General features: G+C 73.4%; 44 protein-coding genes (1 of these 44 only partly in view). 15 read left to right on the plus strand and 29 right to left on the minus strand.

The window, feature by feature from the left end; genetic code table 11:
- A protein-coding gene (locus tag ABZW32_RS16655) for a hypothetical protein (protein ID WP_356216279.1) crosses the window boundary here: on the minus strand, positions 1-294 show its 5' portion. The gene continues 306 nt to the left of window position 1, outside the view; 294 of the gene's 600 nt are visible here — the first part of the coding sequence; it begins with the start codon at positions 292-294; the stop codon falls past the left edge of the window.
- Between the two features lie 112 nt (positions 295-406).
- On the opposite strand from ABZW32_RS16655, the gene ABZW32_RS16660 reads away from it, so the two are divergent.
- The gene (locus ABZW32_RS16660) at positions 407-1,699 is read left to right on the plus strand and encodes a HAMP domain-containing sensor histidine kinase (RefSeq protein WP_356216282.1); all 1,293 of its coding nucleotides are present in this window, start codon (positions 407-409) and stop codon (positions 1,697-1,699) included.
- Positions 1,700-1,842: 143 nt separating this feature from the next.
- Here the strand turns inward: ABZW32_RS16660 and ABZW32_RS16665 are convergent, their stop codons facing one another.
- On the minus strand, positions 1,843-2,496 hold the full coding sequence (locus tag ABZW32_RS16665) for a hypothetical protein (RefSeq protein ID WP_356216285.1): 654 nt from the start codon (positions 2,494-2,496) through the stop codon (positions 1,843-1,845).
- A gap of 212 nt (positions 2,497-2,708) precedes the next feature.
- On the opposite strand from ABZW32_RS16665, the gene ABZW32_RS16670 reads away from it, so the two are divergent.
- On the plus strand, positions 2,709-3,263 hold the full coding sequence (locus ABZW32_RS16670) for a hypothetical protein (protein WP_356216287.1): 555 nt from the start codon (positions 2,709-2,711) through the stop codon (positions 3,261-3,263).
- Between the two features lie 72 nt (positions 3,264-3,335).
- Here ABZW32_RS16670 and ABZW32_RS16675 read toward each other — a convergent pair whose 3' ends face one another.
- The 5 genes from ABZW32_RS16675 to ABZW32_RS16695 all read right to left on the minus strand — a co-directional run bounded on the left by ABZW32_RS16675 (position 3,336) and on the right by ABZW32_RS16695 (position 6,857).
- Positions 3,336-3,602, minus strand: a complete 267-nt coding sequence (locus ABZW32_RS16675) for a metal-sensitive transcriptional regulator (RefSeq protein WP_266845506.1) — start codon at positions 3,600-3,602, stop codon at positions 3,336-3,338.
- Positions 3,603-3,666: 64 nt separating this feature from the next.
- Entirely contained in the window at positions 3,667-4,239 is a 573-nt protein-coding gene (locus tag ABZW32_RS16680; RefSeq protein ID WP_356216290.1) for a rhodanese-like domain-containing protein, read from the minus strand.
- A gap of 89 nt (positions 4,240-4,328) precedes the next feature.
- Entirely contained in the window at positions 4,329-5,075 is a 747-nt protein-coding gene (locus tag ABZW32_RS16685) for a sulfite exporter TauE/SafE family protein (protein ID WP_356216293.1), read from the minus strand.
- Positions 5,072-5,431 carry a rhodanese-like domain-containing protein gene (locus ABZW32_RS16690; RefSeq protein WP_356216296.1) on the minus strand — a complete coding sequence of 120 codons (360 nt, stop codon included), beginning with the start codon at positions 5,429-5,431 and terminating at the stop codon, positions 5,072-5,074. The genes ABZW32_RS16685 and ABZW32_RS16690 overlap by 4 nt, the downstream gene beginning before the upstream one ends.
- Positions 5,432-5,492: 61 nt before the next feature.
- The gene (locus tag ABZW32_RS16695; RefSeq protein ID WP_356216299.1) at positions 5,493-6,857 is read right to left on the minus strand and encodes an MBL fold metallo-hydrolase; all 1,365 of its coding nucleotides are present in this window, start codon (positions 6,855-6,857) and stop codon (positions 5,493-5,495) included.
- Positions 6,858-7,197: 340 nt separating this feature from the next.
- Between ABZW32_RS16695 and ABZW32_RS16700 the strand changes: the two genes are divergently transcribed.
- Entirely contained in the window at positions 7,198-9,258 is a 2,061-nt protein-coding gene (locus ABZW32_RS16700; protein WP_356216302.1) for an alpha-galactosidase, read from the plus strand.
- On the plus strand, positions 9,255-10,517 hold the full coding sequence (locus tag ABZW32_RS16705) for an MFS transporter (RefSeq protein ID WP_356216304.1): 1,263 nt from the start codon (positions 9,255-9,257) through the stop codon (positions 10,515-10,517). The genes ABZW32_RS16700 and ABZW32_RS16705 overlap by 4 nt, the downstream gene beginning before the upstream one ends.
- Here ABZW32_RS16705 and ABZW32_RS16710 read toward each other — a convergent pair.
- The gene (locus ABZW32_RS16710; RefSeq protein ID WP_356216307.1) at positions 10,514-11,164 is read right to left on the minus strand and encodes a TetR family transcriptional regulator; all 651 of its coding nucleotides are present in this window, start codon (positions 11,162-11,164) and stop codon (positions 10,514-10,516) included. The two genes, ABZW32_RS16705 and ABZW32_RS16710, sit on opposite strands and share 4 nt — an antisense overlap.
- Before the next feature lie 64 nt (positions 11,165-11,228).
- Between ABZW32_RS16710 and ABZW32_RS16715 the strand changes: the two genes are divergently transcribed.
- The gene (locus ABZW32_RS16715) at positions 11,229-12,563 is read left to right on the plus strand and encodes a GH1 family beta-glucosidase (protein WP_356216310.1); all 1,335 of its coding nucleotides are present in this window, start codon (positions 11,229-11,231) and stop codon (positions 12,561-12,563) included.
- 41 nt (positions 12,564-12,604) lie between these two features.
- Here the strand turns inward: ABZW32_RS16715 and ABZW32_RS16720 are convergent, their stop codons facing one another.
- The 3 genes from ABZW32_RS16720 to ABZW32_RS16730 all read right to left on the minus strand — a co-directional run bounded on the left by ABZW32_RS16720 (position 12,605) and on the right by ABZW32_RS16730 (position 15,347).
- On the minus strand, positions 12,605-13,492 hold the full coding sequence (locus tag ABZW32_RS16720) for a hypothetical protein (RefSeq protein WP_356216313.1): 888 nt from the start codon (positions 13,490-13,492) through the stop codon (positions 12,605-12,607).
- A 263-nt stretch (positions 13,493-13,755) separates the two neighbouring features.
- On the minus strand, positions 13,756-14,628 hold the full coding sequence (locus tag ABZW32_RS16725; RefSeq protein WP_356216315.1) for an SGNH/GDSL hydrolase family protein: 873 nt from the start codon (positions 14,626-14,628) through the stop codon (positions 13,756-13,758).
- 5 nt (positions 14,629-14,633) lie between these two features.
- Complete coding sequence (locus tag ABZW32_RS16730) at positions 14,634-15,347, minus strand: hypothetical protein (protein ID WP_356216318.1); 714 nt, start codon at positions 15,345-15,347, stop codon at positions 14,634-14,636.
- Positions 15,348-15,416: 69 nt separating this feature from the next.
- Here ABZW32_RS16730 and ABZW32_RS16735 point away from each other — a divergent pair, with 69 nt between their 5' ends.
- Both ABZW32_RS16735 and ABZW32_RS16740 read left to right on the plus strand, forming a co-directional pair.
- Positions 15,417-15,929: a MarR family transcriptional regulator gene (locus tag ABZW32_RS16735; protein WP_356216321.1), complete on the plus strand. Its 513-nt coding sequence runs from the start codon at positions 15,417-15,419 to the stop codon at positions 15,927-15,929.
- A gap of 192 nt (positions 15,930-16,121) precedes the next feature.
- Positions 16,122-17,042, plus strand: coding sequence for a TIGR03619 family F420-dependent LLM class oxidoreductase (locus ABZW32_RS16740; protein ID WP_356216324.1), 921 nt, complete (start codon positions 16,122-16,124; stop codon positions 17,040-17,042).
- Here ABZW32_RS16740 and ABZW32_RS16745 read toward each other — a convergent pair.
- The 4 genes from ABZW32_RS16745 to ABZW32_RS16760 are packed head-to-tail and all read right to left on the minus strand — an operon-like array spanning position 17,034 to position 22,296.
- Complete coding sequence (locus ABZW32_RS16745) at positions 17,034-20,450, minus strand: BTAD domain-containing putative transcriptional regulator (RefSeq protein WP_356216327.1); 3,417 nt, start codon at positions 20,448-20,450, stop codon at positions 17,034-17,036. The two genes, ABZW32_RS16740 and ABZW32_RS16745, sit on opposite strands and share 9 nt — an antisense overlap.
- A gap of 46 nt (positions 20,451-20,496) precedes the next feature.
- Positions 20,497-20,625, minus strand: a complete 129-nt coding sequence (locus tag ABZW32_RS16750) for a hypothetical protein (RefSeq protein WP_356216329.1) — start codon at positions 20,623-20,625, stop codon at positions 20,497-20,499.
- A gap of 37 nt (positions 20,626-20,662) precedes the next feature.
- Positions 20,663-21,619, minus strand: coding sequence for a pyridoxamine 5'-phosphate oxidase family protein (locus tag ABZW32_RS16755; protein ID WP_356216331.1), 957 nt, complete (start codon positions 21,617-21,619; stop codon positions 20,663-20,665).
- Positions 21,616-22,296, minus strand: coding sequence for a hemerythrin domain-containing protein (locus ABZW32_RS16760; RefSeq protein WP_356216334.1), 681 nt, complete (start codon positions 22,294-22,296; stop codon positions 21,616-21,618). Before ABZW32_RS16760 ends, ABZW32_RS16755 begins: the two co-directional genes overlap by 4 nt.
- A gap of 288 nt (positions 22,297-22,584) precedes the next feature.
- On the opposite strand from ABZW32_RS16760, the gene ABZW32_RS16765 reads away from it, so the two are divergent.
- Positions 22,585-23,304: a class I SAM-dependent methyltransferase gene (locus ABZW32_RS16765; protein ID WP_356216337.1), complete on the plus strand. Its 720-nt coding sequence runs from the start codon at positions 22,585-22,587 to the stop codon at positions 23,302-23,304.
- 67 nt (positions 23,305-23,371) lie between these two features.
- Here the strand turns inward: ABZW32_RS16765 and ABZW32_RS16770 are convergent, their stop codons facing one another.
- The 8 genes from ABZW32_RS16770 to ABZW32_RS16805 all read right to left on the minus strand — a co-directional run bounded on the left by ABZW32_RS16770 (position 23,372) and on the right by ABZW32_RS16805 (position 30,695).
- Positions 23,372-24,223, minus strand: coding sequence for a hypothetical protein (locus tag ABZW32_RS16770; RefSeq protein ID WP_356216340.1), 852 nt, complete (start codon positions 24,221-24,223; stop codon positions 23,372-23,374).
- 196 nt (positions 24,224-24,419) lie between these two features.
- The gene (locus ABZW32_RS16775) at positions 24,420-25,802 is read right to left on the minus strand and encodes a HAMP domain-containing sensor histidine kinase (RefSeq protein WP_356216343.1); all 1,383 of its coding nucleotides are present in this window, start codon (positions 25,800-25,802) and stop codon (positions 24,420-24,422) included.
- Entirely contained in the window at positions 25,799-26,461 is a 663-nt protein-coding gene (locus ABZW32_RS16780) for a response regulator transcription factor (protein ID WP_356216346.1), read from the minus strand. Before ABZW32_RS16780 ends, ABZW32_RS16775 begins: the two co-directional genes overlap by 4 nt.
- A 39-nt stretch (positions 26,462-26,500) precedes the next feature.
- Positions 26,501-27,364 carry an iron uptake transporter permease EfeU gene (gene efeU / locus ABZW32_RS16785; protein ID WP_356216349.1) on the minus strand — a complete coding sequence of 288 codons (864 nt, stop codon included), beginning with the start codon at positions 27,362-27,364 and terminating at the stop codon, positions 26,501-26,503.
- A gap of 22 nt (positions 27,365-27,386) precedes the next feature.
- Positions 27,387-28,529, minus strand: coding sequence for an iron uptake system protein EfeO (gene efeO / locus ABZW32_RS16790; RefSeq protein ID WP_356216352.1), 1,143 nt, complete (start codon positions 28,527-28,529; stop codon positions 27,387-27,389).
- Between the two features lie 170 nt (positions 28,530-28,699).
- On the minus strand, positions 28,700-29,362 hold the full coding sequence (locus ABZW32_RS16795; RefSeq protein WP_356216355.1) for a phosphatase PAP2 family protein: 663 nt from the start codon (positions 29,360-29,362) through the stop codon (positions 28,700-28,702).
- Between the two features lie 11 nt (positions 29,363-29,373).
- Positions 29,374-29,982, minus strand: a complete 609-nt coding sequence (locus ABZW32_RS16800; RefSeq protein ID WP_356216357.1) for a phosphatase PAP2 family protein — start codon at positions 29,980-29,982, stop codon at positions 29,374-29,376.
- Positions 29,979-30,695, minus strand: coding sequence for a DedA family protein (locus ABZW32_RS16805; RefSeq protein WP_356216359.1), 717 nt, complete (start codon positions 30,693-30,695; stop codon positions 29,979-29,981). The genes ABZW32_RS16800 and ABZW32_RS16805 overlap by 4 nt, the downstream gene beginning before the upstream one ends.
- Positions 30,696-30,845: 150 nt before the next feature.
- Here ABZW32_RS16805 and ABZW32_RS16810 point away from each other — a divergent pair, with 150 nt between their 5' ends.
- The 3 genes from ABZW32_RS16810 to ABZW32_RS16820 all read left to right on the plus strand — a co-directional run bounded on the left by ABZW32_RS16810 (position 30,846) and on the right by ABZW32_RS16820 (position 33,311).
- On the plus strand, positions 30,846-31,226 hold the full coding sequence (locus tag ABZW32_RS16810; RefSeq protein ID WP_356216362.1) for a BlaI/MecI/CopY family transcriptional regulator: 381 nt from the start codon (positions 30,846-30,848) through the stop codon (positions 31,224-31,226).
- A complete protein-coding gene (locus ABZW32_RS16815) occupies positions 31,223-32,194 on the plus strand; it encodes a M56 family metallopeptidase (RefSeq protein WP_356216365.1) in 972 nt (323 codons plus the stop codon). The genes ABZW32_RS16810 and ABZW32_RS16815 overlap by 4 nt, the downstream gene beginning before the upstream one ends.
- 175 nt (positions 32,195-32,369) lie before the next feature.
- On the plus strand, positions 32,370-33,311 hold the full coding sequence (locus ABZW32_RS16820) for an NADP-dependent oxidoreductase (protein ID WP_356216367.1): 942 nt from the start codon (positions 32,370-32,372) through the stop codon (positions 33,309-33,311).
- A gap of 42 nt (positions 33,312-33,353) precedes the next feature.
- Here ABZW32_RS16820 and ABZW32_RS16825 read toward each other — a convergent pair whose 3' ends face one another.
- On the minus strand, positions 33,354-34,463 hold the full coding sequence (locus ABZW32_RS16825; RefSeq protein WP_356216370.1) for an NAD(P)/FAD-dependent oxidoreductase: 1,110 nt from the start codon (positions 34,461-34,463) through the stop codon (positions 33,354-33,356).
- A gap of 124 nt (positions 34,464-34,587) precedes the next feature.
- On the opposite strand from ABZW32_RS16825, the gene ABZW32_RS16830 reads away from it, so the two are divergent.
- From ABZW32_RS16830 to ABZW32_RS16840, 3 genes are all read left to right on the plus strand, one after another.
- Positions 34,588-35,181, plus strand: coding sequence for a helix-turn-helix domain-containing protein (locus ABZW32_RS16830; protein ID WP_356216373.1), 594 nt, complete (start codon positions 34,588-34,590; stop codon positions 35,179-35,181).
- Positions 35,182-35,272: 91 nt separating this feature from the next.
- A complete protein-coding gene (locus ABZW32_RS16835) occupies positions 35,273-35,503 on the plus strand; it encodes a hypothetical protein (protein ID WP_356216376.1) in 231 nt (76 codons plus the stop codon).
- 247 nt (positions 35,504-35,750) lie between these two features.
- On the plus strand, positions 35,751-35,951 hold the full coding sequence (locus ABZW32_RS16840) for a hypothetical protein (RefSeq protein WP_356216379.1): 201 nt from the start codon (positions 35,751-35,753) through the stop codon (positions 35,949-35,951).
- A 347-nt stretch (positions 35,952-36,298) separates the two neighbouring features.
- Here the strand turns inward: ABZW32_RS16840 and ABZW32_RS16845 are convergent, their stop codons facing one another.
- The 4 genes from ABZW32_RS16845 to ABZW32_RS16860 form a co-directional block, all read right to left on the minus strand.
- A complete protein-coding gene (locus tag ABZW32_RS16845; protein WP_356216381.1) occupies positions 36,299-37,063 on the minus strand; it encodes a maleylpyruvate isomerase family mycothiol-dependent enzyme in 765 nt (254 codons plus the stop codon).
- A 265-nt stretch (positions 37,064-37,328) separates the two neighbouring features.
- Positions 37,329-37,691 (minus strand): hypothetical protein, encoded by a 363-nt coding sequence (locus ABZW32_RS16850; protein WP_356216383.1) that lies wholly within the window; start codon positions 37,689-37,691, stop codon positions 37,329-37,331.
- A 126-nt stretch (positions 37,692-37,817) separates the two neighbouring features.
- Positions 37,818-38,579: a MerR family transcriptional regulator gene (locus tag ABZW32_RS16855; RefSeq protein WP_356216385.1), complete on the minus strand. Its 762-nt coding sequence runs from the start codon at positions 38,577-38,579 to the stop codon at positions 37,818-37,820.
- 228 nt (positions 38,580-38,807) lie between these two features.
- Positions 38,808-39,245: a MarR family transcriptional regulator gene (locus ABZW32_RS16860; RefSeq protein WP_356216396.1), complete on the minus strand. Its 438-nt coding sequence runs from the start codon at positions 39,243-39,245 to the stop codon at positions 38,808-38,810.
- 192 nt (positions 39,246-39,437) lie between these two features.
- Between ABZW32_RS16860 and ABZW32_RS16865 the strand changes: the two genes are divergently transcribed.
- Complete coding sequence (locus tag ABZW32_RS16865; protein WP_356216388.1) at positions 39,438-40,568, plus strand: NADH:flavin oxidoreductase; 1,131 nt, start codon at positions 39,438-39,440, stop codon at positions 40,566-40,568.
- A 365-nt stretch (positions 40,569-40,933) separates the two neighbouring features.
- Here ABZW32_RS16865 and tnpA read toward each other — a convergent pair.
- Positions 40,934-41,146 (minus strand): IS200/IS605 family transposase (tnpA, locus tag ABZW32_RS16870; RefSeq protein WP_356216391.1); only part of this gene is annotated, 213 nt, incomplete at its 5' end.

Below are 41,146 nucleotides of genomic sequence, written 5' to 3' on the forward strand. Positions count from 1 at the left end.
CGGGTGCTCGGACAGTTCGATGCGGTTCAGCTTGTCGGTGAAGGTGGTGACGGGGCCGGTGGTGGTGCGCGCCCAGCCCTCGGGCACGCTGACCGTGAACCCCGTACCGGGCGGCGCGAAGGGCACGTAGGCCTGGTTGTCGGGGATGTCACCGGGCGGGTTGGACTCGGCGGGGGCGGGCGGTGGCGGCTTCGGGCCGGCGGCCGTGGCGGAGCCGGACGCGCCGCATCCGGCGAGGACGGCGGTGAGGAGGACCACTCCCGCGCAGGGGGCGAGCGTGCCGCGTACGTTCATGAGGACCTCCGCAGGACGAGGTGTCTTCCACGCTAGGCAGCGCGAGGTGAAGCACCGGGGCGGCGACGGTTAGACGACGGCAAAACCGGCTGCCGGGCGCCATGATGGGCGCATGAGGCAGCGTGTGGTGCGGGTCGCGGTGTCCGCCGTGCTGGTGGCGCTCGTCCTGCTGGCCGTGCCGCTCGCCTGGGTCATCCACCAGTCCTTCTTCGAGGACGAACGCGGCGCCCTGGAGCGTACGGCGCTGGCCGCGACGGTCACGGTGGGGCCGGAGTTCGCCTCCGGTGACGCCCTGGAGCTGTCGCCGCCCAGGCCGGGCGGGACGCTGGGGGTGTACGACCTCGCGTCGCACCTGCGCGCGGGCAGGGGCGGGGCGGTCGCGGACCGGGTGACCCGGGAGGCGGCCGCCGGCCAGGCCGTCAGCGGCCGCACCGGGGCGGATCTGGTCGTCGCCGTCCCGGTGGTCTCCGGCGAGAAGGTGATCGCGGTGGTACGGGCCACGGTCCCCGCGCGGTCGGTCTGGACCCGGGTGCTGTGGGCCTGGGCGCTGCTCCTCGCGGTGACCCTGGTCGCGCTGGCCACGGCGGTCCTGGTGGCACGCCGGCAGGCCCGCGCGCTCAGCGCTCCGGTGGCGGCACTCTCCCGCACGGCCCGTGAGATCGCCGACGGCGACCTCGGCGCCCGGGCGGCGCCCTGCGGGATCACCGAACTGGACCAGCTGGCGCGCAGTCAGAACACCATGGTCGAGCGGCTGACCCAACTGCTGCGCCGGGAGCGTGATTTCAGTGCCAATGCCTCGCACCAGCTGCGCACTCCCCTGACCGGGCTCCAGCTCGGTCTGGAGGCCGCCCGGCAGCTCCCGCCGGGCTCGGACCTGCGTCCCGCCCTGCGGGAGGCCCTGGAGCAGGCACGCCATCTGGAAGAGACGGTCGAGGAGGTGCTGCGGCTGGCCCGGTCCGGGGCCGGCGGGGGGCCCGCGCTCCCCCGTGAGCCGCTCGGCCGGGTGCTGGAGCGGGCGGAGTCGCGGTGGCACGGTGTGCTCGCCGCGGCGGGCCGGCGGCTGGAGGTGCGCTCCCAGCCGGGGGCCGGTTCCTTCGAGGTCCCCGCCCGTACCACGGCGCAGGTCCTCGACGTCCTCATCGACAACGCCCTGCGCCACGGCCGGGGTACGACCACCGTCACCGCCCGCGAGGCGGCCGGGGCCGTCGCGGTCGACGTGGCCGACGAGGGGACGCTCACCCTGGACGCCGGGGCGGTCTTCGCCCGCGGCGGAACGGGCGGCTCCGGCACCGGGATCGGCCTGGCGGTGGCCCGGGAGCTCGCGGAGGCGGCAGGGGGCAGACTGAGCCTGCGCGGCACTTCGCCGACCACGTTCACCCTGCTCCTGCCCGCGGCGCCGGACTGAGCAGCTGCCGCGCCCCTCGCTCCGGTGCCGTCGCGTGCCGCGTCACGGCGTGCACCGCACCACCGCGTGCCCCGCTCTCGCGCTGGTCGAAGTCCCGGGGGCCGTGCCGTCGCGTGCGTTGCCCCCGGGCTCCGTACCGTCGGTCAGCCGACGATGGAGAAGAAGATCGAGCCGTCCTCGGCCCACCACCAGGCGCCCCGGCCGTCGTTCCACTCGGAGGCCCAGCTGTCGAGGCACTTGATCAGCTCCTCCAGGTCGTACCGCAGATCGGTGTCGATCCGGTCCAGCACCTCGCGGTAAGCGGCCACCGCGGGACCGGCCTGCGCCAGCGGCCAGCAGCCGATTTCGGGTGAGCCGTCCACGGGGCCGGGGATGTGGATGCCGATCTCCGCAGGCGGACCGCTGAAGACGTACTGGTAGGGCAGCAGGTCCGCGGGGACGCCCGCCGCGCTCAACGCGGCGTCCAGCGCGCCGAAGTAGGTGACGGGGCTCCGGTAACTCGCCAGGGTGTCGGGGTCGGAGGCGTTGTGGTCGATGATGATCTGGAGGGCCGCGTAATAGGCGCAGCCGGCGTACTGGGCGGTGGAGTCCGCCCGACCGGCTATCAGTCCCTCCAGCGCGTCCGGCACCGGCAGTCCCCAGTCCACTCCCTGGGCGTCGAGATCGTCCTGGCGCGCCCGCGCCTTCTGCCGCATGTTGCCCAGACGGCGCTCTTCGTCCGCCGTCAGATCGCGGGCGGGTACGAAACGCGCCACCGCGCCGCGGTTCGCCATGCTGAAATTCACTACCTTGCTCATGGGTCCATCCTGCCAACTGCCACTGACATCCGCGGTGTCCGGGCCTGGCGGACGGGCGCCGGCCGCGCACCCGGGGCCGGCGTCCCGAGCCGGATTCGTGCCCCGGCCCGGATTCGTGCCCCGAGCCGGATTCGTGTCCCGAGCCGGATGAATCGGCTCCCGGGGTGGAAGAAGCCTGCCAAGATGGAGTCCCCCGTCGCGAGGAGGCCGCGTTGACCAGTCCCGAGGCCAAGGGGCCCAAGGTCCCGCCGAGTTACCCCCCGCGGACCCCGCCACCGCAGAAGAAGCCGGTGGAGCCCCCGCGGCCGCAGCCCGCGACGAAGTCGGCCGACGGGATGCCGGTGCGCACCCGGCCGCGCATGGTGGTGCGGAACCGGCGTACGGCCGCGCACCCGTTCCGGGCGGACGCATGGGCCCCGGCGAAGGCCGTACGCCAGGTCCTGGAGACGGTCCGGGGGTGGGGGTACCCGGCCCTGGACGAGGAAGATCTGGCGAGCGTCGTACGGCTCCTCGTCACCTCGGCCGTGGCGGACGGGGGAAAGCGGCTCAGTGTGCATCTGGGCGACCAGGACCGGAAGGTGCTCGTCGCCGTCCTCAGCCACACCACGGGAGCGCCCGACCACACCGTGCTCGGCACGGTGGCCCTGCTCGCCACGGTCGACTCGGTCGGCACGGACACCGGGGAGGACGGTCGGCGCATGTGGGCGGTCCTGGACGGCGAGCCCCGCCGACGGCCGGTTCGTCATGCGGCTGCCGTCAGCGGCTGAAGCACCTTCTCAGGCGGCCGTGCACACGGGAGACCGGGAAACCGGGTGAGCGGTTCGGCGTGAGGGTGCGGGTCAGGCCAGGGCGAGGAAGAGCTTTTCGAGTTCTTCCTCGGTCATGGGGGGCTGGCTCTCGTCGGCGTTGGTCATGCACTGGCGCATGCCGCTGGCCACGATCTTGAAGCCCGCGCGGTCCAGGGCCTTGGAGACGGCGGCGAGCTGGGTGACCACGTCCTTGCAGTCGCGTCCGGCTTCGATCATGGCGATGACGCCCGCGAGCTGCCCCTGGGCGCGGCGCAGCCGGTTGAGGACTGCGTTCACTGCGTCGTCGTCGACCTTCACCGGTGCCTCCTGGCGTTGTGCGCTGTCCGCCCATGGTACCCCAGGGGGTATCCGGTCGACGAGGTCAGTGGTCGCGGAGGGCTTCGAGGGTGGCTTCGAGGTCGCCCCGGCGGGGGCGGTTGTGGGGGAGTTTGGCAAGGACGGCGGCCATGCCGCAGGTGTCGGTGAGGGCGGAGAAGGCCAGGCCGCCGGCGACGCCCGCGGAGGCGAGGCGGAATGCGGGGCGCAGGCGGCCGAGGGCGAGGCCGGTCAGGACGACGGCGCCCGCGGTGAGGCGGACCTGGCGATCCATGCTCCAGGCGGTGCGCGGGGCGTGGTCGGGTCGGTGGAGGGTGTGGCCGCCCTCGGTCCAGGCCTGGGTGCCTCCGGCGAGGGTGGCGGTGGTGATGCCGTTCTCGGCGAGGGTCTCGCAGGCCTTCGCGGAGCGGCTGCCGGAGGCGCAGACGACGAGGACGTCGCCGCGGTCGGCGGCTTCGCGGATGTCGGGCAGGGCGCGGGTGAGGTCGTCGAGGGGGATGTTGAGGGCGCCGGGGAGGTGACCGGTGGCGTATTCGCCGGGGGTGCGGACGTCCAGGACGATCAGTTCGTGCAGCCGGCTGTCGGCCTGCCGGGCGTCGAGGGTTCGGGGCTGGGTCATGGTGTTCCTCACGGGTGGGCGGGGGCCGCTGTCGCGGTACCCCATGGGATATCGATGACGGTGGTGGGGTGAAGGGGCTTGTCGCGAGGTCAGTGGAGGGCGTCGGCGAGCATGAGGGCGGCGACGGCCATCAGCACGGTCGCGAAGATCCGCTGGAGGGCGGGGCCCGAGACCTTGGCCGCGAGGCGTTTTCCGTCCCACGCGCCGAGGATCGCGGCGCCCGCGAAGGGGGCGATGACCGCCCAGTGCAGCGGGGCGTGGCTGCCGGCGCGGGCGGCGAGCGCGGCCAGGGAGTTGACGGTGATCACCAGGAGGCTGGTGCCGACGGCGGCCCGCATGTGCAGTCCCAGTACGGAGACCAGGGCCGGGACGGCGAGGAAGCCGCCGCCGACACCGAGGAACCCGGTGACCGCGCCGAGCCCGGCGCCCGCTCCGGCAGCACGGGCCGCCCGTATGGGCCGGGGCCCCCGGTCGGGGCCCGACGAGCCGAACATCCGCCAGGCCGCGAGGGCGGCCGTGGCGGCGAACGCCGCGGTCAGGACCGGTTCGGGGACGCGGGCGGCCAGCGTCGCCGCGGCCATGGCGGGCAGGATGCCCGCGGCCGCGAACAGGGCGCCGGTCTTCCAGCGGACGTGGCCGGAGGTGGCGTGGGTGTGGAGCGCGGTGGCGGAGGTGACGGTGACGATGATCAGGGATGCGGTGGTGGCCTCGGCCGGGGTGAAGCCGAGGAGGTAGATCAGGGCGGGTACGGCCAGGACGCTGCCACCGCCGCCGAGCGCCCCGAGGGCCAGTCCGATGACGGCTCCGGCGGCGAGGGCGAGTATGAGCGTGCTCACGCTGTCCGGCCGGGGCTTCCGCGCCCGTCGACGACCGGGAGCCCGGCCGACGCCCAGGCGTTCATGCCTCCCTCGACGTCCACGGCGTCGGCTCCGCGCCCGGTGAGCAGCTTGGCGGCCTGCCGGGAGCGGTGCCCGGAGCGGCAGATCACCACCAGTGGCCGGTTCCGGGCGGCAGCGGGGAGGTCGGCGCCGGTGGCGAGCCGGGAGAGCGGGGCGTGTACGGCTCCGGGGGCGTGTCCGGCGTTCCACTCGGCCTGTTCGCGTACGTCGAGGAGCACGGCGGCTCCGTCGGTGGTGTCCCGGTGGGCCTGGGCGGGGGTGACGCGGGCGGGGCCGCGACGGAAGAGGAACATCCGTCTTCCTTCCGGTTCTCAGTGTCGGGGTGGGGGTGGGGGGTGGGGGGTGGGGGGGGGTTCAGCTGCCGTCGGTGAGGGGCAGGCCGGCCTCGGAGGCGGCGGCGAAGGAGTCGTCGACGGCGACGACGTCACGTCCGGCCGCGTCCAGCAGGGAGGCGGCGATCGCGGCCCGCATCCCGCCGGCGCAGTGCACCCACACGGTTCCGGCCGGGACGTCGGCCAGGCGCCGGTGCAGGTCGTGGACGGGGATGTGCACGGAGCCCTCGATCCAGCCCGTGGCGCGCTCTGAGTCGCGGCGCACGTCCAGGACCACCGGTCGGGAGTCCGCGGCACGGGCGGCGAGGTCGGCGAAGGTGGCCCGGGGGAAGGACCGCGGGGAGTGCCCGTCGGGAACCCAGTCACGGGGGGTGCCGGTGGCGGCCGCGGCCGGGCGGTCGATGCCGACGCGGACCAGTTCGCGCTGGGCGGCGGCGAGCTGGGCGGGTGATTCCGCGAGGAGGGTGACGGGCTTGCCCCAGGGGATCATCCAGGCGAGGTAGGTGGCGATCTTCCCCTCGGCCTCGAAGTTGAAGGAGCCCGCCACGTGTCCTTCGGCGAACGCGACCCGGTTGCGCAGGTCCACCACCCACTCGCCGGCGGCCAGACGTCGCGCGATGTCTGCCGCGTCGGTCAGGGGAGGCGTCCTCAGGTCCACCGGCCGGGGGCCGGCGGCGTTGGCGGGGCCCATGTGGGCGTAGTAGGCGGGCACGTCCTCGAGGCCGGCCAGCAGGGCGGCGACGAAGCTGTCGACGTCCATGACCAGGGCTTCGTTGGCGCTCTTCTCCCTGCCGATGGTGGTGGTGTCGCCCTCCGACTGGGAGGAGGAGCAGAAGCTGCCGAATCCGTGGGTGGGCAGCACCGCCGTCTCGTCGGGGAGCTCGGCGGCCAGGCGGTGCGCGGAGGCGTGCTGGGCGCGGGCCAGCTCCACGGTCAGCCGGGGCTCCACCAGGTCGGGGCGGCCCACCGAGCCGATCAGCAGCGAACCGCCGGTGAAGACCGCCGCGACCGCTCCCCGCTCCTCCAGGACGTAGGAGGTGTGGTGGGGCGTGTGGCCCGGGGTGGCCAGCGCCCGCAACGTGATCCCTTCGTCGACGCCCACGGTGTCGCCGTCGGTCACCGGGGTCCGGGTGAAGCCGACGCGCGCGCCGGCGGGCACCAGGTAGGCGGCGCCGGTCAGGCGGGCCAGGTCCAGGCCGCCGCTCACGTAGTCGTTGTGCAGGTGGGTCTCGACCACGTGGGAGATCCGCACCCCGCGTGCCGCGGCCGCCGCGAGGACCCGGTCGATGTCGCGGGGCGGGTCGACGACCGCCGCGGTGCGCGCGCCGCCCGCCAGGTAGCTGCGGTTTCCGAGGCCCTCGGTCTCGATGGTGTCGATGAAGAACACGTGCTCGCTCCTTTCGGCTGACATTTACCCCCGGGGGTATATCCCGAGCGTAGCACGGGTACCCCCGGGGGTATTTTTGACCGCGTACGTACGACAGGTACGGCGAACGCGCCGGAGCGCACGAAAAGGGGCCGCCACCCCGTTCGGGGGCGACGGCCCGGGACCACGCGGGGTCGTACGGATGCCGCTCGCAGCGGCGGTGCCGCCATCGGCGCGGGCGGATCCCGCCCCCGCCGGAGCCCTCTCCCCGACGTCGGCCCCCGTCAAGGGGGTTGGCGGCGCGGGTGGGCTCACGTAGCATACGCGCGAAACATGAGCCCTACTCACATTGAGGCTGCGTGTGATCTCCTACCATTCCGAAGCCCGCCTCTGGCTGCTGAGCACGCCCGGCACCTCCTACGCCTTCCGGCTGGACGCCGACGACGTCCCCCGGCACGTGCACTGGGGCCCGCAACTGACCCTGGAGCAGGCCGTCGTGATCGCGGGCGACCTGCCCGCCGAGGACCCCGGCGGCGACGACCCCGGCGGCGAGGAGTTCGCCGTCGAGGGCGGTCTGCGGTTCGGGGCACCGTCGTTGACCGTCCGGTTCGAAGACGGCGTGCGCGGCTTCGAGTGGCGGTTCGTCTCGCACCGGGCCGAGGCCGGCCTGCTCACGCTCTCCTTCACCGACCGCGTCCGCTCCCTGGCCCTCGACCTGAACTACCGGCTCCGGGACGGCCACGACCAGGTGGAACGCTGGGCGGTGCTCACCGCGGACGAGCCGGTGGACGTCCTGCGGTTCGACTCCGCCGCCTGGACACTGCCCGCCCGCGACGACTACCGGGTGAGCCACGTGGTGGGAGAGTGGGGCAGGGAGTTCCAGCTCCGGCGCGACCGGGTGACCGTCGGGGAGACGGTGTTCACCAGCCGCCTCGGCATCACGGGGCGGCACGCCGGACCCTGGTTGATGCTCGACGCGCACGACGCCGCGGAGGAACACGGCGAGGTCTGGAGCGCGGCCCTCGCCTGGAGCGGCAGCCGCCGCACCACCCTGCGCCGCGACCCGTACGGCCGCGCCTCCTGGACCGGGGGCTTCGGCCACGAGGGCCTGGTCTGGAAACTGCTCCCCGGCGAGCGCCTGGAGACCCCCGTCTTCACCGGGCTGTACGCCCCCGACGGCTTCGGCGGCACCAGCCGCCGCTGGCACGCCTACGTCGAGGACCGGGTGCTGCCCGCCCGGCCGGCCGAACGCCCGCTGATCTTCAACTCGTGGGAGGCGACCGAGTTCGACATCGGCGAGGAGCAGCAGACCGAACTGGCCGGGCTGGCCGCGGGGATCGGCGTCGAGGTCTTCGTGGTGGACGACGCCTGGTTCGGCGCCCGCACCAGCGACATGGCGGGGCTCGGCGACTGGTGGCCCAACCCCGACCGCTTCCCGAACGGCCTGCGCCCGCTCGCCGACCACGTCCGCGCGCTGGGCATGGGTTTCGGCCTGTGGGTCGAGCCCGAGGCGGTCAACCCCGACAGCGACCTGTTCCGTGCGCACCCCGACTGGATCCTCTGCCAGGACGGCCGTACCCGCACGCAGGGCCGCAACCAGCACGTGCTGGACTTCGCCCGCCGCGACGTCCGTGAATGGGCGGTCGAATGGCTGGTGCGGACCGTCACCGAGCTGGACGTCGCCTTCCTCAAATGGGACATGAACCGGTCCTTCAGCGAGGCGGGGCAGCCGGGGGCCGCCGACCCCGACCGGGTCTGGATCGAGCACACGCGGGGCGTCTACGAGGTGATGGACCGGCTGCGCGCCGCCCGTCCCGGCCTGTACCTGGAGTCGTGCGCGGGCGGCGGCGGGCGGGCCGACCTGGGCGTGCTGGCCCGCGCCGACCAGGTCTGGGCCTCGGACAACACCGACGCCGCCGAACGGGTCGCGATCCAGCACGGCCACTGCCAGCTGCTGCCCGCCCGGACCATGGGCGCCTGGGTCACCGACAGCCCGAACGGCTCCACCGCCCGCCCCGCCCCGGTCCGGTACCGCTTCCATGTCTCCATGGCCGGAGCCATGGGCATCGGCGGCGACCTGCGGAAATGGAGCGAGGACGAACTGGGCTGGGCCCGGGCGCTGGTCGACCAGTACAAGCGGATCCGGCCCGTGGTGCACGGCGGAGCCCTGTACCGCCTCGGGCACGACGCCGTGCAGTACCTCGCCGGGGACGAGGCCGTCGTCTTCCGGTTCCAGCCGTCCGGGCTGGACCGGACCGTCGCCCGCACCCGGCTGAAGGGCCTCGACCCCCGTGCCCGCTACCGGGACGAGGACACCGGGGCCGTCCACGAAGGCGCCGTCCTGCTCGGCCACGGCCTCCCGCCGCTGCTGTCCTTCGACTGCACGAGCGAGCTCGTCCACCTCAAGAGAGTGCCCCGATGAGCCTCGCCCCCGCACGGCCCGAGGCCCTCGCCGAGCCGACCCGCAGGGTCGGCCCCGGCTGGATCCTCCTGTACGTGCTGGCCAACACCGGGATGTTCATCCCGATGCAGGTGCCGACCACGTTCCTGATGCCCGCGCAGATCGCCGAGATCGATCCGGCGGGGAAGGTCGGCGCCTACGCCTGGGTCAGCGCGATGGGCGCGATCTCGGGAATCGTGATCGCGCCGCTGGCGGGCGCGCTCTGCGACCGCACCACCGGCCGTTTCGGCCGCCGCCGGCCGTGGATGATCGCGGGTTCGCTGGCCTGCATGGCGGCGCTGGTCTTCACCGGCGTCCAGACGACGGTCGCCGGCGTCGCGATCGGCTCCCTCGTGCTGTCCGCCGCCTTCATGATCATCGGAGCCGGGATCGCGCCGGTGGTGCCCGACCGGGTCCCCGTCGCACAGCGCGGTGTGGTCCTGGGCTGGGCCACGGTCCCGCAGGCCGGCGGCCTGATCGCGGGCGGGCTGCTGCTCGGACTCATCGGGGGCTTCCCCGCCCAGTACGTGCTGATGGCCTCGTTCCCGCTGCTGATCGTGCTGTTCGCGGTCGTCATGAAGGACCCGCCGCTTCCCCCCGGCCACCGCGAGCCGTTCTCGCCGCGCGCGTTCCTGGCGGGCTACCGGATCAGCCCGCGCAGGCACCCCGACTTCGTCTGGGCGATGGGCTCCCGGTTCATCATGGGGCTGGGCTACGGCCTGGGCACGCTCTACATGCCGTACTTCCTGGACGACGTCCTGCACTACGAGCAGTTGTTCCCCGGCCGGTCCACCGAGGACGGCCTGCTCATCGTGGTCGGCGTCAACTGCCTGGCCACGGTCTCGACGGTCGTCCTCAGCGGCTGGCTCTCGGACAGGCTGGGCAAGCGCCGCATGCTCGTCTTCGCCGGCGGCGTCACGATGGCCGTCGCCGCGATCCCGCTCGCCCTGTCGCCCACCTGGACCATGACGCTGGTCGCGGCCGTCATCCTGGGTCTCGGCTACGGCGTGTACCTGGCCGTCGACACCGCCCTGGTCACCGAGGTGCTGCCCGCCTCGGCGGACCGGGGCAAGGACATGGCCCTGGCCAACCTGATGGCTTCCCTGCCCTACGTCCTGGTACCCCCGATCGCCTCCGTCGTACTCGGGGAACTGGGCGGCTACCCCTCCTTGTTCCTCTGCTCGGCGGCCATGTCCGCGCTGGGCGCGGTCCTGGTCTGGAAGGTCAGGAGCATCCGCTAGTGCGCTTCCCGACCCGTCGCGAGCGACCGGATCCGATCGCTCAGGTAGCTGTTGAGGACTCGTTTGCACTCGGCGATCAGCTGGGGGTCGCCCTGCGGATCGGTGCGGAAGGCGAGTCCGAGCACGCCGTCCGCGCATTCCAGGGCCACCCGTACGGCGATGTCCAGTTCGGCGTCGTCCTGGACGCCGGACAGGGACGCGGTCAGCGAGCGCAGCCGTCCGGCGACCGCCGTGTTGTTGTCCAGGGCCGGATCGAGGGTGTGGTCCCGGCCCACCGCGCCGAAGTCGACCACGCCGAAACCGGCGACCGTCCGGCGCATGGCGACGTACTCCTCGACGGCCACCTCGACGACGCCCGGGACGTCCTGCGGGTTCTCGCGCTCCATCCGGACCGCGACCCGCTCCAGGAACGCCTCCAGGTTCCGGGCGGCGAGCGCGCCGATCAGCCCCTCCCGGTCGGAGAAGAACTGGTAGAGGGTGCCGATGGACACCTCGGCCCTGCGCGCCACTTCCTTCGTGGTCAGAGCGGCGTAGCCGACCTCGTCGAGGAGTTCGGCGCAGGCGTCCAGCAGCCGCTCGAAACGTTCGGCACTGCGCTTCTGGACGGGACGGCGGCGCAGCGTCTGGGGGTGGCGGTCTTGATTCACCGTTCCATCATCCCATCCGGCCAGCTAATATGAGTCAGACTCACATTTTGGGAGGTTGCAGGAGATGAAGCTGGACCATCTGCCGGCGGACTTCGTCTGGGGTGCCTCGACGGCGTCCTACCAGATCGAGGGCGCCACCAAGGAGGACGGCCGGGGCCCGTCGGTCTGGGACACCTTCACCGCCCGCACCGGTACGGTCCGCGACGGGCACACCGGTGACGTGGCCTGCGACCACTACCACCGGTACGAGGAGGATCTGGCGCTGATGGCCGAAGCGGGCCTGACCGGCTACCGCTTCTCCATCGCCTGGCCCAGGATCCGGCCGACCGGCAGCGGCGGGGTAAACCCCCAGGGCCTGGACTTCTACGACCGGCTGGTCGACGGCCTGCTCGCGCGCGGCGTCGAACCCGTCCCGACGCTGTTCCACTGGGACCTCCCGCAGGGCCTGGAGGACGAGGGCGGCTGGCTGAACCGCGAGACCGCGTACCGCTTCGCCGAGTACGCCGCCGTGGTGGCCGACAGGCTGGGCGACCGCGTCCAGAAGTGGATCACGCTCAACGAGCCGTTCATCCACGCGGTCTGGGGCTACGGCCTCGGCGTCCACGCGCCGGGCCGCACCCTGTTCCTGGACTGCCTGCCGGTCGTCCACCACCAACTGCTCGCCCACGGCCTGGCGCTGCGGGAGCTGCGGTCACGCGGCCTCCAGGTCATGATCGCCAACAACTGCACCCCGGTCTGGGCCGCCTCGGACGCCCCCGCCGACCGCGCCGCCGCGCAGGCCTACGACAACCTCCACAACCGCCTGTTCAACGACCCGATCCTGACGGGCGCCTACCCCGACCTGTCCGCCTACGGGGCGGACGCCACCCTCGGCGGCTCCGTCCGGGACGGCGACCTCGAACTGATCTCGGCCCCGCTGGACGCGCTCGGCATCAACTACTACAACCCGACGCGCATCCAGGCTCCGACGTCGGAGGGCCTGCCGTTCGAAGAGGCTCCCATCGAGGGCTACCGCCGCACCGCCTTCGACTGGCCCGTCGTCCCCGACGGCCTACGGGAACTGCTCGTCGGCCTCAAGGAGCGTTACCCGGCCCTCCCGCCGGTCTACATCACGGAGAACGGCTGTTCGGTGGAGGACGTCGTCACCGCGGACGGCACCGTCCCCGACCTGGACCGCATCGACTACCTGGACTCCCATCTCCGGGCCGTCGACGCCGCCGTGGCACAGGGCGTGGACGTCCGCGGCTACTTCACCTGGACCCTGATGGACAACTTCGAATGGGCCGAGGGCTTCCACCAGCGCTTCGGTCTCGTCCACGTCGACCACGACACCCAGGTCCGCACCCCGAAGGCGTCCTTCGCCTGGTACCGCGATCTCATCCGCGCCCAGCGCGGCTGAGCCGGTGGCCGGTGGGGCCGGTGGGGCCGGCAGCCGGTGGCTCAGCGGCGCCAGTCGGCCTCCAGGTCGTGGGAGTCGGCCTTGGTGAGCTGGGTCAGCGCAGTGCCGTCGGCCCGTACCAGGTAGAGGTGTTCGGGGTCCGCGTCGTCGGAACCGCCCCTGGTGAAGACCAGGCGGCTGCCGTCCGGGGACCAGGAGGGGTTCTTGTCGTGGGCACGGGCCGCGGTGATCCGGTGGAGTCCGGTGCCGTCGGGGCGTACGAGGTAGAGGTGGGCGAAGCCGGAGGCGTCCACGCGGCTGAAGGCGATCCGGCCACCGGACGACCAGTCGGGCGTCCAGTCGTGGGAGCCGCTCCCGGTGACCGGCGTCTCGGCCAGGGTGGACAGCCGGATCCGCATCACCCTGCTGTGTCCGCCCGCGTCCGCGCGGCTGAACGCGAGGTACCCGCCGTCCGGGGACCACGTCGGATGGAGGTCGTCCGCCGCCGCGTGGGTGAGCCGGGTGGCGGGAGTACCGTCCAGGCCGGCCACGTAGATCTCGCGCTGGGTGCCGACCGGCTCGGCGTAGGCGATCCGCTTGCCGTCCGGGGACCACGCCGGGTCGGAGGCGCCCTCGGTGCCGGGGACGGCCTTCAGGTCGCCGCCCGTGCTGTTCATCGTCCAGATGCCGTCGACGGCGCCGCCGGATCCGTGGCGGACGAAGGCCACCCGCTTGCCGTCCGGGGACCAACTGGGCATCACGTCGCTGATGGTGGGGGTGTGCGTGACGTCGACGGGAGAGCCGCCACCGGGGGAGATCACGTAGAGGTCTTCCGTGGGCGCCGCCGCGGTGTAGCGGGCGAAGGCGATCAGGTGGCCCCCTGCCGCGCCCGCGTCCGCCGCGGCACCGAGGGTCAGTGGTGCGGCCAGGGCGATCGCGGTGGCGGCCACCGCCGCCCAGCGGCGCCGCGCCGTGCCGGTCGCGCCGGATCTGCCGGTTCTCCGGTCCCTTGCTGCCGTTGTGCCGGTGCGGTGTCGCAGGCGTATCACGGTGTCCACCCCGATCCCTCCATGCGGCCTGCTGCGGGCCGCTCCGGCCCGTAACATCCCACCGATGGGGCTCCGGGGGAAGCGACGGCAGCCGGGTCCCCGGGGGCGGGGTGCGGCGAGGGAGCCCCGCACGCCCGCCCCGGTCGAACGGCGGGGACCTCCGGTCACGTCCGTGGCGCTGCCGGGTCGGGGGCGAGGTCCTGCTCCCGGACCGGTACCCGCGCGAGCGCGTCGAGCACGACCGCCGCGACGCGTTGCTGACCGGCGGGGGTGAGGTGGAGGCCGTCCTCCTCCACGCGGCCGTGCGCGGCGGCCCGGGTGTCGACCGTGGTCCCGGGCTCCGCGAGCAGCAGTTCGGCGAGGGCGTCGAGGTCCGCCGAGGCCCAGGTGAGCCCCGCCCTGCGGAAGTGCGCGTACCGCGCGACCCGTCCGGCATCGACTCCGGTCGGGGTGAGCCAGATCCACCGGGCCCCGGTCCGGCGGACCGTCAGGTCGCGCAGGGCCCGCAGGGCCCGGCGGGTCTCGGCGGCGGCGACCAGCGGGACCCCGTCGAGTCGCTGGACGTCGTTCGCCCCCAGCATGCACAGCACCCAGTCGGGGCGCTGGAACGCGAGCAGCGGGACGTTCGCCAGGGCTTGGGTCGTCGTACTTCCGGTCAGGGCCAGGTTGGTGGCGCGGACGCCCTCCGGGAGCAGGTGTCGCAGGATCTCGAACCAGGAGAGCCGGTCGGCGGTGGTGCTCTCCCCGACGGCCACGACGTGCTCGCCCGGCCGGAACGGCAGCCCGGCCAGGCTCGCGGCCGCCCCCGGCGCGGCCGCGAGCGCGGCGGCGGCCGCTCGGTTCCGCTCTTCGAACCGGTCCAGGCGGATCCGGTAGCCGGCCTCGTCGAGCCCGAACAGGGGCGCGAGCACGGCCTCGTCGGGCGCGGGGCCGAGGTGGCGCAGGAGCTTCTCGGGCTGGTGGAAGCGGAGCATTCGTTCCGCCGGGTCGTGGGCGGGGGCGGGGGCGGGGGCGGTGGCGGTGGTGTCGTTCGTCATGGCGGTCAGCCCTCCGTACGGACACGGCGGCGCGGCAGCAGGAACCCGGCCGCGATCAGCCACAGCAGACCGGCGAACCGGGCGACCGGCAGCAGCAGCGCGGCGCCGTCGGCCAGCAGGACCAGCGTGGACAGTTCGGCGATCGTGGCGATGACCAGGCCCGTTACGGCGAGGGCGCGGGGCAGCAGGCCGGCGAGCAGCCCCGGTACGGCGATCCCGGCGACCAGCAGCCCCAGGAAGACGACGTGGGCGGGCCCGCCGAGCCCGAAGGCCAGGTACTGCAGGGGCCGTACGAGTTCGGCGTGAGCGGCCACCTCGGACCGCGACAGCACCCAGGTGACCAGTCCGGAGCAGGCCAGGAAGGCCGCGCCGAGGACGCCCCCGGCGAGGGCGATCGTGGCGCCGGGGGCGCGGACCCCGAGCTTGTGCAGCCGCGCCGAGACGGTCGCGGCGTAGATCGCGAGCGGCACCGAGGCCGCGAACTGCAGGGCCCCGGAGAGGCGGACCGCGCCGGTGTGGTCGCGGAAGTAGGAGGTCACGGTGTCGGTGGAGCCGAAGGGCGAGGGGAAGGTGTCCCCGCCCGCGAGGAGGGTGCTGGACACGAGCCCGGCGAGGAAGAGGGCGGTGAAGACCACGGCGAGGATGCCGGGCGGCGGCCCGGCCTGCGGGTCGCGTCGGCCGCGCGTCTCGGTGGCGGCGGTCTCGGGGATGGCGGTCACGGCAGAATCCGTTCTTTCAAGTTAATCGTTCACCGATGAGAATCATTGCTCCTGGCTTACGATAGGCGGGTGAACAGTTCCCGGCAACCGCATACGACGGATCCCGCCCCGGCCACGGCCCCGGCCACCGGGCCGCGCGGAGCCGCGTTCCTCCTCGCCCAGATCGGCGCGCACGCCGCCGGACGCTTCGCCGAACGCATCGGCCACCTGGGACTGACCCCGGCGGACGTCGGACTGCTGCGCATGATCGCCGGGCAGCCGGGGCGCAGCCAGCGGGCCCTCGCGGAGCAACTGGGCGTCGTACCGAGTCGTGTCGTCACGCTCATCGACGGCCTGGAGGGCAAGGACCTCGTCGAACGGCGGCGCAGCGCCGAGGACCGCCGCAACCACGAACTCCACCTCACGGCGGAGGGCGTTCGCACGCTCCGCGCGGTCTCCCGCGCGGCCGCCGCCCACGAGGACGCCCTGCTCGCCGCCCTCGACCCGGAGCAGCGCACGCACCTCCTCGGCCTCCTCGAACGCATCGCCGCCGAACAGGAGCTGACCGCGGGAGTCCACCCCGGCTACCGCAACCGCGGCTGAATCCCGCTCCGGGCGGCCGGGACCCTGTTGCGGACCGGACCATCCGCCGCGTCGGCGGGCCTGATTCGCACGGGCCGGGTGTGGCAAGTCGGGTGCAAGCGCCCTGCAAACGGGCTCCGAAGACTGGGCTCACGACCGGTGCCGTCCGGTCGCCCGGCCCCCGCCCCGTAGCCGATCGAGGAGCCTTCCGCGATGCGCATTGGATTCAGCGTCCCCCAGTTCGGCCCGTTCGCCGACCCCCACCGCACGGCCGGCATGTGCACCGCCCTGGAGGCCCTGGGGTGCGACAGCCTCTGGGTCGCCGACCGGCTCCTGTCCCCGCTCACGCCCCCGGAGGGGTACGCGGGTGGGAAGCCGATGCCCGTCCGGTACGGGACCCACCTCGACCCGCTGCTCACACTGGGCCTGGCGGCCTCGGCGACCGAGCGGGTACGTCTGGGCAGCAGCACGCTCAACGCCCTGTGGCAGCCGCCCCTCGTGCTCGCCCGGGCGTTGACGACCCTCGACCTGATCAGCCGCGGACGCCTGGACGTGGGCATCGGGCTGGGCTGGATGCGGGAAGAGTACACGGCCACCGGTGTGCCGTGGCGGGGGCGCGGCGCCCGGTTGGAGGAGACTCTGGACGTCCTGGAGGCCGTGTGGCGGTCCGCCACGGTCGCACATGCCGGACCGCTGTGGACGATCTCCGAGTCGACGGTCCTGCCCAACCCCGTGCAGAAGCCGAGGCCGCCGATCCTGCTGGGCGGCTTCACCCCGTTCGCCCTGGAGCGGGTCGGCCGGCGTGCCGACGGTTGGCTCGCGGCGTCGATGCCCGTGCCGTTCTTCAACGGCCTGTGGGCCGTGGCCGTCGAGGCGGCCGAGCGGGCGGGGCGGGACCCGGCGGGACTGCGCCGGGTGTTCCGCGTGAACGCCGACGTCACCGCGGCCGAGGCCGCACCCGAGGAGACACATCACCGCGGGACCGTGCGCCAGATCTGCGATCACCTGCGGACGATGTGCGGGGAGGAGACCGACGAGGTGCTGGTCGACCTCCAACTGACGACGGACTCGCCCGACCGGTTCCTCGACCTGGCAGCGGAGTTCGTGGCCGAGCTGACCGGGAACTCACCGTGACGGGCTCTGCCCGGGCTCTGCCGGGAGCTCGGCCAGGGCGGCTCGGGCCGCTTCGTCCCAGTGGGGCGAATCCCACGCGGCGGCAACCCGTACGGCTTCGAGGAAGTGGCGCCGGGCCTGCCGCGGGTGTCCCAGGAACCGGGCGAGTTCGCCCAGGGTCTGCGCGACGGGCCGGAAGACGAGGCTGAGGCTGCTCGCACCGCCTGCCAGACCCTGGAGGGGCAGCAGGTCCCGGTAGACCTCGGCGGCCGCTTCCCGGTCGCCGAACGCGATGGCGGCCGTACCGCGCAGGGCGGCCAGTATGGAGTAGGCGAAGTCGGGCAGGAGCGGCGCGCGTTGGTCGAAGACCTCCCGTGCCTGTTCGGGGCGGCCCGCGGCCCGCAGTGCGAGTGCGGTGAGGGCCTCGTTGTGCGGCTTGTACTGCTCCCACACCGCGAGCAGCACGGGCAGGACTTCGGCGAGCCGGCCCTGCTGCAGCCGGATGCACCCGACGGCCAGGCCTGCCAGCCCGCTGAGGTCCACTGCCCCGCGCGCCCGCAGTTCCGCCACCGCCGATCCCAGTTCCTGTTCCGCCTCGTCGAATCGCCCCCGGGCCAGGGCGAGCATGGGGCGGCGCAGCCTGGCCACCGCGAACGCGCCCCGGAGCCCGTAGGTACGGGCGATCTCGTCGGCGTGCAGGAGGCACTGCTCCATCTCCGCCGGGTCGTTGCGGGCGGCGGCGAGACGGGCGGCGGTGTAGGCACTCATCCAGGAGTACTCGGGGCTGTCCTGGGAGGCGGCCACCGCGGAGAGTTCCTCGTGGAGCTCCCGGTAGGCGTCGGGTTCGAGTTCGCAGTCGATCCGGCGGAGCAGCGAGGTGAGCGTCAGGCCCCGAAGGCGTGGTTCGTCCAGGGTGCGGGCGAGCTCCACGGCTTGGCGTGCCACGGCAACGGCGCGGGGGTCGGTGTCGTCGAGCGCATCGGCGAGCTGGTCGAGGAGCAGGCACCGCTGCCGTTCGGCCAGGTCGTGGCCCTCCAGCAGTTCCGTGAGTTCCCCGACGGCTTCCGGGTCGGACGCCGCGTACGCGCGGACGCGCCAGGGCGTCGGTTCGGTCCACGTGGTGTAGGCGGCGGTCAGCAGGTCGGCCCGGCCCGCCGCGCGGGCCACCCGTACGGCCTGCTGCTGTGCCTCGCGGGCGGGTACCACGGCGCCCATCCGGATCCGGCAGTCCACGAGCCGGCCCAGCAGCAGCACGCGCAGCAGGGCCGGGTCCTGGTCGGTGAAGGCGGAGGGTTGGCCGGCCAGCAGGTCGAGGGCCGCGCCGAGGAGCGTTTCGGCGTCCTGCGGGGCGTAGCGGCTCACCGCCTGTTCGCACGCGAGCCGGGCGTGGTGGACCGCGGGCCCCGCATCGGCGGTCACGACCGCGGCCGCCCGCAGGAGGTGGTGGGCCGTGGCGGCGACGTCGTCGGAGCCGAGGGCGATCAGGCTCCTGCCCAGTCGGGAGTGCATCCGCGCCAGCCGCAGGCGGGTGAGGTCGGCTTCCAGCGCGTCCCGTACGAGGGCGTGGCTGAAGCGGACCGTGCCCGGACGCGGCTCGGTGAGGAGTCCGGCGCCGACGCCCGCGTCCAGGGCGTCGAGGAGCTGGTCGCCATCGCCGTCCGCGGCGTGGACCAGGAGGGCGACCGCGGACTCCCGCCCGGCGACGGCCGCCAGGCGCAGTCCGGCGGTCACGGTGGGCGCCAGCAGCGCGAGCCGCCTCCGCAGCACGTCCTGGACCCCTTGCGGAATGCGGGCCAGCGCCTGCTCCTCCCCCTCGCCGGCCAGAAGGAGTGAACTCTCGCGCAGGTAGAAGGGGTTTCCCCCGGCGCGTTCGGCCAGAGCCGCCGCGGCCCGGTCGCTGATGCCGGTGGCGGCCCGCCGCAGCAGCGCCTTCGCATGGTCGTCCGAGAGGCCGCCGAGCGGCAGCCGTACGGGTGAGCAGGCCGCCAGGCGTGCCAGTGCCCCGGTGAGATCGCCCTCGCCCGTGCGGTACGAGCCCACCAGGAGCAGCGGTACCTCGCGCAGCTGCTCGGCGCAGAGCAGGAACAGTTCGACGCTCTCCTGGTCACCCCGGTGCAGGTCCTCCAGGACGATCGCCAGCGGCCGCCGCAGGGCGGCGTCACGGAGCCAGCCGAGGAGCGCGCTGTGCAGGCGGAAGCGCCGGGCCGGGCTGCCGTCCGGTTGCACGGGGTCGCTCACGGTGCCCGGGGCCAGCAGCGGAGCGAGCTCATCGGCGTACGGGCCCGGTGCGGCCTCCGTCGCGAGGAGCGGCAGCATCTCGAACCAGGCCCGGCCGGGCGGGGCGCCTTCGCTCTCCGGGCACTGCCCGGACCCGGCCAGCCAGCCCTGCTCGCGCAGTTGGCGAAGGGCGGTCTCCAGGAGGCTGGACTTGCCGATGCCGGCTTCACCCGAGACCAGGACCACCTGTGCCCGGCCGCCCCGTGCCCGGTCCGCCGCGGCGGCGAGCCGGGCCAGCTCTTCGTCGCGGCCCAGGAGCCGGTCCGCCGTCCGGACCGTCGGTGCGGTCGGCGTGCCGGGGCCGACGGCGACGACGGGGGTCTGCGCCGCCTGCACGGCAGGGGCCGTCCCGGCGCGGACGGTCGCCGAGGCGGGTGACCCGGTCGCCTGCCGAAGCAGGTCGATGCGCTGGTGCAGCAGGGCCTGTTCCAGTTCCAGCAGGGCGGGCCCGGGTTCGACGCCGAGTTCCTCGCCGAGTACGTGGCGGGCCTGCCGCAGCGCGGCCAGGGCGTCCCCTTGCCGGTTCCGCGCCCACAGGGCCAGGGCCAGCAGCCGCCAGCCCTCCTCGTGCAGCGGCTGTTCCGCCGTCAGCGCGCCCGCGTCGGCGACGGCCTGCGCGGCCTGCCCGCAGCCCAGCCGGGCCGCCGCCAGCCGTTCGCGTGCGGTGCGGCGCATCTCCTCCAGGCGGGTGCGTTCACCCGCGGTCCACGGCTCGTCCGCGAATTCCGCGTACGGCTGCCCGCCCCACGTGGCGAGCGCCCGGGACATGCCCTCGGCGACGCGGTGGGCGGGCAGCCCGGCCGTCGAGCAGGCCGCCACCCGGTCCTCGAACACCCAGGCGTCCACCGCCCCCGGGTCCAGGGCGAGGGCATAGCCGTAGGGGGCACTGAGGAGGATCCGCGCGGGAGCCCGGGGCGCCCGTTCCGGTTCGAGGAGGCGCCGCAGACGCGCGATGTACGCGTGGAGCGACGCCTGTGCGCTGGGCGGGGTGTGCGTCGGCCACAGCCTCTCGACGATCCGCTCCGTGGGCACGACCGCGCCCCGGGCGAGGAGCAGTTGGACCAGGACCATCCGTGCGAGCCGGCCGCGGGCGTCGACCGGGCGGCCGTCGACCTCGGCCCGGAACGGGCCGAGCACCTTCACTGTAACCATGACATGGACATCGTAAGCGAAACACGGAAGCGCAGATCTTCGCTGATCAGTGGTGCGGAGACCCCGTCACGGCCGGCAGGCGGGCCCGGTCGGCCGGCACGAGGCGTGCCGACCGGTACGGGTGACGCCGCAGCCGGCTGAGTGCTGCGGCGGCGAGCCCGATCAGGGTGCGCACGCGGGCCCCCTTCGGGCGGGGCAGCGGTTCGGCACGCTCAACTCCGCTCCGCCTGCCGTGCCGAATCCGCGAGGGCGCGGAACAGTTCCCATTGCACCTTCGGGCGCCGCAGGCCGCGACGTGCGAGGTAGCGCTCGGTGGACCGCTTCGTCCGGCGCAGGACCCGCAGCGCATCGCTCGCGCGGCCCGAGCCCATCGGTTCGACCACGGTGGACGGCACCAGTAGCCAGCCGGCGTCGGTGCGCCGCAGGTCCCCGCGGACGAGGGCGTTGTACATGTGGTCGAGCCGGTCGTCGTGCCGGTGGACCAGCAGACTGGCCGGTCCCCGCTCGACGGCGCAGTCCGGCGGCACCTGGACCAGGTAGCCCGCCGGTGTCGGCCGCGGCCGGGTCCGGGCGAGCACGGGCGCACCCGAGGCGTCCCGGGCGGCCAGGACGGCCGTGGGCAGGCTCGCCAGCTGCGCGGCACCGGGCAGCGCCTCGTTCTCGGTCGCCGGTGCCGTCGCCGTCGCCGGTGCCGGTTCCGCGCCTTGCGACAGCTCCTTCAGCGGCGGCCGCACGATCACCTGCTCCGGTTCGACGGTGATGAGCAGACGCATGTAGTACCAGGACATCAGCGGCCTCATGGGGCGCGCGAGGTACGAGCGACTGTGCGGCTGCCGCTCGAAGAGCCTGCGCCAGTACTCCTCGGCCCCTCGCGGACCCGTCATGATCGTGTCGGGGCACCGGGCGCGGCCGCCGACGAACACCTGCGGGGCGGGGTCGAGGCCGCTTCCGGTCGGGTCGGAGAAGAGCAGCGCCACCCGGCCGTCGCGCCGGACGTTCAACGCCTTCTGCGCGAAGGCGATCGAGGTGGTCAGCAGGAGGGTTCCGTCGTCGCGGCGCCCGACCGCCGTCGGCCAGGCCAGCGGGGTCCCGTCCTTGCCCAGGGTGACGAACTCGCAGGTGCGGTAGGCGTCCAGGACGTCGTGGGGAGCGGAGTCGAGTACCGTCATCGCGCCGCTCCCGCATCGAGGGGGGAACGCAGGGCGCGGCAGGCAGCAGCGTACTGCCGGCGGCCGAAGGCCTTCCAGATCAGGCGTCCGACCAGCGGCGCCCTGCTCAGGAAGAACTCCCGTTCCTGCGGCGTCGCGTCTTCGAGGAGCGACCCGAGCGCCAGCATGAGCTTGTTCCTGGGGACGGTCTCCAGTCCGCGCCGTCCGACCGTCTCCCACTCGGCAACCGTCAGGTGCTCGGCGACCAGCGGCAGAACGAGGCGTTCCTCGTCGTCGAGGTGCTCCAGCAGGGCAGCACGGTGCTCCTCGAGCGCTGCCGCCAGTTCCTGCGCCACCTCGTGACCGGCGGCCCCGCGCCACTCGGGGAGGCGACCGGTGATCGCGGTGAGGCTCGCGTCGATCCGTGCGTGCTGCTCCTCCATCCGTGTGACCAACGCCCGGTCCGCCGCGCGTTCGTGGAGCAGTGGCCAGATGGTTTCGTCCTCGACGGTGTGGTGGTGGTGCAGTCCCGTCATGTACTCGGCCAGGTGGTCCGCGACCACGGCGGCGCGGTCCGTCGCGCCGCTCGGGACGGCCCGGACCAGCCGGGGCAGCAGGGCGGATTCCCGCCGGAAGACGCGGTGGACCACGACCATCTCGTGGGTGTGGGGACGTTCGGAAACACTGCTGGGGGACACGCTCGGTTGCTCCTGGGTCGAATGCCGACTACGGAGACGACACGGTGCCCGCTCCCCCTTGGCGGTGACTTGGCGGCGACTTGCCGTCCCTCTTGCCGTCCGGCTTGCCGCCGTACCTGGGGTCGACGAACGGCAGTCCGGCTGCCGGTGGCTTCTCGTGACATGACCGCCCTTTCGAACATCCCCGCGAGGCTGGGGCGGTCGCCCGCCGGGTAGTCAGCAGGCACGGCGGAACCCGATGCACCACACGCCGCACACCGAGCGCCGCACACCGCGAGGAGTCCCCCCATGACCGTGTCCGACCGCTACCGCACCTCTTGGGACGGCTACTGGGAGCAGAGCTCCGGTGAGCCGGGCGAGCCCTTCTGGGACGCGGACCCGGCCTTGACGGCGCAGCGCGACCTGGACCACCTCGCCCCGTACGCCGACCACTGCCTCCCGGTCGCCGACCTCGGCTGCGGCAACGGCACCCAGACCCGCTTCCTCGCCACCCGCTTCGCCCGCGCCGTCGGCGTCGACCTCTCGGCCGCCGCCGTCGCGCACGCCCGGCGCGCCGACCCCAAGGGCGCGGCCGCGTACGAGCAGCTCAACCTCGCCGACCCGGTCCAGACCCGCGACCTGCACGAGCGCCTCGGCGACGCCAACGTCTACATGCGGGCCGTCCTGCACCAGAGCGACCCGCAGGACCGCCCCGCGGTGGCCGCCGCGGTCGCCCGGCTGGTCGGCGCGCACGGCCGCGCCCTCGTCCTGGAACCGACCGGTGAGGCCAAGGACGTCATCGCCGCCATCGCCGCCCTGCCCGGCGGCCCCTCCCCCAGGCTGCGCCGCGTCAAGGAGCACGACCTGCGCCCCGGCGAAGTCGCCGAGGGCGAAGTCGCCGCCCTGCTGCGCGGGTCGGGGCTCACCGTCCTCGCCGAGGGTGCGACCGCCCTCGCCATGAGCGAGACCCGCCCCGACGGCTCGCCGGTGGAGCTCCCGGCCCGCTGGTTCGTCGCCGGGCGCTCCTGACCCGGCGGCCCGGTGCACCGGTCACCGGGGGGGGCGGGGGCGGCGTCGCGCGCCGCCCCCGCGTGGGTCAGCCGGCCTGCGCGGCGGGAGTCGGCGCGACGGGCGTGTCGGCGCGGCTCACCTGGAGGTATCCGACGAGCGCGGCGATCGGGAGCAGCAGGGCGAGGCTGACCGCGCCGGTCCCCCACCCGAGCCCGTCGCGGGTGGCGGGGACGCCCATCCAGTCCGCGAAGGAGGCGCCGAGCGGCCGGGTGAGGATGTACGCGGCCCAGAACGCGGCCACCGCGTTCAGCCCGAGGAAGCGGCGGCACAGCACCGGCAGGGCGATCAGGGCCGCGAAGAGGAACCCGGAGGGCAGGTAGCCCAGGTTCAGGGTCCCGGCCGTGAGGTCGCCGACCGCGGTGCCCAGGGCGAAGGTGGTGAGCACCGTCGCCCAGTAGAACAACTCCCTGCGGGTGGTGTGGATGCTGTGGATGGAGAGGGTCCGCTCGAAGGCGTACCAGAGGGTCAGGACGGCTGCCAGGGCGAGGCTGAAGCCGACGGCCGACACCGTGTAGGGAATGCCGGCGATGACGTGGACGACGTCCGCGGCCATCGTGCCGAAGACGCTGACCATGACGATCGCCGACCAGTAGAGCCACGGCCGGTAGCGCGCCGACCAGAACTGCAGGATCAGCAGCGAGGCCAGTCCGGCCAGTCCGAGGCAGCCGGCCGGGACGGGGCCCAGCGTCCGGGCCAGGAAGTCGGACGCGGTCTCGCCCATGCCGGTCGTGAGGATCTTCACCGTCCAGAACCAGGCGGTGACCTCGGGGACCTTCGAGAGGACCGCCCCCGGTCGGGCGTGGTGGGACTCCCCCTGCCCGGGCACGTGCGGATCGCGCCGTGCCGCCGCCCTGCTGTCCGTCTCTACCCTTGCCATCGACGTCCACCCTCCCGGCGCCGACTGGGGCGCCGTGCCGCTGATGCCGGTGTGCGGGCAGGCGTCGACAACCGGGCATCCCGGAGCCGGCCGGCCACCCGAACCAATGTCTACACAACTGTAGACGAAACTGCTCGGCTCCCCGCCACCCGGGCGTCCGACGACACCCGCGAGGACGCCGGCGACCGGGAAGGGGTCAGCCGGCCGGCAGTCCGACCACGAACACCGCTCCCCCGCCGCTCTGTTCGCCGAGTTCCGCCTCCCCGCCCGCGGAGCGGGCCAGGCGCCGGGCGAGCGGCAGTCCCAGGCCCGCGCCGTCGTGGCCGTCGCCCGGATCGGCCCGGCGGCCGGGCCGGAACAGGTGGGCGCGGAAGTCTTCGGGAACGCCGGGGCCGTCGTCGCCCACCTCGATGCGGACACGGCCCGGTTCCCGGCACGCCCGGAGGTGGACCGCCGTCGCCGCGTAGCGCAGTGCGTTGTCCAGCAAGGGGCTGAGGATCCGCTCCAGGACGGCGGCGGGCACCCCGGCGGTCAACTCCCGGTCCTCCTGCGCGCAGGTGACACGGACCGGGACGCCGGCCGGGTCGGTGCGGCCGGCGAGGGCGGTCAGTACGGGGAGCACGGCGGTGGTGCCGGGCACCCCGCCGGCGTCCTCGCGGGCTTCGGCGAGGAGGGTGTCGCAGATGGTCCGCATGCTGCGGGCCGCATCACCGATGGCCCGCTGCGCGGTGAGCGTCTCGTCCTCGGTGCGGGGGCGGGCCTGCCACCAGTCGAGTTCGGCGACGATGGTGGCCAGCGGGTTGCGCAGTTCGTGGGACAGCTCGCTGGTGAGCTGCTGTTCGTGGCGCAGGGCGGCCCGGATCCGGTCGAGGAAGGCGTCCAGCGAGGCGCCCAGCCGGGCCAGTTCGGCGGGCCGGGGCGCACCGCTGAAGCGCTCTTCGGAGGCGGTCGCGCTCCATCGGGCGGCCTGGTCGGTCATCGTGCGGACGGGCCGCAGGGCCCGGCCGACGGCGAGACGGGTCACCGCGTACGTGCAGAGGAGCATGACGGCGTCCAGTGCCAGGGAGGCCATCAGCAGGGTGTCACCGGACGCGCGGTACGGGGTGAGGTCGAGCGCGGTCACCACGGTCGCGTTCCGCGTCGGGCCGCCGCCGCCCGGGGACGGTACCGGCCGGGCGCAGAGCCGGATCTCCACCCCGGCGTGCGAGGCGGTGGCGCACCGGGCGCCGCCCCCCGCCGCGAGCCGGGCGGCCGCGCGGGTGACGGGGCTCTGCGCCCCGGCGGCGGGGGGCGCCTCGACCAGGCTCGTCCCCTGGTAGATCCAGGCGTTGGCGTCGAGGAGGTCCTCCTGCGGGGTCTCCAGTACGCGCAGTACGGGGCCGCCGGTGTCGACGGTGGCGGCGATGGCGGAGGCGCGGGCCCGCAGCTGGTCGTCCGCCTGGCGGGCCAGGTGCTGGTGCACGAACGCGTTGAAGGCGATGGTGAACACCGCCATGACGGAGGCGGCGGTCGCGACCGCGAGCAGGGAGAGCCGTCCGCGCAGGGTGGCCGGCCGCGCCGCGGCCCGGAGCGGCCTCATGACAGCCGGTGCCCCACGCCCCGGGAGGTGGCGAGGGCGAGGGAGCTGCCGGCCTCCCGCAGTTTGCGGCGCAGCCGGGTCAGGTACTGGTCGAGGGTGTTGTCGCTGACCCGGGCGCCGTCCGGCCAGCCGGCGCGCACCAGGTCCCGGCGGGGTACCAGGTCCCCCGCGGCTGCCAGCAGGGCGGCCAGGATGCGGAATTCGGTCGGGGTCAGGTTCACGGGCAGGCCCCGTACGGTGCAGGTGTGGCGGACGGCGTCCAGTACCACCTCTCCCCCGGCGACGGGAGCCGCCCGGGGGCCGCGCTTGACGGCGGCCCTCAGGCGGGCGGCGAGTTCGGCGAGGTGGAAGGGTTTGGCGAGGTAGTCGTCGCCTCCCGCGGAGAACCCGCTGAGCCGGTCGGTGAGGTGGTGACGGGCGGTCAGGAATATCACCGGGCGGTCGAACCCGTTGGCGCGCAGCGCCTGGCACACGTCGCGGCCGTCCGCGTCGGGCAGGCCGACGTCCAGGACGACGGCGTCGATGCCGGCCACGGCCAGCCGCAGGGCCGCCGCGCCGTCCTGCGCGGGGGTGGTCTCGAAACCCTCCTCGCGCAGGCCGCGCAGCAGGACGTCGCGCAGCCGGTGGTCGTCCTCGACGACCAGGACGTGTCGGCTCATGCGGGTCTCCGTTCCGTGGGGGGCGGTGGGGGGCGGGCTTCAGCCGGCCTTCGTCGCCTTCGCCTGCGCGCCGGCGTTCGCCCCCGCGCCGGCGGCGGGAGTGGTGGTGCGTGCGGGTGCGAGGAAGAGGGCCATCACCGGGACGAGGTAGAGGCACCACGCGGTGACCTGGAGGACGGTCGGGTTCGGCTGGAAGTTGAACACGCCCTTGAGGAGGGTCCCGTACCAGCTGTCGGAGGGGATGGCCGTGCTGATGTCGAAGGCGAGGGCGTGCAGGCCGGGCAGGAAGTCGCCTTCCTGGAGGTCGTGGAAGCCGTACGCGAGGACTCCCGCCGCGACCACGACCAGCATGGCTCCGGTCCAGGTGAAGAACTTCGCCAGGTTGATCTTCAGGGCGCCGCGGTAGAACAGCCAGCCCAGCACGACCGAGGTCAGGAGCCCCAGGACCGCGCCGATCAGGGGGCGGATGCCGTTGCCGGTGGCCTGGACGGCCGTCCAAATGAACAGCGAGGTCTCCAGCCCTTCCCGGCCGACGGCCAGGAAGGCGGTGAGGACGAGCGCGCCGGTGCCCACGGCGAGCGCGGCGTCGAGCTGCCCCTGGAGTTCGGACTTCAGGTTGCGGGCGGTCTTCTTCATCCAGAAGACCATCCAGGTGACCAGGCCGACCGAGATGATCGACAGGGTGCCGCCGAGCAGTTCCTGGGCCTGGAAGGTGAGGGTGGAGGAGCCGAACTGGAGGACGGCGCCGAAGGCCAGCGAGAGGGTGACGGCCAGGCCGATGCCGAGCCATACGGGCGCGAGCCTGTCCTTGTGGTCGGTCTTGACCAGGTAGGCGATGAGGATGCAGACGACGAGGCTGGCTTCCAGCCCTTCGCGCAGGCCGATCAGATAGTTGCCGAACACGGCGTGGGGTTCCTTTCGCCGGCTACTTGGCCGCTGCGGCCGCGAGCTTGGAGAGCGGTTCGGCGAGGGCGTTGACGCCGTCCGAGAGCTCCTTGCGCTGCTCCTCGGTGACCTGGTCGTACGCGGTGAAGTCGTAGCCGGTCCTGTCCGCCCGGTACTTGTCCAGCAGCGTGTTGATCGCGGTGAACTGGGTGTCCAGGTTCTTGGCCAGCTCCGCGTCGTTCTTCACGGTGACGGGCTTGAGGAGCTCGTAGACCTTCTCGGCGCCCTCGACGTTGGCCTTGAAGTCGGCCAGGTCGGTGTGGCTGTAGCGGTCCTCCTCGCCGGTCACCTTGTTGCGGGAGACCTCGTCCAGCAGTTCCTTGGCGCCGTTCGCCATGGACGTGGGGGTGATCTCCGCCGTGCCGACGCGCTTGTGCCACTCGGCGATGTCGGTGTCCAGCTGCGAGGCGAGGGCCGTCTCCTCGTCCCCGATCCTGTTGTCGGCCCACAGGGCCTTCTCCAGGCGGTGCCAGCCGGTCCACTTCTGGCCGGGCTCCAGGCCGTCCTCGCGGACGTCGGTCTTGGGGTCGATGTCGCCGAAGGACTCGGCGACCGGCTCGGTGCGCTCCCAGCCGCGCCGCGACGGGGCGAAGGCCCGCTTCGCGGCTTCCACGTCCCCGGCGCGGACGGCGTCGGTGAAGGTCTTGACGGCGGGGAGGGACTCGTCGGCCTGCGCCAGCACGTAGCCGCGGTAGGCCGCGACGGCGGCGTCCAGTTCGGGGCTGCGCTTGTCGCCGCCGCCCTGGCCGGTGGCCTTGACCTTGGTGCGGATGCCGTCGCCCTTCATGCCGGGCTTGCAGGCGAACTCGTAGTCGCCCGCCTTGATCTCGGCGGTGATGGTGGCCTTGGTGCCGGGGCCGATGTTCTCGCGCTCGGCCACGATGCGGTCGTCCGGGAAGAGGACGTAGAGCTCGGTGACCTTGGAGCCCTTGTTCTCGACCTCGATGGAGACCTTGCCGGCCGGGAACTCGGTCCTGGAGACCTCGCAGGCGCTGTCCGTCGCGTTGACCTTGATGGCGCCGGAGCCGCTGTCGTCGCTCTTGTGGGCGCACCCCGTGGCGGTGGCGGTGGCTATCGCGAGACCGGCGGCCGCGAAGAGCACCGAGCGGGCGGATGAAGACATGGGTACTCCCAGGCGTGGCGGGACGGCAAAGCCGCGGCAGGCCTCAAGTTAGGCAAGGCTGCCCTTTCGTCTACTGCACTGTAGACGATGGTGCGCGGTACGTCTGCCACCCGGACGCAGCGGCGGCCGCCACCCGCCGCGCCACCGCGCACCACCCCGCGCACCACCCCTCACGCACCGGCCTCTCGGGGCACCCGGGCCCGTCCGACCCTGGCTTCCACGGCCAGGGCGGCGGCGAGCCAGGTGAGGGCGTAGAGCCAGCCGCCGAGGACGTCGGTGGGCCAGTGCACGCCGAGGTAGACGCGGGTCAGGCCGACCGTGACGGCCCAGCAGGCGAACAGGACCCAGCCGAGCCGGGCGGCGGCGGGCGAGGCCGTGCGCCACACCGCCCAGGCCAGCAGACCGGCCACGAGCGCCGAGGTGGCGGTGTGGCCCGAGGGGAAGGAGAAGCCGGACGCGTGCGTCACCCGGTCGGCAACGGGCGGACGCGGCCGGGCCACCGCGTACAGGACGGCGTAGCGCGTGCCCTGGGCGAGGAGCAGGAATCCGAGCGCGCCCGCGGCCGTCAGCAGCCGCCCGCGGACGCCCCGGCCCCAGCCCGCGATGAGTCCGGCCGCAATGGCGCACAGGTACGGGACGGGGCCGGTCCCGGTCGTGGTGACGGCCCGCGCGAAGGCGACCGCGGCGGCGGGACGGTGCTCCACCGACCAGCGGTGCAAGCTCTCGTCGAGTGCGTACGGACTGCCGTGGCGGGCCGCGACCAGAACGGCCAGCACGGCGAACAGGACCGCGCACAGCGCCGCGACCAGGCCCCAGCGGGTGGCCCTCCCCATGGCCGGGACCCTCATCGGGGTGCCACCAGGGGCCGCAGCGGCGAGCTGCCCAGCCGCTGTACGAGGGGGGTCGCGCGGCGGGCCGCACGGGTCAGCAGCCAGGCGATCGCCGCCCCGACGGCCAGGCCGATGACGACGTCATGGGGGTAGTGGGCGCCCACCCAGACCCGGGAGAAGGCCATCAGCAGCGCGGCCGGCACCGCGATCGCCGCGAGCCTGCGGTCGGTGACCCAGAGGGCCGCGGCCGCCGCGGCGGCGATGGCGGCGTGGTTGCTGGGGAACGACCAGTCGCCCAGGGGCGGGCAGGCCTCCAGCGTGACCGCGTGCAGGGTCTGGCAGGGCCGCTGCTCGCGGAAGAGCGATTTGACGCCGGTGTCGGCGAGGAAGGCGAGGACCACGACGAGGGGCGCCGCCAGCGCCGTGGCGGTCCTCGCCGGGTCGGCCGCCGCCCGGGCGCGCCACCAGGCGGCCAGCATCAGTACGGCGAAGAGGGCGAGGCCGTAGTCGGACCAGGCGGTGACCAGGCCGTCGAGCCAGCCGGGGGCCCGCTGGGCGAGGTCGGTGAGCCGGGTGTACAGGTGTCCGTCGACGGCGGGGCCGTCCAGGGCGAGCAGGCTCAATGCGAGCCTCCGTTCGAAGTGCGGGGGCTGCGCCGGCGGATCACTTCCACGGCGAGCGGGGTGAGCGAGACGAGGACGACGAGGGCGACGATCGGCAGGAGGTAGCGGTCGACATTGGGCACGGAGGAGCCGAGCGCGTAGCCGGCCAGCACCAGACCCACCGTCCACACGAGCCCGCCGGTCACCTGCCAGAGCGTGAAGACGCGGGCGGGGACGTTCAGCGCCCCGGCCATCGGGTTCAGGACGGTGCGCACGATCGGCACGAAGCGGGCCAGGACGATCGCCTTCGCGTGCCCGTACCGGTCGAGGAGTTCCTCGGCCTTCGCGGCGCCCTCGTGGAGTTTGCGGCTGCGGCTGCGGGCGAGCACGGCGCGTCCGCCGCGCCGTCCCAGGAGATAGCCGGTCTGCGCCCCGAGCAGGGCTCCGGCCACGGCCGCGCACAGCACCTGCGGGAGCGAGAGGTGGACCGGTCCGCGGTCGCCCGCCACGCAGAGCAGGCCCGCGGTGAAGAGGAGGGAGTCGCCGGGGAGGAAGAAGCCGACGAGGAGGCCGGTCTCCGCGAAGAGGACGGCCGCGACGCCGAGGGCGCCGAAGGCGGACAGGAGGGAACCGGCGTCCAGCAGGTTGACGGCCTGCGGGGCGAGCGCGTGCAGCGGGTTGACGGCCTGCGGGGCGAGCGCCTGCGACGCCGCGGCGAGAGCGGGCAAGGTCATGTCGAACAGCTCCCGTAGGGTGAGAGGAACAGGGTCCGGTGCGACGCCCTGCCGACTGGCGGCTACAGTTCCACATCTAAGGTCTACAACACTGTAGACGATCGACGCGTGGGATCGACGCGTGGAATCGAAGCCTGGAGGAGCGCACCCATGGGCGGCGACAGGACCCCGGAACGGCGCCCCGCCGGCGAGCTGGAGGCCAGCGTGCTGGCGGCGCTCTGGGCGGCGGACGGCCCGCTGTCCCCGGGCCGGGTCCAGGAGACGATGGGCGGGTCCCTCGCCCGCACGACCGTGACGACGATCCTGTCCCGCCTGTACGAGAAGGGCGCGGTGACCCGGAAGCGGTCCGGCCGCGGGTTCGTCTACGTTCCGACCGAGGACGCCTCCGGTCTCACCGCCCGGCGCATGCACGCCGAACTGGCGAAGGACCAGGACCGCGGGGCCGTACTGAGCCGCTTCGTCTCGCAGCTGAGCGGCGAGGACGAGCGCCTGCTGCGCGCCCTGCTCGACGGGGAAGGGGACGCGGCGTGATCCACATCGCCTGGCTCCCCCTCCTCGTGCCGTTCCTGGCCGCACCGGCGGGCAGGCGGCTGGCCTCGCACCTGTCCGCGCACCTGTCTCCGCTCCAGGTGGTCTGGCTGCTGACGGTCACCGCGGCCGGCCTCGCCGCCGGGAGCACCTGCGCGCTGGCCCTGCTGATCGTCCCCGGCGCCACCCACCTCCACGCCGTGGCCGCGTCGGCCCATCTGCTCACCCCGCTCAGCCTGCTCGCCCCGCTCGGCGGCGGATCGCCCGACGCCGTCATCGCGATCGCCGTCACCGCCGGGGCCCTGCTCGCCTGGTGCGCCGCCCGGCTGGTGCGGGGGGCGCGCCGGCGCTGGACCCAGCTCCGGCGCGCCGGGAGGCTCGCGGCCGAGGCGGGCGGCGAACTCGTCGTCCTGCCGGACGAGCACCCCGACGCCTACGCGCTGCCCGGGAGTCCGGGCCGCATCGTCGTCACGACCGGCATGCTCCGCGCGCTCTCGCCGCCCGAGCGCGAGGTCCTGATCGCCCACGAGCGCGCCCACCTCCGGGAGCGCCACCACCTGTTCACCGCCGTGGTCGACCTGGCCGGCCTGTGCCACCCGGCGCTGCGGACCCTGCGCGAGCCGCTCGCGTACGCGTTGGAACGCAGCGCCGACGAATCCGCCGCCCGGGCCGTGGGCAGCCGGCGCCTGACCGCTCAGGCCATCGGCCGGGCCGCTCTCGCGACCCGAGCTTCCGCCGCCGCCGGCCGCGCACGTCCCGGTCTGGCCCTCCCCGCGACCGCCGGGCCGGTCCCCCGCCGCGTCGCCGCCCTCCTCGGCCACGGCACCGGGGCCAGGCCGGCGCGGCCCCTCGCCCGGCGCGCCGCCGCGCTGGCACTGGTGGCCTGCGTGACGCTCTCCGCCGGGGCGTCCCTCCAGGCGGCCGACGACCTGCACGACGGCATCGAAGTCGCCCAGGGCGAATCCCGCTGAGGCCGGCCGCGCCACGGGGCCGGCCGCGGGTCGCGGGTGCCGGCGGGCGCCGCATTCGCCTCCACCCGGTGGAATTCGGCCCGTTGTCGCCCCGCCGGAATGAGGAACGGGCCGTCCGGGTTCCAGGGATGGACCGCCGGGGCCCGCCCGGCCAGGACGCCTGCAGAGAGAAGACATGAAGATGCGTGCCGTCATCCTGTCCGCATACGGTGGCTCCGACGTGCTCCGCGTCGCCGAGGTACCGACCCCTCAGCCGGGCGACGGTCAGGTCCGCATCCGGGTCGCGGCGGCCGCGTTGAACCCCGCCGACGCCTTGATCCGTTCCGGCGCCCTGGCCTCGCGCGTCCCCGCGCAGGAGCACTACGTTCCGGGTCTCGACGTCGCCGGAACCGTCGACGCCCTGGGCGGCGGCGTCCGGGGCTTCGCGGTCGGCGACGCCGTGATCGGCCTGTCCGACTGGCCGCAGACCCTGGCGGGCACGCACGCCGAGTACGTCGTCCTGCCCGCCACCGCCATCGCCGCCGCACCCCGGCACGCGAGCCCGGTCCAGGCGGCGACGCTCCCGCTGAACGGACTCACCGCCTGGCAGGCACTGGACCTGCTCGCCGCGGCCGACGGCGCCACTGTGGCGATCACCGGTGCGGCGGGCGCCGTGGGCGGCTACCTCGTCGAGCTGGCGGCCGCGCGCGGTCTGCGGGTCGTCGCCGTCGCCGGGTCCCAGGACCGGGAACTGGTGCACGAGTTGGGTGCCGCCCTCTTCGTCCCGCGCTCGCAGGACCCCGCCGCCGCGATCCGCGCAGCCGTTCCCGGCGGAGTCGGCGGACTGATCGATGCCGCCGCCCTGGGCGGGGCGGTGATCGGCGCGGTAGAAGACGGCGGCACGTTCGTCAGTGTCCTCGGCGCCGGTCCGGCAGCGGAGCGCGGGATCCGGGTCTCGCAGGTCCGGGTGCACAGCGACGCGGTACAGCTCGCCGAACTGGCCGCCCTCGCGGACGCCGGCGGTGTCACCCTGCGGGTGGACCGGACGATGCCGTTCTCGGAAGCGGCCGCGGCCCACGACGCCCTGGCCTCGCGCGGCCGGCGCGGGCGCATCGTCCTCGTCCCCCCGTCGAACTGACCGCCACTCGCGGACCGGCTCGGGCTGCGGGCTGCGGGCTGTTCAGGAGGCCGTCGCCGGAACGAGGTGGTCGAGTCCCGGCGCGCTGCTCGTCGCGGCCTCGATCGAGCGCGGCAGCATGATGCTCTCGTAGGCACGGACGGCGTCGCCGATGCCGGATTCGGCAACGAGGGCGTGGGCGAGGTCGGAGCCGTCGAGCATGGCGAGGTTGGCGCCCAGCCCGACCGGGGGCATCAGGTGCGCGGCGTCGCCGAGCAGCGTGACGCCGGGTACGTGCTCCCAGGTGTGCGGGGCGGGCAGAACGAAGAGGGGCCGGTTGATGAACCCGCTGTCGCTGTTGCTCAGGACATAGCGCAGGCTCTCGTCCCAGCCGTCGAACATCCTCAGCAGGTACGTCCGCACGGCCCGCTGGTCGTCGAGGTCGATACCGGCGGCCACGTGCCAGTTCTCCGGCTCGCGGAGCGCGATGTAGGCGCGGATGTGGCCGTTGCTGTTGCGCTGGGCGGCCAGCGACCGGCCGGCGCCCTTCACCAGCATCGATCCGTTGCCGACCAGCCGGGCGAGGTCGGGATGGCGGGTGTCACAGTGGTCGAATCCGGTCTCGACGAAGGTGACGCCGGTGTAGCGGGGTGCGGCCTGCGACAGGGCCGGGCGGATCCGCGACCAGGCGCCGTCGGCGCCGACCACCAGGTCGAAGTCCTCGGCGGTGCCGTCACGGAAGAGCAGCCGGCAGGTGCCGTCCGGCAGTGGGGTGGCCCCGGTGACGGGGCGGTCCCACCGCACCGTGCCCTCGGTGAGCGAGTCCAGGAGGAGTCCGCGTAGCTGGCCCCGGTCGATCTCCGGCCGGCCGCCGACGGCGGACGGCCCCTGATGTGCCAGGAGGGTGGCGTCGGCGAAGTCGAGCACGCGCCACTCCTCTCCTTCGGGGCGGGCGAGGGCGTGGAACCGGTCGAGGAGTCCTGCCGCCCGCAGGGCGGCCTGACCGGTGTCGACGTGCAGGTCGAGGGTGCCGCCCTGCGGGCGGGCGTCGGCGGAGGCCTCGCGTTCGAAGACGGTGACGTGGCGGCCGTGTTGCTGCAGGACTCGGGCACAGGTCAGGCCGCCGAGGCCGGCGCCGACGATCGCGATGCGGGGATCACGGGCAGAGTTCATGGGAGTGTCCCCCGGGAGGTGGGTGAGCTGCTGGGAGGTCCGGCGCCACCAAGAAAGCACACTCGCCAAATAAGTGCAACGACTTCACTTTTCTAGTCACTACACATTGATCTATGGTGGACGAGTGACAGAACCGACCGGGCGCCGCGAGCGCAAGAAGGCCCAGACCCGCCAGTCGCTGGCCGACGCCGCACTCGAACTCTTCCTCGACCGCGGCTACGACCAGGTCGGCGTCAAGGACGTCGCCGACACCGCCGACGTCTCGGTGACCACCCTCTTCAAGCACTTCTCCGGCAAGGAAGCCCTGGTCTTCGATCAGGACGACGACCTGGAAGCAGCGCTCGTCGCCGCCGTGCGCGACCGAGCCCCCGGCCAGTCGATCCCGCAGGCGCTGCGCGAGCACATCCTGCTGACGCAGACCCAGCTCGCCGTCCATGCCACGGACCCGCGGTTCGCCGATTTCACGCGCATGGTGCGGGAGACCCCGGCCCTGCGCGACTACGCCCACCGCATGTGGACGCGTCACGAAGCGGCCCTGGCACGGGCCATCGCCGAGGCCGTCGGCGCTCCCGAGGACGACATCGGCTGCGCGGCCCTGGCCCGTTTCGCCCTTGAGGCCCGCGGCCTCATCCAGCGACACGCCGAGCCCCGCCGCGCCGCCGACGAGGCCTTCGCGCTGCTCGAACACGGCTGGACGGCTTCCCACCCGGGCAGTTGACCCACCCTCCGGACGGGCCGACACGGCCCCGCGACCGCCGGCCGTCGCGGCCCTCGGGCGGCGCGGCTTCAACGAGTACGTGTGAGCAGCCATGACCGATTACCTGCAGAGCGTGTTCGACATGCTCGGCCCAGGCGAGAACCGCTACGACGACCCTGCCGCCTGGCTCCGGCTGGAGCGGGATCTCGGCAGAGGGCTCCCCACGGATTACAAGGCCGTCGTTGACGCCTACGCCCCCGCCCGGCTCAACGGGCACCTCTATCTGGCATCCCACCCGGCCTGTGCCTGGCGGAACCTGGGAGAGGAGATCCGCTCGGACTGATCCCTCTCGCCGGCACGGATCAGGGAGCCGCCGTCTTCTTGGCACCCGAGGTCCATGGGTACCCCGACGGGATCGTGGTCCAGGGCTCGGAAGGCGACTGGGCCGGCCATCCCGTGACCTTCGCCGAGTGGCTGTACCGCTACCTGATCGGCGAGGAGATGGCCGGCTGGGGCAGCGCAGCCCTCTATCCCGGCCCCGTCCAGCGACCGCCGGCTCCTACGGGGCAAGTTACGAGCAGTTGGGGGCGGTGTGGGGCATCACCCGCCAGGGCGCCCGCAAGAAGTGGCCCGACGCCATCACCCGCCCGGCGCCCCCTACCGCACGCACGAGCACCCTGGAGATCTTCGGCGGGACGGCCGAACCGGTCCAGGCGCCATCCGGCGGCTGGACCTGGACGGGCAAGGGCGCCGACGGAGCATCCGGTGCGGCCGGCGACGGGGCGTACTAAGCGACCGCGGAGGAAGCCGCGGCCCATGCGGGTGCATTCCTCAAAGAGCATGCCGCTGACGCTGTCGGCCGGCCCTGAGCGGCCGGCGTCGTTCCGATCTCGAGGGGCGCTGGTCGAACGGGAAGTCCCGATCGGGTGCCCGCGGCGGTCGCCGCGCATGAAAGCAGGGCCTCCTGCCAGCGATCCCCGACCCTGGTGGGCAACACCAGTACCCGGGGATCGGCCCAAGACCGACCGGCAAATGGTGCGTCGGGCTCCGCATGCTCATCCGACGCTCGACGAGCCGCTACCGCCGGGACGGCCGCCCCACCACCCGACGCCTCAAGTGATCCATCTGCCGGTCGGCCTCAGCCCCAGTCCTGCAGCCGCTGGAGCAGGTCGGCGTCGCCCTCGATCCGCAGCGAGTCGGCCGGGACGCGCATGTACATGAGCAGCGCCATCTCGCTCGCCGTGCCGTAGATGGCGGCGGTGGGCTTGCTCTCGGAGGCCTCCGCCGCGGTGAGGCGGGTGAAGCGGGAACCGGCGGCGTCCACCGTCTGGCGCCAGGGGCCGGCCTCGGCTGCGTGGTAGTCCATGGTGGCGGGCTCGCCCGGCCACGGGACCGTGCCGGTGCAGACGGTGGCGAGGAACTCCTCGATGGCGTCGACCGCCTCGGTCGTCGGCAGCTCCTGCGGGGTACCGGAGGCCAGCTGGGCGTCGTAGGTGTGGATCAGCGATTCCGGGACGCGGCGGCGGGCCACGGCGGCCACCGTGTGCGGCGAGGCCAGCGGCTCCCACCAGGCCCAGCAGCCCCGGTCCGGGCCGGCCTCGCGCAGAGCGGTGAGCAGCTGCTCCGTCGAGTCGGCCAGCCAGGCTATGAGGGCCTCGCGCTCCCTGGGCGCCGCCAGCCCGTCCTTGCTCGGCCGTTCGTCGCCCGGCGCGGTGTTCAGCACGATGTAGGCCCAGAAGCGGTCCCCCTCACTGAGGTGGTTCGCCAGGTCGTACAGCGTCCAGCCCGGGCAGGACGGGACGTCGGCGTCGAGGCTGGGGGCCGCGGCGACGGCGGCGCGGAACGCGGCGGAACGCTCGTCGATCATCCGCAGCAGGGTGGGGAAGGAGAAATGATCAGTCACGGGGCCCTTGTATCACCCGGACCGGGACCCTCGCACTCGATTAAGAGCCCGGCAGTAGACGTCACTTCAGACGTTTGGTGGGCCGATCATGCGGTCGTACGCCTCCAGCGCGATTGCGCGCCTCGAACTGATCCCTGATCCCACAAGGGTGCGAGCAGGCAGGACGGCAGGACGGGCACGAGATCTCCGGGAGAGGTCGCCGACAAGTGGTGCCGCCGCTCTCGTCTCCGGCGCCGCCGATGTGACCGGGGCGCCGGGTTGGAAGTCAGCGCGGACGGAGTTGCCCGGCGGCAGGGACGTCGAGGACGAAGACGTGGCCGATGTCGGCGTCCGCGTAGCCGTAGTCGATGTTCTGCACCCGGAGCTGCTTCGGGGTGGCTTCGACGATCCGGACCGTGACCGGGTCCGGACGGCCGGGCAGGGACAGCAGCCAGTCTTGGGCCAGGCAGCTCAGCCCCATGCGGTCCAGGCACTCGCGGGCGTGACGCTCGTCGGTCGGTGAGCCGAGCGGGTAGCCGAAGACGGTCACCGGGGTGAACAGAAGCGGACTGTCGTGGACCGGACGCAGATAGCCGAGGAGTTCGCTGTCCTCGAGGCGGCGGTGGCAAGACCAGTGAGCAGGGATCACGGCAACTCTCCGACAGGTGTGTGCGGCGATCCCGCTTCACACGGAGGGGCACCGCCGGGCGATGGTTCGGATCGGGGGGGATGTCCGGGGCTGGAGGTCTGCAGCCCTCCAGCGACCGGTGGCCCGTCAGTTCAGGCGGGCGTCCGCGTAGGCGGACATCGCGTCCCGCTGGTAGGCGGCGAGCCCGGCAGCAACCTGGTCATAGACGGCACGCCACTGCACGTCGTCGGTATAGCTCTGCCCGAGGGCTTTGAACGCGGCCGCGTTCGGGGTCCACATCCGGCAGATGCCCAGGTAGTGGGCTTCGATCTCGGCCTGCACCGCCGGGTCGGTCACCGGTGTGCCGGCTGCCATGGCCTCAGCCATACGGACCATCGCCGCGGTGGCCTCCCGCTGCAGCCGCGCCTGCTCCTCGTCGGTGAGCGCGCCGGTGAACCGAGCCGAATGCTCCACCTCCTCGGGCCACTGCTCGCGGGCGGCCGCCTCGTACCGGGCGGTGTCGAAGCCCTGGAACAGGTTCTCCGGCCTGCTGATCTTCGTCATGTCGTGGGTGTCCTTGTCTTCCTCGAGTTCGGCGATGGTGCGGCCGACCGTGGCGGCCAGCACGTCCAGACGATCCCGCTCCGCCAGCAGCCTGCGATGGTGCTCGCGCAGCGCGGCCACCTGGTCGACCTGGCACTCCAGGACCGCTGTGATCTCCCGCAGTCCCAGACCGAGTTCCCGCATCAGCAGGATCTGCTGCAGCCGCAGCAACCCGGCCTCCTCGTAGTGACGGTGCCCGTTGCTCCCGATGTACGCGGGAACGAGCAGTCCGATCTCGTCGTAGTGCCGCAGCGTCCGGGAGGTCACCCCCGACATCCGGGCCACGTCCGCGATCGACCAGGCCATAGCCGTGCCTTTCATCACCGGGCCGGTCTCTCCGGCCACACCCATGACCGTAGGAGTTGACGCAACGGCAACCGCAAGCCGGCCCTCGGCACACACTGCCCTCACCACACTCAGTACCCGCGAAGGTCCCCCACTCGCCCACCCGTCATCAACAGCCGGCTGTTGAGACCCACCTACGGCTCTCGTAACCCGAGCCGTGGACCAGCGCGAGCACCACGCCGGGCGTTCCTACGGGGAGGGGGTGTCGTCTTCCTCCGTGCGCGGCCAGTAGCGGCCTTCGAGGGCCTCGGCGCTGCGGTTGAGCCGGATCAGGACGTCCTCCAGCTCCCGTACCTCCTCGGGGGACCAGTCGGCGACCACCCGGGCCAGGCAGGACTGATTGACCTCACGGTCTCCGGCGAGCCGGCGCCCGCCTTCGGCGGTGATGCGCAGCTTGCGGGCCATGCCGCCGTCCGGGCACGCGACGCGCTCGGCCAGTCCGCAGCGCAGCAGTGCGGCCGTCTGGCGGTTCACGGTCGAGGTGTCGAGCCCGAAGGCCTCCGCCAACTGCCCGATGGACATGGGGCCCTGGGTGTCGATCCGGCTGAGCAGCAGGTACGCCGACCGCTCCAGGCGTTCGGGGTCGCGCTCGCGCCGGGCCAGCACCTGGTGCCGCGAGAGCAGCATCAGCTCCCGCTCCAGTTTCTCCAGCACTGCGCCTCCCGCTCCTTCCGGCACCCGCCATTATCGCCGACCCGTGGACCGATCGACCCCGGCCGGGGCCGGACCGGCGGCGCAATATGCATGATACATAAGATGTGTACTATGCACTTCTCGTTGTCACCCCGACGAGCCACAGCCTCAACCCGGAGGACCCGCATGACCGTCACCACGTCCACCGCCTCCCGCGCGGCCGAGATCCTGTCCCGGCCCGTCACGCTGAACGGCCTGACCGTCCCCAATCGCATCGCGATGGCTCCGATGACGCGGATGTTCTCCCCCGGCGGCGTGCCCGGTGAGGACGTGCAGGCGTACTACGCCAGCCGGGCCGCCGCGGGCGTGGGCCTGATCGTCACCGAGGGCACCTACGTCGGCCACGATTCCGCCGGGCAGAGCGACCGGGTGCCGCGGTTCCACGGCGAGGAGCAGCTGGCGGGGTGGGCGAAGGTCGCCGCGGCCGTGCACGAGGCCGGCGGCACGATCGTTCCCCAGCTGTGGCACATAGGCATGGTGCGCAAGCAGGGCGAGGCACCGTACGCCGACGCGCCCGCCGTCGGCCCCTCCGGCATCCGCGTCGACGGCACCGAGGGGACCGGCAAGGCGATGACCAGCGCCGACCTCGACGACGTCATCGGCGCGTTCGCCGAGGCCGCCGCGGAGGCCGCGCGGATCGGCTTCGACGGCGTCGAACTGCACGGTGCCCACGGCTACCTGCTCGACCAGTTCCTGTGGGAGCGGACCAACCGCCGCACCGACGCGTACGGCGGCGACGCGGTGGCCCGCACGAAGTTCGCCGCGGAGATCGTGGCCGCGGTCCGCGAGCGCGTCCCGGCCGACTTCCCGGTGATCTTCCGCTACTCGCAGTGGAAGCAGGAGGCCTACGACGCGCGGCTCGCGCAGACCCCGGAGGAGCTGGAGGCGATCCTGGCCCCGCTGGCGGCGGCCGGCGTCGACGCGTTCCACGCCTCCACCCGGCGCTACTGGCTCCCGGAGTTCGAGGGCTCGGACCTGAACCTCGCGGGCTGGACCAAGAAGCTCACCGGCCGGCCGACCATCACCGTGGGCTCGGTCGGCCTCGACGGTGACTTCATCCGCGCCTTCGCCGGCGAGGGTGCGGCGCTCGGCGACATCGACAACCTCCTGGACCGCATGGAACGCGACGAGTTCGACATGGTCGCCGTCGGACGGGCGCTGCTCCAGGACCCGCAGTGGGCGGCGAAGGTCCTCGGCAACCGCTTCGACGAGCTGAAGCCGTACGACGCGGAGGCGCTCAAGTCGCTCAGCCGGTGAGCCGGTGAGCCGGTGAGCCGGTGAGCCGGTGAGCCGGTGAGCCGGTAGCCGTCCGGAATCCTGTCCGCGAGCGCCCCGTGACGTCGGTCCGCCGACGTCACGGGGCGTTTCGCGCTCCGGTTGAGGTTCGCCGGGCCGGCGTCGGGTCCGCAGGGGCTGCTGGTTACGCTCTGCGGCGTGACGGGATCAACCACAGCCATCGCCCAGTGCCGGGCAGTCCTTGGAGAGGCACCGCGTAGCTTCTCCTGGTTCGACAAGTTCAGCCTGGTCTTGCGAGGAACCCCGGGCCTTCAGGCCCGGGAGGAATCGCATCCTTGACCCGGAGGCGCGGAGCGCCGGAGTTCTCTTCGCCTCCGGGGTGACGGTCAGTCGGGTCGCTTCTGGTTCTCGATGTAGGGCGACCAGAAGTGGGCGCCCCACAGGTGCTTGCGGATGTGCTCGGGGAACTCCTGACGGAGCCGGCGCGCGGATACTCCTTTGAGCGAACCGACCAGTCGCGACAGGGCGTCCTTCGGCGGGTAGTGAACGAGCAGGTGCACGTGGTCGCGTTCGCCGTTGAACTCGACCAACTTGGTTTC

Origin of the sequence: Streptomyces sp. NPDC004667, assembly GCF_040609475.1 — a bacterium.
In the GTDB taxonomy this organism is placed as follows: domain Bacteria; phylum Actinomycetota; class Actinomycetes; order Streptomycetales; family Streptomycetaceae; genus Streptomyces.

Bases quoted from the DNA above. Each gene is read 5' to 3' on its own strand.
- ABZW32_RS16660 (WP_356216282.1), top strand. From the start codon at position 407: ATGAGGCAGCGTGTGGTGCGGGTCGCGGTGTCCGCCGTGCTGGTGGCG.
- ABZW32_RS16665 (WP_356216285.1), bottom strand. From the start codon at position 2,496: ATGAGCAAGGTAGTGAATTTCAGCATGGCGAACCGCGGCGCGGTGGCG.
- ABZW32_RS16680 (WP_356216290.1), bottom strand. From the start codon at position 4,239: ATGACCCAGCCCCGAACCCTCGACGCCCGGCAGGCCGACAGCCGGCTG.
- ABZW32_RS16690 (WP_356216296.1), bottom strand. From the start codon at position 5,431: ATGTTCCTCTTCCGTCGCGGCCCCGCCCGCGTCACCCCCGCCCAGGCC.
- ABZW32_RS16705 (WP_356216304.1), top strand. From the start codon at position 9,255: ATGAGCCTCGCCCCCGCACGGCCCGAGGCCCTCGCCGAGCCGACCCGC.
- ABZW32_RS16715 (WP_356216310.1), top strand. From the start codon at position 11,229: ATGAAGCTGGACCATCTGCCGGCGGACTTCGTCTGGGGTGCCTCGACG.
- ABZW32_RS16725 (WP_356216315.1), bottom strand. From the start codon at position 14,628: ATGACGAACGACACCACCGCCACCGCCCCCGCCCCCGCCCCCGCCCAC.
- ABZW32_RS16740 (WP_356216324.1), top strand. From the start codon at position 16,122: ATGCGCATTGGATTCAGCGTCCCCCAGTTCGGCCCGTTCGCCGACCCC.
- ABZW32_RS16745 (WP_356216327.1), bottom strand. From the start codon at position 20,450: ATGGTTACAGTGAAGGTGCTCGGCCCGTTCCGGGCCGAGGTCGACGGC.
- ABZW32_RS16755 (WP_356216331.1), bottom strand. From the start codon at position 21,619: ATGACGGTACTCGACTCCGCTCCCCACGACGTCCTGGACGCCTACCGC.
- ABZW32_RS16765 (WP_356216337.1), top strand. From the start codon at position 22,585: ATGACCGTGTCCGACCGCTACCGCACCTCTTGGGACGGCTACTGGGAG.
- ABZW32_RS16770 (WP_356216340.1), bottom strand. From the start codon at position 24,223: ATGGCAAGGGTAGAGACGGACAGCAGGGCGGCGGCACGGCGCGATCCG.
- ABZW32_RS16775 (WP_356216343.1), bottom strand. From the start codon at position 25,802: ATGAGGCCGCTCCGGGCCGCGGCGCGGCCGGCCACCCTGCGCGGACGG.
- ABZW32_RS16780 (WP_356216346.1), bottom strand. From the start codon at position 26,461: ATGAGCCGACACGTCCTGGTCGTCGAGGACGACCACCGGCTGCGCGAC.
- efeO (WP_356216352.1), bottom strand. From the start codon at position 28,529: ATGTCTTCATCCGCCCGCTCGGTGCTCTTCGCGGCCGCCGGTCTCGCG.
- ABZW32_RS16795 (WP_356216355.1), bottom strand. From the start codon at position 29,362: ATGGGGAGGGCCACCCGCTGGGGCCTGGTCGCGGCGCTGTGCGCGGTC.
- ABZW32_RS16805 (WP_356216359.1), bottom strand. From the start codon at position 30,695: ATGACCTTGCCCGCTCTCGCCGCGGCGTCGCAGGCGCTCGCCCCGCAG.
- ABZW32_RS16810 (WP_356216362.1), top strand. From the start codon at position 30,846: ATGGGCGGCGACAGGACCCCGGAACGGCGCCCCGCCGGCGAGCTGGAG.
- ABZW32_RS16820 (WP_356216367.1), top strand. From the start codon at position 32,370: ATGAAGATGCGTGCCGTCATCCTGTCCGCATACGGTGGCTCCGACGTG.
- ABZW32_RS16825 (WP_356216370.1), bottom strand. From the start codon at position 34,463: ATGAACTCTGCCCGTGATCCCCGCATCGCGATCGTCGGCGCCGGCCTC.
- ABZW32_RS16835 (WP_356216376.1), top strand. From the start codon at position 35,273: ATGACCGATTACCTGCAGAGCGTGTTCGACATGCTCGGCCCAGGCGAG.
- ABZW32_RS16855 (WP_356216385.1), bottom strand. From the start codon at position 38,579: ATGGCCTGGTCGATCGCGGACGTGGCCCGGATGTCGGGGGTGACCTCC.
- ABZW32_RS16860 (WP_356216396.1), bottom strand. From the start codon at position 39,245: ATGCTGCTCTCGCGGCACCAGGTGCTGGCCCGGCGCGAGCGCGACCCC.
- ABZW32_RS16865 (WP_356216388.1), top strand. From the start codon at position 39,438: ATGACCGTCACCACGTCCACCGCCTCCCGCGCGGCCGAGATCCTGTCC.